This window comes from Dokdonella soli, assembly GCF_039523175.1.
Taxonomy (GTDB): Bacteria; Pseudomonadota; Gammaproteobacteria; order Xanthomonadales; family Rhodanobacteraceae; genus Dokdonella_A; species Dokdonella_A soli.
Genome location: NZ_BAAAEU010000002.1, coordinates 1 through 56,764 on the forward strand (window position 1 = coordinate 1; position 56,764 = coordinate 56,764).

Sequence of the window (56,764 nt, forward strand, 5' to 3'; positions counted from 1 at the left end):
GCCTCTTCGTCGCGGAGCGGGAATCTTGTGACCGGTTGACGAGGGCGGCGAAATGGTGACCCGCGTTTCTTCTGCCAAATCCATGCAAGACATGCTACGCGGATATCCGCCAACGCGGCATGTGCTGGACGGCTTACTGATCGAATACGACCCGGCTCTCGTTCTGCGATGTGGAATGGCTCCGTGCTTTCGCGTGCAACTGGCCGTTGTCGCGGCGTTGGCGCTGCGCGACGGTATGCATCGTTTTTCCTGTGACTTGCTGCGCCCCGTTGCCGGGGCGAGCGTCGGCACACGGCGCGAGTCGCGAAACCCCCTGCGGTACACAGAAGGAACTTGGCATGAAGAGATTGGCATTCGCTACCTGTGCCGCGCTGGCAGTCGGATTCGTCGCGTGTGATCCATCGTCGCCGGCTATCGCCGCGTCCGGCAGTACGGCGCCGCACTGTCGTGCGCCCGAGTACCGCCAGTTCGATTTCTGGCTGGGCGACTGGGACACCTACCGGGTGAACAAGCCAGGCCAGCCGTCAGTGGCGCGAAACCGCGTCACCTCGATCCTCGGTGGCTGCGTGCTGTTCGAGGTCTATGAACGCAACGACGGCTATACCGGCGAGAGCTTCACCACCTACGATGCCACTCGCAAACTGTGGCACCAGAGCTGGGTCACCAACGAAGGCGAACTGCTGGTCGCCGAAGGCACGCAGCAGGGCAAGCGCATCGTGTTGACCGGCGCGAGCCGCGACGCCAAGGGCGAATCGCTGCTGAAGGTGAGCTGGGAACCGCAGGCAGACGGCGTGCGCGAAATCGCCGAGGAATCGCGCGATGGCGGCAAGACCTGGACGCCCTCGTTCGACATCCTGTTCCGGCCGCACTCGGGGTAGTGCGGAAACCAGCACAGCTGGGGTCAGAGTGCACTTTCTTCGAACGCCAGGCTCTGGAACGTCGACTGTCCCCTGTTTGGACCCGTTGAATCCGCGACCCGGACCTTTGTCAGCCGATCGGCGGCTTGCCAGTGAACACCGCCCATTGAGCGGCGAAAGCGCGTTTGAAGGCCGGCCGCGCTTCGCCGCGGGCGACATAGGCGGCGAGGTTCGGATACTCGTCCAGCAGGCCCGATGCTTTCAGCCGGAGCAGCACGCCGACCATCATCAGGTCGCCCGCGCTGAACGTACCATCGAGCCAGTCGGCGTCACCAAGGCGCGCGGAAAGTTGCTTCAACCGGTCGCGGACGCGATCCTTGACCAGAGGCAGGCGCTCCTTGCTCCAGGGCTTGTCGCCCTCCAGAAGCCGGGCGGTTGCGAGTTCAAGGATCGGCGGCTCCACCGTGTTGAGCGCGGCAAACATCCATGCGATCGCGCGCGCCCGGGCATTCGCATCGTCCGGCAGCAGGCCCGCATGGCGCTCCGCAATATGCAACACGATGGCCCCCGACTCGAACAGGGCGAGGTCGCCTTCTTCATAGGTTGGAATTTGCCCGAACGGATGAAGCGCTCGATGCGCGGGTTCCTTCATCGCACTGAACGAAACAAGACGAACCTCGTAAGGTTGGCCCACTTCTTCCAGCGCCCAGCGAACGCGCATGTCGCGCGCGAGTCCTCTGCCGCGATCGGGCGAACTTTCAAAGGCAGTGATGGTGGGGGGCATGGGAAGTTTCTTGAAGACTTGGTTAGTGACGATGCTCAACTGCATAAAGCCCCTCTCCCGCCGGGAGAGGGGTGAGGGTTCGGGTGCGCGCGACGTGCAGGATTCGATATGCCTGTGATGCCTTGCTTCTCCCGAACCCTCATCCGCCCTTCGGGCCACCTTCTCCCGAGGGGAGAAAGTAAGCGAGCTAGCTGCGCCGGGCGGCCTCGATCGCGGCGATGTCGATCTTCGTCATCGTCATCATCGCGTCGAACGCGCGCTTGGCGACGGCAGGATCAGGGTCGGTGATCGCGTCCATCAGGACGCGCGGGGTGATCTGCCAGGACAGACCCCACCGATCCTTGCACCAGCCGCAAGCGCTGGCCTGGCCGCCGTTGCCGATGATCGCGTTCCACAGGCGGTCGGTTTCGGCCTGGTTGTCGGTTGCCACCTGGAACGAGAACGCATCGGTGTGCGGAACCCCGGGACCACCGTTCAAGCCCAGGCACGGGGTGCCCATGACCGTGAACTCGACCGTCAGCACATCACCCTGCTTGCCGGCGGGATAGTCACCCGGCGCACGATGGACCGCGCCCACGGCGCTATCCGGAAACGTCTTGGCGTAGAACGTCGCGGCATCCAGGGCGGTGCCGTCATACCAAAGGCAAATCGTGTTCTTGCTGACCATGTGGGTCCTCCTGGTTCAGGGCGGCGAGGGCGCCCTTCATTCTCTTCGACGAACGACGGGCGCGCAGATCGACACGCGTAAAAGGGGGCAGAGTGCGTACGAAGGCAAGTGACTTCGCGAGAGGAGACCACGGCACGCAGCGTCCGTGCTGCTGGATCAAAACGGGACGGAGTGAACCGTCCCGCTTCGGCTAGCTTGACAGGCTCACCACCGGCACGAAACCGCCGAAGATCATGCGCTTGCCGTCGAAGGGGCAGTCGCTGGCTGCCGCCATGCGCGGATCTTTCATGAATTTCTCCATGCCGGCATCGCGGGTGGCTTTGTCGGGCCATTCCACCCAGGAGAACACCACGGATTCGTCTTTCTCTGCCTGCACGGCGCGACGGAAATCAGTGAGCTTGCCTTCGGGCACGTTGTCACCCCAGCACTCCATCACCCGTGTGGCGCCGAACTCCAGAAAAATGGCGTCAAAAGTTTTGGCGTGCTCAATGAACCGCTCGCGGTTGGCGTTAGGTACGGCGATCACGAAACCATCGATGTAGGACATGGCTGTTTCCTTGGCAGCGGCCGGGATGGCCACCTTCGTTCTAGGGAACCTCGAAAAACCTGCTTCTGATCGTCATTCCCGCGAAGGCGGGGATGACGACAGATTTTTCGAGATGCTCTCTAGCGACGAACGAAGGCGCGCAGGATCGACATGGGCCTGAAATGGGTTCGATCGAAGTCACCCACGATTGCCTCAACACCGGGGGCCGAGTCGAGTCGACTTTTGGCTGAAAATTTCCTACCGCCCGACGGACTCTCGCTTGTGCGGGAGCGACGGCACGCGGACTGCGGTTGCGCGTAGGCGCGAGGCGCCTACTTGTTCGCCCCTTTATCGCGATACCGCTCGAACCACGCCAGAATCGCCGACGCCTTCGCCGCCGACTGTGACGGCCGGTCGGCGAGGCCGCCATGATTCGCACCCGGCACCTTGACCAGCGCGGTCGGGATGCTGCGCAGTTGCAGCGCTTCGTAGTACTGCTCGGCTTCGCTGTCCGGCGTGCGGTAGTCGTCGCTGCCGACCACGACCAGCGTCGGCGTCTTCACGTTGCCGACCAGCGACAGCGGCGAGTGCGCCCAGTACGTCGGCATGTCTTCCCACGGGTACTTGCCGAACCAGTAGCGCGAGAAGTACGGCGTCATGTCCGAGGTCAGCACGAAGCTGGACCAGTTGATGACCGGTTTCTGCGACGCGGCCGCGCGGAAGCGGTCGGTCTTGCCGACGATCCATGCGGTCAGCACGCCGCCGCCGGAGCCGCCGGTGACGAACACGTTGTCCTTGTCGATGAAACCCTTGGCGATCGCGGCATCGACCGCGCTCATCAGGTCGTCGTAGTCGTGGCTCGGGTAGTTCTTGTCGATCTTGTTCGCGAACGCTGCGCCGTAACTGGTCGAGCCGCGCGGATTGGCGTAGACGACGGCGTAGCCGGCCGCGGCGTAAAGCTGGTCGTCGGTCGAGAACGAAGGACCGTACGAGGCGAACGGGCCGCCGTGGATTTCGAGGATCAGCGGATATTTCTTCGCGGGGTCGGGGTTTGCCGGATCAAAGCCGGGTGGCGTGACCAGCCACGCGTCGATCGGCAGGCCGTCGAACGCGGTGACAGGCAGCTTCTCGACGTTGCCGAGCTTCTTCGACGCGAACAGCGATTCGTTGAGCCGGGTCAGCTGACGCGCCTTGCCGTCGCGCGCGATCCAGACGTCCGGCGGTCGCTGCGTCGAGCCGCCGGTGTAGGCGACCGTACCGTTGCGCGCGACGCTGAACTGGCCGCCGCTGTACGGACGATCCAGTTCGCCGGCGCCGGTCAGGCCTTCAGCGACAGTGCGGACCGAACCGTCGAGGCCGACGCGCGCAACGCGCACGCTGCCGTGCTCGTCGTAGCCGACGTAGATCGCGCGGCCGTCCTCGGCCCAAGTCGGCGCGTCAACGCTGCGGTCGAGGTTCGCGGTCAGCACGCGCGGCCCGCTGCCGTCGCGCTTCATCACCGACAACTGCTGGTTCTGGTAGCCGAGGTACTTGTCGTCGAAGCCGACATAGGCGATCGACTGGCCATCCGGCGAGACGGCTGGCGCGTTGTCGGGGCCGTTGCGATGCGTGAGCGTGTGCACGTCGAACGTGTCGATCGCGACTTCGTGCACGTCGCTGTTGACGAGGTCGCGCTGCCAGTCCGGCGAGAGGTTCGCGCTGAAGATCACCGAGCGTCCGTCGCGGGACCACGACAGTCGTCCGCCGGCGTTGCGCGCGCCGAACGTGAGCTGCGTCGGTGCGCCGCCGTCGGCGGGTACCCAGAAAATCTGCTCGTAGCCGGGTTTCTCGTAGCCGCCTTCGTCGGTGCGATAGACGACCTTGTCGATCACCTGCAAGGGTTCGGCCCATTTCGCGCCTTCGGGTTTTTCCGGCGCCTTGCCGAGCTTGGCGCCTTCGTCGGGCACGAACATCGCGTAGGCGATGCGCGAGCCGTCCGGCGACCAGGTGATGCCATGCGGCGTGGCGGGCAGGGCGGTGATGCGCGCGGTCGCGCCGGTCTTCATCCAGCGCACATGGAGCTGCGCGCCGGCCTTCTCGTCGGCGCTGGAGATGTAGGCGAGCTTGCTGCCGTCGGGAGACCAGCGCGCCTGTCCATGCGAGCCGGGGCCGGTCACCAGCGGCGTCTGCGCGCCGGTCGCGACGTCGATGATCCAGATCGACGAGCGCGTGCGGTCGGTCATGATGTCGTTCGTGCGACGCGCATAGACGACCGTCCTGCCGTCCGGTGAAATCTGTGGATCGCTCGCGGCTTCGATGTTGAACAGGTCGGCGCCGGTGAGCACGCGTGAAGGGCCGTTCGCCGGCGTCGCGAATGCTGGTGCCGCGAAGGTCACGGCCAGCAGCAGGACGGTGAACGGGCGGATCTGCATGTTCGATCTCCTCGGAAAAATCGGGCGCCACCGGCTGCGGCGGCATCGCGCAAAGGTGGCAGAGGCGGCATTGCGCAACCCGTGTCGGAAGTCACTGCGCGAAAGCAAGTATCCCTGGCTGAGGCGGGGCCTTCGTAGCGGGAACCGCTCAAAGCGGCCGAGAAGAGCAACAGCTTGACGGTCCGAAGCGGCTCGCAAGGTCGCCCCTCACGTGGGTGCGCGTTCACGCTGCCGTCCGCCTTCTCGTCGACGCCGCCATCTCATGCAGATAGGTCGTGAAACCATCCTTCGCTGGCGCAACGGAATTGAGCAGCATGACGGCGCTGACCTGTCCGCGGTGACCTATCCCGTGGGTGATCACATGCATGAGCATCTCCTCGCGGGACATGCGACCCGGGGCGCCGTCAGTGAACACGAAGTCGATTGACTCCGCCAATTGGTCGCGATCGAGCGCCGACACGCAATCGATGTACTCCCGATCGCTTTCTCTGATGCCCATGGACAGATCTTCCAGCGTCGGCATCTCGCTCAGGTTGGCCGACGTGTACGGGTGGGCTTTTCGTCGCAGGTGCGCGGCGAAGATCCGATCGACGACATAGCTGTGGCTCAAGGCCTTGATAGCCAAACCGGTGATGGGGGATTCGCCGCCAAGCCTGGCCAACGCTGTCAGCAGTTCGTCGTTCGCCCAGGCTTTGTATCGAAACAGATGCTGCAATGTGTCGTGCATGTTGTGGCCTTCCGTAGGACTTGCGCGCTGCGCAGGGTCGTGGCGTGTCATCGCCACGACTGGCAGAATATGAGCGATCATTCGCTTTTGATACTCGCATAGGCGGGATCGAAAAATGGCGCGCAAGCCGCTCACAAAGCCCAGGAAAGTCGCCTCCCAGGAGCGATCGCGTTCGACGGTCGACGCGCTGGTCGAGGCGACCGCTCGCATTCTCGTCAAGGACGGCTTCGACAGGGCCAGCACCAACCGCATCGCGGAAGTGGCGGGGGTGAGCGTCGGCTCGCTCTACCAGTATTTCCCTGGCAAGGAGGCGCTCGTTGTCGCCGTCATCGAGCGCCACCAGCAGGAGATCATGCAGACGGTCCGCTGCGAGTTGGCGGAGGTTTTGGCCCAGCCGGTGGAGAAGGCGGTGCGCAAGCTCGTCGCCGTCGCGGTCAAAGCGCATCGTGTCGATCCAAAGCTGCACCGTGTGCTCGCGGAGCAGATTCCCCGCGTGGGCAAGCTCGAAAAGGTGGAAAGCTTCAACCGCGAGAACTACACCCTGTTCAGGACGTATCTCCAGAGCCACCAGGACGAACTGCGCGTCAATGACCTGGAGCTCGCATCATTCATTTGCGTGACCTCGATCGAGGCGCTGACGCACAACGCGATGCTGCACAATCCGAAGATGCTCTCGGATGATTCGATGGAGACGCTCGTCGAGGAGGTCGCGTGCCTCGTGACCGGATATCTGAAGGGCGAACAAAACGGGGTCCAAAGTGCAGGTAGCCGTCGTCACCGGCCGGACTGACCAGGCGCACCTGACGCGCGCTTTCGCACGCCGTTGCGGCGTCGCATCGGCGCGCTATCAGCGGCAAGTGCGCACCTGAGTCGACGCACGGCGGCAGTGCAATCGCGATTGCACGCAGGGCAGATCTCGCGTTGCGTGCGCAAACGACATACAGCACGCTGCGACGTCCGGTAAGATCGTCGAGGCCGATCAAGAACAAACCGTTCAGGGGGAAATCCAGATGCGTCCAGGCGCCCATGGTGCGTCTTGCGTAGCCGTGTGCACGCAAGCGAGGTGGAAGATGATCGAGCCCGAGTCGATCTTGCGGGCTCTCGCTCTGTTCATCGTCCTTGCGGGGAGTGTTGCGGCACGGGCGCAGACCATTACGGTCACCGACACCGGTGCGCCCACGGCGACCACCTGCACGCTGGCTCAAGCGATCAATGCAGCGAACGCGTCGAACGGCGTGTCGGCCAGCGCCGTCGGCTCGAGCACGCCCGTGGGCAACTGCGCCGGCGCCTTGTCGGGGCCCAACACAATTTCGATATCCAACCTGCCGACGATCACGCTGACCGCGATCGACAACTACTGGTACGGGCCGAATGCCCTGCCGCCGATCGCCAGTCCCGTCGTCATTTCCGCTTCCGGCGACGTCGCCACGATCCTCGCCGTGCACGCGGGCGATCCGACGCCGGTGACAGCGAATGCATTCCGGTTCTTCTACGTCTCCGGCGGCATGGAACTGCCCATGGGGTCACTCACCTTGGTGAACGTCGTGCTGCGGGGTGGCTACGCCAAAGGAGGCGATTCCGGACACGGCGGCGGCGGAGCCGGCATGGGCGGCGCAATCTTCAATCAAGGCACCTTGACCTTGTCGCATGTCGCATTGATCGGCAATACGGCGCAGGGCGGAACAGCCGGCTCCGGAACCAGCCTCGGCGGCGGCGGAATGGGTCAGGATGGCGCAAGGGCCGGCGGTGGTTTCGGCGGCAGCATCGGCGGCGCTTACGGCGGCCCAGGTTCGTCCGGGGGTTCTCATGGAGGCGGGGGCGGCGGCGGATTTCTCGGCACGAGCGGTGGAGGGGTCAGCGCCAGTACCGGCGCGCCTGGCGGCGGCATGGGCGGCCTTGGGGGCGGGGGCGGGATTCTCCTCTTTTCCGGCGGGAGCCCCGGCGATGGCGGCGGCGGTGGCGGCAGTACCGGCTCCGCCGTCGCCGGCGGTGGCAGTTTCGGTGGCGGTGGCGGCGACAGTAGCGGGGGCGGTGGCGGCGGTGGCATTGGCGGTGGTGGCGGCTTCGCCGGTGGGGGCGGCGGTTTCGGTGGCGGCGGCGGCTATAGCTCCGTCGCCGGTGGCATCGGCGGTTTCGGAGGCGGTGGCGGCGCAAACGCCAACAGCGTCACCGTCAGCGGTGGTTTCGGCGGCGGAGTCGATGCCTCGGGGCACGCGACGGGTGGTGCGGGTATGGGCGGCGCGATCTTCAATCACACCGGCATGGTGAACCTGCTCAACGTCACCGCCTACGGCAATGCGGCGCGCGGTGCGGCCGGTGCTTCGCCCGGCGGAGGCGGCAGCGGCCTCGGTGCGGTGTTGCTCAATCTCAACGGTACCGCGACCATCGATTTCTCGACGCTGGCCGGCAACAGCCTTTCCGGCAACAACGGCCAGGCAGACGCCAAGGGACCCGAGGATGGTGCGGTCTATTCGCTCGCCTACGGCAACAAGATCGAGGACGGCATCGCCAGTGCCGCATCACTGACAATCCACAACAGCATCATCCACGGCACTCAAGCCGACGGTGGTCTGAAAAGCGATGTCAGCGTCAATCTCGTGAATGGCGCGCAGTCCAATACGTCGACCCTGGTCTATACCGGTCGAAATCTTGTCGGACAGCCGTACATCGTCAGCGGAGTCGCACAGCTGGGTACTTCGCCGAGTGCGGCCGATCCGTTGCTCGGCCCGCTGAGCCTGTACACAGGTTCTCCGGCCATGAATCCGAATGGCACGCCGGTGTTTCCGATCGACGCGAACAGTCCGGCGTACAACACGGCGCCGAGTTGCCTCCAAGCCGATGGGGCGACGACGCTGACGACCGACATCCGCTTCGCGGCGCGGCCGTATGCTGGCCAATGCGACGTCGGCGCGTACGAATTCGACGGCGACTACATTTTCGCGGATGGATTCCAGCCGCGGTTGTGAACCGCGGCCCCGCGGGTCTGGCGTGGCGGATGCCTCTGGCAAGCGATTGATGCGCCGGCGTCGCCGTCCTGCCGCGCTCTTGAGCGGAATAAGCGGCAGGTTCAATTATCGGATGAAAGGACGGAGGAATGATCCGATCGAAGTCAGGTGAGGTTGGCGCGTCTCTCCCACTCATCCACGTTCACGCCCTTCACCAGCAGCCATAGCGCGAACGACGTCTCCGCAATGAGGCACGGCATCAGAATCGCCGGGAACATGCTTGCGGCGACGGCCGGAGCGAGCAGCAGCGCGACGCTGTTGACGAGGTAGCACACGCCCGCGATCTGCATCAGCCAGCCGATCAGGCGTGGCAGATAGCCCGATTTGCGGATCAGGTAGCCTTCCATGAGGCACACGAATCCGAAAAAGATCAGGCCGATGCCGAAGCCGCGTTCGTGCATCCTGATTGCGATGTACGACCATGCCTGCAGCTGCGCCGGGTCGAACGCATGGAGATAGGGCGCGTTACCGAGCAGGAACAGCGGGACGAGCAGGGTCGACTTGTTCGCGACCAGTACGGCGGTCTGGACGAGATTGAAGAGCAGCACCAGCAAGGCCAGCTTGCGGTTGACCGGCCTCAGCAGCACGTAGATCGCCCACATCACGACGACGTCGCAGACGTGCATGGCGAGGTCGCCGATGATGCCGAGGCGCCACAGCGATTCCGAGGCCATGATGCGAGCGGCAGTGGCCGCCGCGTCGCCGGACACGACCAGCTTGTCGCGGATGAAGAGCTCACCGAGTCCACCGGCGACGATGATGAAGAGATAGAGGAGGCCGGCGATCCGCGCATAGGTCTGCGGTGATGCGTCGGAAACGGGCTTTGCCATGACGAACTCCTCTGGTCGATCCAGACGGCACCCCGAAAATGGGGATAGTGGTAGGTAGGTCAGGGGGACCTTTCGCTGCTGCTCGACGGTGGTGATGACTTTACCGGCGTGTCCCGCTTCGAAGTAGCGAACGCCTTAAGTCAGCCACGCTTCCAGCGCTTTCAGCGCTTCCTGTTGTGGGTAGATCAGCGCACCAGCGGGCTCATATCGACGCCCTTCATAGGCAACGACCAACTCACCGAACGGGTCATCGACCGAATCGGTTTCCTCGATGACCAGTTCCAGGTCTTCCAGCGCTTCTTCGACGTTGGCGACGTCGAGCGGCATGTGCAGGATCACGAGCCAGGTGACGAACGTCGCAGCGGCATCGTTTTCGCGTGCGGTGCGCACGGCGGCTGCGAGCGCCGATGAGCGGCTGGCGAAGTGCGCACGCGCGGGAGCCTCGGAAGGGAACACGGTGATCGCCTCGCCTTGCGACTGCAGGTCGCCGGTGTCGACGTTTTCGAAACTGGAGATGGCGACGTAGCTCACTCTGGTTGATCCTTGTTCGATATGCGCCGAAGCGTCGCCCATCCGCGGACGGAGGGCAATGGAGTTCACCTCAGCAACGCTTCGCGCAGGACAGGCCATGTTTCATCTCGGGCAGGTCCACGGCTCCATAGAAGGTTGCGAGAGGACTCGCGCGAACCCCGGGCGCCAGGCCAGGACCGATTTCGAACAATGGATCCATCGCGCCCGTTCGCCCATGAGTGCAAGTGGCGCGGCAATTTTTCCCCAAGTGGCCCTTCAGCGGATGGGGGGCGTCATCGCAAGATCTGGTCGACCGACAGCGGGGATTTGCAAGTCGTCGCGCCGCGGACCTTGTCGGCGGTGCGGGAGAGTAGGCATGTTGCATGAATCAAAGGAGGTGTTCGTGAGTTGGGTTAACGAGATTCGGTTTGCCGGCATGGCGTCGAACAAGCGCAAAGGCCTCGCCTGCGCTGTCTTGACGCTGATCGCGACGCTCGCGTTATCGAGCGAGGCCTCGGCCGCGGAACTACCGAGCGCGGCGATTGCCGCAGCGGTCGTCGATTCGTCGCGTCCGGCCACCGACACGGTCCGCGACACTAATCGCAAACCGGCGGATACGCTGGCGTTTGCTGGCATCAAGCCAGGCGACAAGATCGCCGACTATGCCGCGGGTGCCGGTTACTTCACCCGGCTTTTTGCAGCGGTGGCCGGTGCCAAAGGGCACGTCTATGCCAGTGTGCCGAGCTCCCTGTTCCAGTACCCCAACATCGTCAAGGGTATCGCCGAGGTTCAGACCTGGGCCGTCACCCATCCGAATGTCAGCGTGACCTTCGCGTCGGCGCTGGAGGCCGCGAAGTATCCGGAAAAGCTCGACGTATTCTGGATTTCCCAGAACTACCACGACCTGCATGACAGCTTCATGGGTCCGGTGGACATGGCCGCGTTCAACCGAACGGTCTATGCGGCGCTCAAACCCGGTGGAACCTATGTCGTGCTGGATCACGTGGCGGCCAAAGGTTCACCCGCCGATGTCACCGACACCCTGCACCGCATCGAGCCGTCCACGGTTCGTCGCGAAGTCGAGGCCGCGGGCTTCACGTTCGAAGGTGAGAGCGCGGTTCTCGCCAATCCAGCGGATCCGCATACGGCAGGGGTCTTCGACCCTTCGATTCAAGGGCGGACCGACCAGTTCATCCTGAAGTTCAAGCGGCCGCGCTGATCCACGATCCTTCAGCTGCGTCATTCCGGCGTGACCAGCCATGCGCTGCGCAGCCGCCTGTAGCGGCACCCGCGTTGTCGACTTGGGTGCTGGGATTGCTCGGCGGATTGCTTGCGCTGATCGGCGTTGCGCGCGTGCGGTACACGCGGGGGTAAGTATCCCCCGGCAAAGCCGGGGGCCTTAGTAGCGGAGCCGCTCAAGGCGGCCGAGAAGAGCAACAGCCGGACGTTCCGAAGCGACTCGCAAGGTTGCTTTGCTCACGTTCGTCATGCCTCTCATCCGTTCGTGCTGAGGTATCGAAGCATGAACGGCGCGACACCGCGTGGGTTCGCCGTGACTCGCGCCATCCTGACGCTCGCCCTTCGGGCCGGCTGCGCCGTTCGCGCGCGCTCCGGCGCGCGCAGTCGATACCTCAGGGCGAACGGCTCCGTCGGGACACCGCAGCAACTGTCAAACTTCTACTGCCTCCCCGGCTGAGCCGGAGGACTCCCTCAGTTCGTCTAGACCTCGGTTTGCGGAAGAGCATGACCCGCTCCTCAGGGAGCGGGTGAATTGTTCAGACCTTCCCAAGAGCGGCGGAACAAGGTCGGGTTCATTTCGACCAACGCTCTCTGCATGTTTTCAGGCATAGCGGTCAGCGAGCGCGTCCGTGGCGCCGACCAGGACATCGACGATCGCAGGATCGGCCGCGCTGTGTCCGGCCAATACGACATGAAAGGTCGCCTCCGGCCACGCACAGGCGAGGTCGTAGGCGCTTTTCATCGGGCAGATGATGTCGTAGCGACCTTGCACGATAGTGGCGGGGATGGCGCGGATGCGGTCGACGCCGCGCAGCAGTTGGTCCGGCTCCAGGAAGATCCGGTGCCGGAAATAGTGCGCTTCGGCGCGCGCGACGCTGATCGCGACTTGCGGGTCCTCGAAGTTGCCGGGTTCGTCCGGATCGTGCAGCAGCGTGGTGCTGCCACCTTCCCACCAACCCCACGCTTGCGCGGCGGCGAGCCGTACCGCTTCGTCGTCGCTGTCGAGACGGCGCCAGTAGGCCTCGACCATGTTGCTACGTTCTTCCACCGGAATATGTTCGAGGTAACGACGCCAGCGCTCGGGAAAGATCCACAAAGCGCCACCGTCGAGTTCGTTGAACCAGCGCAGCTCGCCCGGCCGGCCGAGGAAGATGCCGCGCAGCACCAGGCCCAGCACGCGCGCGGGATGTGTTTGTGCATAGGCCAGTGCCAGCGTCGAACCCCAAGAACCACCGAAGGCCACCCAGCGCTCGATGCCGAAGTGTGCGCGAATCGTCTCGATGTCGGCGACCAGATGCTGCGTGGTGTTGTCGCGCAGCTCGGCGTGTGGCGTCGACTTGCCGGCGCCGCGCTGGTCGAACAGTACGATGCGATAGCGCGCTGGATCGAAGAAGCGGCGATGGTAGGGGGACAGGCCGGCGCCGGGGCCGCCGTGCAGGAAGATCACCGGCAGGCCGGCAGGATTACCGCATTCCTCGATGTACAGCGTATGGATGTCGTCGACGGCAAGGCGATGGGTGCGATAAGGCTCGATCTCGGGATACAGCTCGCGCATGGGATCGTTCTGGAAGGGAAGGGAGCGAATCAAAGATAACTGAGCCACCAGTCCTTGCGTCGTTGCTTTACGTCGGCATACCAGCGGCAGAGCGGATAGAGGATCAGCACGACGAGTGCCCACAGCAGGTAGATCGTGGGCAGGCCAAAGTCCCAGCCCGGCGGCGCGGTGAACGGGAAATGGCCGAGGTCGGGCGAGTGGAACATGCCGCCGACGCTGCCGAAGCACAGGTAACAGGCAGCGACCGCCAGCAGGTGGATCAGGTAGAAATGCACGACGTAGAAGAACAGCGGCACCTTGCCGATGATCCATGCCGGGCGCAGCGGCCTGGGCACGCCGCCGTCGAAGGCGCGCAGCAGGAGCAGCGCCGGTCCCAAGGTCATCAGCAGGAACAGCAGCGAGGGCGGGTACTTCCGCGTGTCGAGGAACGACAGCGCCGTCCAGAGCGGTGATTTCTGCACCGACCACGCCACCGGGTCGCCGTACACATTGACCAAGCGCAGTGCCAGAAAGCCGAGGCTGAGTCCGATGCCGAGCCAAAGCAGCAGGGTCTGGCGCCGGTCCGCGCGCCAGCGATACGCGCTGCCGAGGGCGTAGCCCAGCGCGGTCACGCCCACCCAGGGAATCAGCGGATAGGCGACGAACACGATGTGTTGGGCGCTGTTGATGACGAAGCCCGGCGCATGCAGCACCGACCATAGTGGGGCGAAGCTGCCGAGTGCCTCGGCCTGAACGCCGTCAAGCAGATTGTGGCCGGCCACCAGGACGACGCCGAAGGCGACGATGGCCCAGGTCGGCAGATGGATCAGCACCGCCAGTACGATCATGGCCCAGCCCAATGCCCACAGCACGGTGAGCATGGTTACCTGGTAGTCGAGGTTGAACTGCAGGGCGAAGCGCATCACCACCACTTCGAGAACGATCAGCCACAAGCCGCGCGTGACCAGGAAGCGCGATAGCTCGCGCTTCGACATGCGCTGCAGCGTCAGGCAGGCGCCGGCGCCGGTGAGCAGGAAGAACACCGGGGCGCAGAAGTGGGTGATCCAGCGGGTGAAGAACAGCGGCGCCGTCGTGGTGGAAAGATCGGTCGGGCTGGCGCCGGGCGCTCCGAAGAAATCGTGGACGTGGTCCAGCGCCATGATCACGATGATGATGCCGCGCAACAGGTCGATCGACTCGATGCGGCTCCGTTGCGGCGGACGGTCTTCGATAATCGCCTGCGCATCCGCGACGAGCGCCTCCGTCTTGTCTTCAATCATGCCTGGCGACTCCTGGCAGTATCGAGCGCGATCGTTCGCTCGACTGTTGGCAGCGGTATCGCTAATCCGGTTCAGCGGTCACACGGGTGGCGATCTGCTGCGCGGCGCGCTGGCGCGCTCGCGCGACCTGGCGTTCGGCCCAGCGCTTGAGCACACGCGCTCGCCGCGCGCCGGTCTGCGGGTCACGCACGACTTCTTCGACGCGGGCGAGGAGGGCATCGACATTCTCGCGTTGTGGTGACTGTGGGTCGCGCGCGCCGGACCACATGTCGATCCAGTGCTCGGTGTGCTCGCCGAGCCGCAGGACAGCGCGGAAAAAGTGCGGCTCCTGCCGTTTCAGCAATGCGAGATCGATGAGCGCGGCGGCGAGCGTGAGCGGACTCAGCACGAGGTCGCGTGCGGCGCCGAGAAGCAGCTTCAACTGCAGCAATGCGACCGCTCGTATCAGCGGGCCGGCCGTGCGTGTGGATTCTGGATTCATGTCGCGAGCGTAAGGCAGTTCGCCGCACATGGAAACCGTGCGCGGCGAAGTCAAAGTGTCTCATGCGTTCATGGCGCCCGATGGAAGGCCGTTATCCAGTTCGTCTCCCCGCCATCGGGCGAGAACGCCTGCTTCCAGCGAGCGGAGGTCGGCGTGATGTGCGACCACGTGAACCGAACGCGGATCGGTTTGCCTCGCAGCGTGATCCTCTGCGGTTGCGACGTTCATGGCGCGTCGAACGTGCCGTTCATTTTGTCGGAGCGTCTGCCACTCGCGTGTCGATCGCGATCCAGTTCACTTCCCAGGTCTTGCCTCCGTCATCCGAGAACGCCTGCTCGAAGCGACCCGAATTCGGAGTGATGTCCGACCAGACGTTGCGGACAAGAATGGTTCGACCATTCAGTGATTCCTGATCATAGAACTCGCCGCGCCCATCCTTGAACTCCCCGATCGTGGGCACGCTCAGCGTGCCGCTGCTGCTGTTGGCGAAATTGAGACTCCATTGATGGGACTGGGGGTTGTACAGGCGCAGGGATAGTCCTTCGATGTGACCGCCCGGGCCATCGACCTCGAGCTCGATCAGATTGGCACGACCATTCCAGACCTTGCGGACGACGGATGTTCCATCGAACTCAACCCAGGTCGTGGATCCGGTCAACGGGTGCAGGAGGCGTTTCAAGTGGGTCTTCCAGGTACCTATCTCGAAATCGAAATCGTGCTGTCCGTCGTGCTGCATGGAGGTCGGCCGAGCGGCTGGTTTCGGCGCTTCGGTATCGGCGAGCGCGAAACCGGAATACAACATGATCACAAGACCGCATGCCCAGAGTTCGGTCCTGACATGATTGAGCGTGTTCATCGCGGCTGCCTCTCATCCGATGGTCGGTTCGTTGCGTCTTCGCCGCGCGCATTCGCGTCGGTCGGCGCGCAGTCGACGTTGTCCACGGTGCGCGAAAATGCACCGTCGCCATAGATCCACTTTCCTTTGCATTCCCCCATGCCAATTGTCGAAACGATCGACAGCCTGCGTTACCGCGGCTCCCGCGGAAAACAGGCGGACTGGCTCATCACTTTCGAAAGCCGGATGCCATGAATGCGAGTACCGGTCATGTTGATCGGCAGCGCCGGGTACGGCGTGATCAGCGCTGCCGTTGATTGGCCAGGAGTGGCGAAGGTCTGCTGGGCGGCAAAGCTCAGCGTGGCTGCGCCCGGCGCGGCGGTATTGAGCAGCGTCGAGACGGTGTTGCCGCCGTCGTTCGCCACGCTCAGGTCGGGTTGGCCGTCGCCATTGATGCCCCGAGTTCGCTTGTACAACCCCGCCACACATCAGCCTTGTCGTGGAGGCGAATCCCAGGGATGCGACAAGGCCAACATCAAGCAATCATGGGAACCGCGTCGGCGGATCCATTCTCCGACTCACCATCCTCATGGGAATAGCTGACTCGGTTGCGTCCATTTTTCTTGGAGCGATACAACGCTTCGTCGGCGCGACGCAAAACGTCTTCCCAGTGCCTGTCCGTTGTCCCTCGCAAGGCGATACCAACGCTCACGGTGGTCGAAAGGGATGTGCCGTTGGTATTCAACGCTGAACCTTCGATGTGCTCGCGCAGGCGCTCACCCATCGCGATCAAACGTTCTTGGTCAGCGTCCGTGATCAAAACGACAAACTCTTCGCCGCCTATGCGAAACCGGGCGTCGTAACCGCGCAATGTGCCGGCGGCCAGGGTGGTGACGTGACGAATGGCCGTATCGCCAACGGCGTGTCCATGCGTGTCATTGATCGACTTGAAATGATCGATGTCGAAGATGACAAAGGCCAGGGAATGGTTGCCACGACCCCGACGATTGAATTCTCGATGGGCGATGTCCTGCAATGCGTGCCGATTCAACCAACCGGTCAGATGGTCGGTACGTGACGCTCGGCGCAACGCCAGCTCCTGATGGCGTATCACAATGAGGGCGCATCCCATTGTCGCTACTGACAGAAACACGAGCAACGCCAACGATCCGGAGGTTTGCATGAACTGACTGCCCAGGAATGTCAGCGTCGTTTGCGCGTTGAACACGATGAATAGTGCGCGCAAAAGCAATTGTGCGAAAAAGAAAAGTTCGATCAGGGCAAGTGGCCAATACGCCGGCTTCATGTCGTTTGCCGGCGCTCGCCATAACAGCAACACAACGCCGAGATTCAACGCCATGATGATGGGGTAGAACAGCATCAGCCGGTAGGTGATCGATGCGTGCACGAACGTCAGCCAATGTGCGGCGAAAACCAGCACCGACACTACGAGCAGCAAGGCCCAACCAGGTTGCCGCCCCAGATGGCGGCGCACACCGGCCAACAAAGCGCCGTGTCCCGCTATGTAGAGCGCATTGCCGATCGCTGGAGCAACCCAAAAGGGAACCCGATAAAACGTGGCCACCACGCCGACGCAATTGGTGGCCAGAAAGAACACCCCGGCCCAGAACCAGTCCAGCAGGGACGCTTCGCGCGGACTGGCACGATGCAACACATACATCGTTGTCGTCATGATTGCGCTAGCCAACGCTGCAGCGAGCAATAGAGTCAACGTATCCATTTCGTCGATTCTCCGTGAATCGCCGTATCGATCCGCAAGTCCGCGTACTGACACACCTGCGCGAACCCATCACCACGCCGCTCCGCGCACATTGCGGCGGCATCACACACACAGGCATGTGGGTGCGTGATGCCCGCCGGACCGGCGAGTGTTTGGATAATTATTCGAATCCGTTCGCGAAAATATAGTCGTGCACGATCGTACCGGTGGCGGGGCTGCCAGCGAATACCGCTTGATACTGCGTGTTGAGCAGCACCGAGACGGTGTTGGAACCCGAGTTCGCCACGATCAGGTCGGGCTTGCCGTCGCCGTTGATATCGGCGGAGGTGATGGAAACGGGCCCCGTTCCCGTGCCGAAGGTCTGCTGGGCGGCAAAGCTCGGCGTGGCGGCGCCGGGCGTGGTGGCATTGAGCAGCACCGAGACGGTGTTTCCGCTGTAGTTCGCCACGATCAGATCCGGCTTGCCGTCGCCGTTGACATCGGCGACGGTGACCGAAGCGCGCCCCCCTCCCGTGGCAAAGTCCTGATGGGCGGCAAAGCTCGGTATGGCGCCTGGCGTGGTCGTGTTGAGCAGCACCGAGACGGTGTTGCCGTTGTAGTTCGCCACGATCAGGTCGGGCTTGCCGTCGCCGTTGACATCGGCGGCGGTGATGGAAACGGGAGCTGATCCCGTGCCGAAGGTCTGCTGGGCGGAAAAACTTGGTATGGCGGCGCCGGACGTCGTGGTGTTGAGCAGCAACGAGACAGTATTGTCGCCGCTGTTCGCCACGATCAGATCCGGTTTGCCGTCGCCGTTGACATCGGCGGCGGTGACGGATTGGGAACCTGATCCCGCGGCGAAGGCCTTCCGCGCGGCAAAGCTCGGCGCAGCGGCGCCAGGTGCGGTGGTGTTGAGCAGCACCGAGACGGTGTTGTCGCCTCCGTTCGTCACGATCAGGTCGGGTTTGCCGTCGCCGTTGACATCGGCGGCGGTGACGGAAATAGGCCCCGATCCGGTGACGAAGGTCTGCTGCGTGGCAAAGCTGGGCGTCGCGGCAGCGGGCGCGGTCGTGTTGAGCAGCACCGAGACGGTGGAGACGAAGTTGAAGTTGTAGTTCGCCACGATCAGGTCGGGTTTGCCGTCGCCGTTGACATCGGCGACGGTGACGGATCGGGGACTCGTTCCTGTGGCGAAGGTCTGCTGGGCGGCAAAGCTGGGCGTGGCGGCCCCAGGTGCAGTCGTATTGAGCAGCACCGAGACGGTGTTGTCGTTGGCGTTCGCCACGATCAGGTCGGGCTGGCCATCGCCGTTGAGGTCGGCGGCGGTGACGGAATAGGGACTCGATCCGGCGCCGAAGGCCTGCTGCGTGGCGAAGCTCGGCGTCGCGGCCCCAAGCGCGGTGGTGTTGAGCAACACCGAGACGGTGTTATCTAAGAAGTAGTTCGCCACAATCAGATCGGGCGTGCCGTCGCCGTTGACATCGGCGATGGTGACTGAAAAAGGAAGCGATCCCGTGGCGAAGGTCTGCTGCGCGGCGAAGCTCGGCGTGGCGGCGCCAGGCGCGGCGGTGTTGAGCAGCACCGAGACAGTGTTGCTGCCGTTCGCCACGATCAGATCGGGCTTGCCGTCGCCGTTGACATCAACGGCGGTGACGGAATAGGGAGTCGTTCCCGTGGCGAAGGTCTGCTGGGCGGCAAAGCTCGGTGTGATGGCGCCGGGTGCGGTCGTGTTGAGCAGCACCGAGACGGTGTTGTCGCCACGGTTTGCCACGATCAGGTCGGGCTTGCCGTTACCGTTGACATCGGCGGCAGTGACGGAATCGGGCCCCGTTCCCGTGCCGAAGGTCTGCCGCGGGGCAAAGCTCGGCGTGGCGGCACCGGGCGCGGTCATATTGAGCAGCACCGAAACGGTGTTGTCGCTCTGATTCGCCACGATCAGATCCGGTTTGCCGTCGCCGTTGACATCGGCGGGGATGACGGACCGCGGATTCCATCCGGTGGCAAAGGTCTGCTGCGGGGCAAAGCTCGGCGTGGCGGCACCGGGCGCGGTGGTGTTAAGCAGCACCGAGACGGTGTTGGCATTACGGTTTGCCACGATCAGATCGGGCTTGCCGTCGCCGTTGACATCGGCGGCGGTGACGGCAACAGGAATCGATCCTGTGGCGAAGGTCTGCTGCGTGGCAAAGGTCGGCGTGGCGGCGCCGGGCGCGGTCGTGTTGAGTAGCACAGAGACCGTGTTGTCATTGAGGTTCGCCACGATCAGGTCGGGTTTGCCGTCGCCGTTGACATCGGCAGCAGTGACTGAATAGGGATTCGATCCCGTGGCGAAAGTCTGCTGGGCGGCAAAGCTGGACGTGGCGGCGCCGGGCGCGGTCGTGTTGAGCAACACCGAGACCGTGTTGTCGCCGTAGTTCGCCACGATCAGATCGGGCTTGCCGTCGCCGTTGATATCGGCCGCGGTGACGGAATCCGGTTTCGTTCCCGCGGCGAAGTTCTGCCGGGCGGCAAAGCTCGGCGTCGGGCCGATACCGGTCGCGCCATCGAGCTGCAACTGGAACGTGCGGTTGGCGCCGCCGCCGGTTTGGGAGCTGAGCGTGATCGGAATCATCGCACTGCCCGCACCGGCGGGAACGGTGATCGTGCCGGAGGCTGCCGAATAATCCGTGCCGGCGAGCGCTGTGCCATCCAGCGTGTGGTAGTTCAGTACCGCTTCGTAGCCCAGGTCGCCGCTGCGCGTCACCGGAAACAACATCGTGACGGGCGTTCCGCTGCTGCCTTTGCTGGCGTTCGCCACCGTGAGCGTCGTGGTGTCGGCGTGGGCCGATGCGGCCAGGCACAATGCCAAGGCACCCAGGAACGATACCGGGCGACGCGTTATCCAGTGACGCCGGTTCGATGCGCTCGTTGACATGGCTTTCCTTCAGGTCGAGGTGAGTCGGATGCGCGACAAACCCGGGGTCTTAGCAAGAGCCATGCCGTTGACCCGTAAGGGGGGCTAGCACCGCTCGATCGCGGTAGCCGTTGCGTGCGCCAAGGATGTCCCGCGCATCCGGTGGGATGAATCAGAGCCCGCAGTTCTCAACGCGCCAGACTCACGACGATCAATCCTCCGGGGAGGACATCGATTGCGGTCCACCGCGCGGTCTCGACAAACGCCAGCGACTCGACCTCTGCTCCGCGAGCGGATCGAGTGATGTCAGCATCGGCCAATCGCAGCTTCAGAAACGTGGCCGATTGACGCAATGCGTGCCGAAAGACTGGCGGGGATTCGCTCTCCGCACATCCTGCGAGCCTAGCGGCCGTCGAATTCGTTCCCGCCATCACGTACCGCTGATCGCGTTCGGTCCCTACCTTGCGCGTCGCATTCAGCACGCGGTTCGTTGCCGAAATTCGAGCGTAGCTGCTCGGCAGGCGCTGAGTGTGGAGGGCGTCGCTGGGCCCGCATGTATAGCGCGGCTACCACCAGCAGATGAACCTACTACCGTCGGATTCATCATCGGCGTGAGGTTCACATCCAGCAGAAAACACCTGATTCAACATCGGCGCAGCTGTGCAAGCAATTTCGGAACTCCAATCTATCAGCAACGCAAAACGCAGAGGGCTGCCTCCGGCACTGAAGCAGACAATCGCCAAACGAATGGGGCAATCAAGAACTGGAGAGCGCGTGACCAAGTCGCACGGCATCCGTCATGGCGGCACGATAGGCGCGGCCCGTGGGAAGGAGAAGGCCATCGTGCAATCTGACGTCGGTCGCCGAAATCGAGCGTATGAAGCGCATGTTGACCAGATGAGACTTGTGGATCCGCACGAAGCCGAAGGGCGTCAGCCGCCGCTCGAGTTCTTTCATCGCCTCGGAAGCGAAAACCTGCTCGTCTCCCGTGTAGACAATGGAAAAGTTGCCCGCCGCTTCGATCCTCAAAGTCCGCGCAGGATCCACCAGCCGATGTGCACTTCCGCATTTGATCGAGAGCCGTGCCGGCGTCTTGACTGTGGATTCGGTTCTCGCTGCCAGCAGCAAGGGGCGGATATGGTCGAGACATCGGTACAGACGCTGCGCGGACACAGGCTTGAGAAGATAGTCACGCACACCGAGTTCGAACGCGCTCAGGGCGTGCTCCATGTGAGCGGTCAACAGTACCGTCACCGGCGGGTCGGCAAGTGCGCGGAGAAAATCCAAACCGCTCATCTCCGCCATTGCGACATCAAGAAAAAGCAGGTCGGGGCGCTCGGCACCGAGCGCAGACAGGGCGCGCGAAGGCGAGGTCCATGTCGCCGCGAGCTCGATATCGGAAACGTTCTTCAGCAGCGCCCGAAGCGCCTCGTGCGCGCTCGGCTCATCGTCAACGCTAACGGCCTTGAACCGGCTCATGGCGCGATGTCGATCGTGGCACGGTACACACCCTCTTCCGCGTGCGTACGGAACGCGCTCTTTTGGGGATAGAGCAAGTGCAGACGATTCCTGACATTTGTCTGCCCGATGCCCATGCCCCTGCCTGCCTGTTCCGGCACTGGGAAACGGTTCGTCACTTCGAACTGCATCTGCGTCTCAGCGACGCTGACGGAAATATTGATTTCAAGTGTTCCATCGGGAAAGCGCCCGTGCTTCACAGCGTTCTCGAACAGCGTCGCGAGCAACATCGGCGGCACGGGAACGTCGAGATCGCCGTTCGTTTTGATCGTGATCGCCACGCGCTCGGGATTTCGTGCGCGTTCCAGCACGGCATAGTGATCGATGAAGTCGAGCTCGTCGTGCAGAGGAATCCAGCGTTTGCGCGTGCGGTCGATGACATGGCGCAGTGCTTCGGACATCGCCAGGAATAGCGGTATCGCTTTCTCGTGATCCGTCAGTAGCACCGAATACACGGTGTTGAGCATATTGAAGAGCGCGTGCGGCGCCAGTTGCGCATCGAGTAGACGCAATTCCGTCTGAGCTTGCAGCTCGAGCGCTCGGGCCAGACGCTTGCGATAGAGGAAGCCGCGCACGGCAAACCACGAAGCGACACCGAAGAGGGGTATCAGGGCGAAGTTCGTGACGCTTTCGCCCATCGAGGGCACAAACCCGAAGGCGGGGTAGATCACGGCGCGCTGCAGCGCGAGCCACACCAGTGCCAAGCCGTAGGTAGCAAGAATCCGCGGAGCCAGCGACAGCCGGCTCTTCGTGAGCTCCATCAGCCAGTAGTAGGAGACCAGCGGCGGGACCACAAGCAACACCGTCGCCGCCGAAACCGCCACGGCGTCCGCACGATCGAACCGATAGGCGGAAAACAGCACCGCCCACAACACCAATGCAGCGACGAGGCCGATGGCGGCCAGCGCTGTCCCGTCGTTCGTCACGTCGAACGGGTGTTCGTCATTTCCGGTTTGCATAGGCGCGGAACCCTCAACTACGTTCCACTCATCGACGAATCGCGTCGCCAGCGCAATATACAAGGACGCTTCGATGAGAATAGCCACCTTCACCCTCGCCATCATCGCGACCTGTTTGAGTTGCGTGAGCGGCGACGCGCGCTCGGATGATTTGCCAGCGGCGGCAGGCAAGACGTTTGCGTCCGGCGGTTTCGAGCGCGCCGCCTTGTTGGATTCGGGTGTTCCGCTGGTGATCAAATCCCGGCGCGTCGCCGGTGTCGGCATTGCCGTCATTCGCGGCGGCCGCGTCGTCTGGACGGGCTACTACGGCGAACAAGGTCCCGGCGTGCCGGCAACCCGCGAAACCCTGTTCAACACCGCGTCGCTGGCGAAGTCGATTACAGCTGAGACCGTGTTGCGACTGGTTGCACAGGGGAAGGTGTCGCTCGATGAATCGATCGCCGCGTACTACGTCCACCCCGATCTCGCCGGCGACCCGCGCTACAAGAAGCTGACTCCGAGGCTCATTCTCAGCCATCAGCCCGGGCTTCTGAATTGGGGATACCTGTACAAGGACAACAAGCTGGCATTCGTGGCCGACCCTGGCGTGCGATTCGGTTACTCGGGTGCCGCTTACGACATTCTCGCCAGGTTCCTCGAGAAGAAGCTTCACACCGACTTCGAGACCCTCGTCAAGAAGTCGGTGTTCGACCCGATCGGCATGACCAACGTCTCGATGAAGCGACGTCGCTCGATCGACGCGCATGTCACGACGCCGATGAACAGCAATGGCGTCTACGAGGCCCCCTATACAACGTCCCAGCCGGATTGGCACCACGGCACCTGGAGCTCGGCTTCCGATCTGTTCGTCACCGTCGACGACTATGCCAAGTTCGTGATCAGCGTCATGAAGCACGAAGGTCTGCCTCCGTCATTGGCGGCCGAGCAGATCCGTCTTCACTCGTCATTTGTCGGTGCGCCGGAGTGGGAATGTGCCCCCGACTCATCGCTCACCTGTCCCGATCGCTACGGCTTCGGCTTGGGATGGATGGTGTTCGAGTACGGCACCACGAAGATCGTCTGGGGTGGAGGAAACGATTCGGGCGAGAATGCCATGGTGTACTTTTCGCCCAATGCGCCGGGCGACGCAGCGATTGTGTTCGTCAATGGCGGCAACGGAGTCTTCGCTGCGCCCGACATCATCGATTTGATCGACGACACGCAGAAGCTCGGCGCGTACATTCGGCAACTGATTGACCGGCATGCGCACGCGAAGGCTCCGCAGCAATGATCTGATCGTCGAACCACTCATCGTTCGAACCACTCTTGGTGATCAACGGCGGCGCGCTGATGCATCCCGACCGGAGCCGTGATCACGATCTCCCGGCACACGCGCATGAAGTCTGGCGATCCGGCCGGCAGTCCGGGCCAGTTGTTCACGCAATGCGGGCGGTCCGACCACGATCACATCGATGCCCAACCGCATCAATTCGCGGATGCCGAAATCGATGGACTCGATCGGCAGCCGGCAGCGCACCCAACCTCTCCGATCGGGCTTGCCGGCGCTTTTCGAGGCTGCGCTCGTCACATAGGGTCCGAGAAGCTCGAGTCGCTTCATGCCTTCGGGTGAAAGTCTTACGTCTGCGTGCTCGTGATAGACGCTCGCCTCGTAGTCGCGCACGGTTTCTTCCCAATGCGCCGCCAGATCGAAATTCTTAGGCCGCGTGAACACCTCGTCACACATCTCGGCGTCGTGAATGTTCGCCGCGCGGTAGGTACGGACGGATTTTCCGCTCTGCGCCACGAGGTACCAGATGCCACCCTTGAGCACGAGGCCGAGTGGAGCAAGGGTGCGCGAGCGTGCTTCCGTTTCGCCGGCGCGGCGGTAGCGCAGCTTGAGCATGCGCTCGCTCCACACGGCGCGCGCGAGTACGGGCAATGACGGCAGTTGATCGACCTCGTGAAACCAGGCGCCCGCATCCAGATGAAAGCGCGCAGCGATGCGCTCGGCTCCGGGCTGCACGTTTGCTGGAAGTGCCGCCAGCAACTTGAGCCGCGCCGTGGAAAGAACTTCGGCAAGGCCCATTTGCGCGGCGGGGCCGGGGAGGCCGGCGAGAAAGAGCGTTTCCGCCTCGGATTGGTTGAGGCCTGTGAGCATCGTGCGGTACCCGTCCCGCAACCGGAAGCCGCCGTTGCGTCCTCGATCGGCATAGACAGGAATGCCCGCAGCGCTCAGCTGATCGATGTCGCGATGGATCGTGCGTACAGCGACCTCGAATTCCGCCGCCAGTTGGCTCGCGCTCATGCGACCGCGCGTTTGCAGCAGCATCAGGATCGACAGGAGGCGACTCGCCAGCATTTTTTGATGCTATCAAAAATACATGACATCAGTTGACATGTTTTCAGCGGCAAGATGACGCCTGGACAACCCGAGGAGGACCATCACGTGAATAGTTTCCGCGTCGCGCTCGTTGCCATCATCGTGGCCGCTGTCATGGGCTCAGTGACTCCTGCATACGCATCCCAGGATGTTCCACAGACCGCGCAAGCTGCGCCCAACCTCACTGGCTTGCACGATTTCGATTTTCTCGTCGGTGAATGGCATGGCCATCACCGCAAGCTGAAGGAGCGCCTGGCCAATAGCCATGAATGGGTGGAATTCGAGGGCACGCTCAGCATGCGCAAGCTGATGGACGGCTGGGCCAACGTGGATGACAACGTATTCAACGTGCCGGGTGGCACCTATCGTGGCGTCGGGCTGCGCTCGTACGATCCGAAAACCGGGCAATGGGCGATCTGGTGGCTCGACGGGCGCAATCCTTTCGGCGAGCTCGATCCGCCGGTCAAGGGGCACTTCGAGAACGGCGTCGGCACCTTCTACGCCAACGACACGCTCCGGGGCAAGCCGGTCCGCGTGCGCTTCATCTGGTCGCAAATCACACCCACATCCGCTCGCTGGGAACAGGCCTATTCACCCGATGCCGGAAAGACATGGGAAACGAATTGGATCATGGAATTCAAGCGGGTTCCGTAGAGTCCCTGCTCGTCAGGTCCCGGAAGATCGTATTCGGGCCTGACGAGCAAGGTGGGTTGACGTTCGCGCCAATCGGCGTAGCGCATTGATCAGGGTCTTGAGAGGCGAAGGTCGGAGCGCCTTTCCGGATTCCGCTTCATCCCGGTAGGATGGGGTTTCGCAGGCATGCGGTGAACTGGCTCCACGTGCCGATGATCAAGCAGACATCCTCACACGCGATGACGCCACATCCTCTCGACAATCCGGTCTGGGCCTCGTTGAACAGCGACCACGCCGTGTTGGCGCGCATGGCCGGAAGCGCGGGACGCTATCCGGCGGATGTGGCGCCGTTCGTCGCGGTCGGGGCCAGTGATACGCAGGCCGAGGAACAAGCCGCGAGTCTGGTGGCGGCGGGTGAATCGGTCTGCTTCGTCGGCCTGGCGCCGCCGCTGTCGGCGGTCTGGAGCGTCGAGCAGTCGGTCGCCATCGCGCAGATGACCTGCCGTTCGCGGCTGGAGGTCGTCGACGGCCCCGCCATCATCGAGTTGTCCTGGATCCATCTCGCGGACATGCTCGCATTGACCGCACTCGTATATCCCCACTATTTCCGACCACTCACGATCGAAATGGGCCGCTATTTCGGCATCTATGACGGCGATACGCTGGCGGCGATGATTGGCGAGCGGATGCGCTTCGACGGTCATCAGGAAATCAGCGCGGTCTGCACGCATCCCGACTACACGGGTCGCGGCTACGCCCAACGCTTGGTCGCGATGCTGACCAACGACATCCTCGACAGCGGACGCCTGGCCTTCCTGCACGTGAGTCACGAGAATGCGCGCGCGAAATCGCTGTACGAGCGCATCGGATACGCGTTTCGCACCGACATTCCGTTGCTCGCGGTGAAGCGCCTTGCGGACGGCGTCGGGTAAGTATGCCCGGCAAAGCCGGGGGCCTTAGTAAAGGAGCCGCTCAAGCGGCCGAGAAGAGAACAGCCGGACATTCCGAGCGACTCGCAAGGCTTGCCTTGCTCACGTTCGTCAAGCCTCTCATCCGTTCGTGCTGAGGTATCGAAGCACGAACGGCGCCAGTCTCTCGGCACGCGTTGCGTCAATCGGCCACGTTTCCGATGCTGCGATTGGCCGATGCTGACATCGCTCGATCCGCTCGCGGAGCAGAGGTCGAGTCGCTGACGTCGTCGAGACCGCGCGATGCAACCCGATGCTCTCCCCACAGGCTTGGGCCGGCTTGAGCTTGGCGCGTTTTGGCGAGCGCGCGCCATCGGAGGTGATCCTCATACGCAGGCGCATGCGGGCTAGGCGCAGGGCATGGAGATCGGCGGGATCTGATCAAGCGAGCAGGGGTGCAACGACCGCGATCGATGGGCGCCCCGAAGGCGTGCGGCCATTCATCAGTGGCATGGCTCTTGCTGAAACCCTCGGTCCTTTCTATGGTGCATCCGATTGTGTTGCGCATCCGACTCACCTCGACCCGAAGGAACACCATGTCAACGAGCGCTTTGAACCGGCGTCACTGGATAACGCCTCGCCCGGTATCGTTCTTGGGTGCCTTGGCATTGTGCCTGGCCGCGTCGGCCCACGCCGACACCACGACGCTCACGGTGGCGAACGCCAGCAAAGGCAGCAGCAGCACGCCCGTCACGATGTTGTTTCCGGTGACGCGCAGCGGCGACCTGGCTTACGAGGCCGTGCTGAACTACCACACACTGGACGGCACGGCGCTCGCCGGCACGGATTATTCGGCAGCCTCCGGCACGATCACAGTTCCCGCCGGTGCGGGCAGTGCGATGATTCCGGTCACGCTCAGCCCCCAAACCGGCAGCGGCGCGAACCGCACGTTCCAGTTGCAGCTCGATAGTGCAACGGGTATCGGGCCGGCGTTCAGCGCCGCCACTCAGCAGACCTTTGCTACGGGATCGAATCCCTCTTCTGTCACCGCCGCCGATCTCAATGGCGACGGCAAACCGGATCTGATCGTGGCGAACGTCAACGACAACACCGTCTCGGTGCTGCTCAACACTTCCGCGCCCGGCGCCGCCACGTCGAGCTTTGCCACGCAGCAGACCTTCGCCACCGGATCGAGTCCGTATTCCGTCACCGCCGCCGATCTCAACGGCGACGGCAAGCCCGATCTGATCGTGGCCAACAGAGACAGCAACACCGTCTCGGTGCTGCTCAACACCACCGCGCCCGGCGCTGCCACGCCGAGCTTTGCCACGCAGCAGACCTTCGCCACGGGAATTGGGCCCGTTTCCGTCACCGCGGCCGATGTCAACGGCGACGGCAAACCGGATCTGATCGTGGCGAACCGACTCAGCAACACTGTCTCGGTGCTGCTCAACACCACCGCGCCCGGCGCCGCCACGTCGAGCTTTGCCGCCCAGCAGGCCTTTGCGACAGGAACGTATCCCACTTCCGTCACCGCCGCCGACGTCAACGGCGACGGCAAACCTGATCTGATCGTGGCCAACAGAGACAGCAACACCGTCTCGGTGCTGCTCGACACCACCGCGCCCGGCGCCGCCACGCCGAGCTTTGTCACCCAGCAGACCTTCGCCACGGGATTGAGTCCCTTTTCCGTCACCGCGGCTGATGTCAACGGCGACGGTAAGCCCGATCTCATCGTGGCGAACTACGACGACAACACCGCCTCGGTGCTGCTCAACACCACCGCGCCCGGCGCCACGACGCCGAGCTTTGCCACCCAGCAGACCTTTGCCACGGGACGTGGTCCCTTTTCCGTCACCGCGGCTGATGTCAACGGCGACGGCAAGCCCGATCTCATCGTGGCGAACTACGGCGACAACACCGCCTCGGTGCTGCTCAACACCACCGCGCCCGGCGCCGCCACGCCGAGCTTTGCCACCCAGCAGACCTTTGCCACGGGAAGTGGTCCCTTTTCCGTCACCGCCGCCGATGTCAACGGCGATGGCCAGCCCGATCTGATCGTGGCGAACGTGATCTCCAACATCGTCTCGGTGCTGCTCAACAGCACCGCGCCCGGCGCCGCCACGCCGAGCTTCGCCGCCCAGCAGACTTTCAGCACGGGATCGGGTCCGTATTCCGTCACTGCCGCCGATGTCAACGGCGACGGCAAGCCCGACTTGATCGTGGCGGACTACTTCAGCAGCAACGTCTCGGTGCTGCTCAACACGACCGCGCCCGGCGCCGCCACGCCGAGCTTCGCCGCCCAGCAGACTTTCAGCACGGGATCGGGTCCGTATTCCGTCACCGCCGCCGATGTCAATGGCGACGGGAAACCTGATCTGATCGTGGCGAACCGCCTCAGCAACACGGTCTCAGTGATGCTCAACACGACCGCGCCCGGCGCCGCCATGCCGAGCTTTGCCGCCCAGCAGACCTTCGTCACCGGAACGAATCCCGAATCCGTCACCGCCGCCGATATCAACGGCGATGGGAAACCGGATCTGATCGTGGCGAACTACTTCAGCAGCAACGTCTCGGTGCTGCTCAACACGACCGCGCCCGGCGCCGCCACGCCCAGCTTTGCCGCCCAGCAGACCTTTGCCACGGGATTTGGTCCCTCGTCCGTCACTGCCGCCGATGTCAACGGCGATGGGAAACCCGACCTGATCGTGGCGAACTACAGCGGCAACGCGGTCTCGGTGCTGCTCAACACGACCGCGCCCGGCGCCGCCACGCCGAGCTTTGCCGCCCAACAGGCCTTCGTCACGGGAACGGCTCCCACTTCCGTCACTGCCGCCGATGTCAACGGCGACGGCAAGCCGGATCTGATCGTGGCGAACGCCAACGACAACACCCTCTCAGTGCTGCTCAACACGACCGCGCCCGGCGCCGCCACGCCGAGCTTTGCCGCCCAACAGGCCTTCGTCACGGGAACGGCTCCCACTTCCGTCACTGCCGCCGATGTTAACGGCGACGGCAAGCCGGATCTGATCGTGGCGAACGCCAACGACAACACCGTCTCGGTGTTCCTCAATACGACCTCGCCCGGCGCCACCACGCCGAGCTTTGCCGCGCAGCAGACCTTCGCCACGGGAGCAGCTCCCGCTTCCGTCACCGCCGCCGATGTCAACGGCGACGGGAAATCGGATCTGATCGTGGCGAGCCTCAGCGACAACACCGTCTCGGTGCTGCTTAATACCCAGTATCAAGCGGTATTCGCAGGCAGCCCGGCCACCGGCACGATCGTGCACGACTACATCTTCGCGAACGGATTCGAATAGCTATCCAAGCACTCCGCGTTCCGGCGGGCATCACGCACCCACATGCCTGTGTGCGTGATGCCGCCGCGATGTGCGCAGAGCGGCGTGGCGTGGGTTCGCGCAGGTGTGCCAGTTTGATGTTGGCTTTGTCGCATCCGCGGGATTTTGCCTCCGCGCCAAAGCTGATGTGTTGCGGAGTTGTACAAGCGAACTCGGGGCATCAATGGCGACGGCCAACCCGACCTGATCGTCGCGAACGACGGCGGCAACACCGTCTCGGTGCTGCTCAATACCACCGCGCTCGGCGCCGCCGCTGAGCTTTGCCGCCCAGCAGACCTTCGCCGCGGGAGCCGGTCCCCATTCCGTCGCCGTCGCCGATATCAACGATTGCGGGAAACCTGATCGGATCGTGGCGAACAGCCGTAGCCGCTAAGTCATTTTTAGAATTCAACCTTCCCAGCAGCAGCTGCAGGATCGAAATCACACATCAAGGTCGTCGGAATGCGCACCTTGCCGCAAGGCCCGGATTCTGCGACGCGATAGACTTCCCGGATTTCGCGTAGGGAGATGTACAGAGTGGCCATCTGCACGAACTGCGGTGCGACACTGGCGGGCGAGTTCTGCCAGGCCTGCGGACAGAAACGCTTCGTCGAAAGCGATCGCCGCTTCGGCCATCTGATGCATCAGTTCCTGGCGAGTGCGACCGATCTCGACGGTCGCATCTGGCGCAGCCTGCGTGCGCTGCTGTTCCAGCCCGGCCTGCTGTCGCGCGAATACTTCATCGGTCGCCGCGCGCACTGGATCGCACCGATCACGTTATTCCTTGCCGTGAACGTCGTGTATTTCCTGGCGCCGCTGCACGGGGGTGACCTGGCATTGCAGTTCAACCGGCAGGTATCCGGCCGAGTCGAGGCGCTGGCCAGCGGGCCGGACGAAAAGCTGAGCGAAGCGCAGCTCGCCTCGACCGGGCAGGCTCATACGCCCTTCACGATGGGCTGGATCGACGCGCGCGTGCGCGCCCGCGACGCCGCGGCGCGCAAGGCCTCGCACGGCGCGAGCGGCTACAGCTACCACGACTATCGCGTTGCCTACGATGCGAAGGCGGACGACGTCAGCAAGGCGCTCATCATCCTCCACGTGCCGTTTGTGGCGCTGGTCCTGATGTTGTTGTTCGCGCGCCAGCATCGTTACTTCGCGGAGCATTTTGTGTTCGCGCTGCATTTCCTCGCATTCACGCTGCTCTCGTTGCAGCTGACCATGCAGATCCATGCGTTGATGAACGTCGCATTGCCGGCAGCGTGGGTGCCGTCCGGAACGGCGCTGGACTGGTTCCTTCGCTTGCTGTTGCCGACCTATACGGTCCTCGCCGTGCGGCGCGCCTATGCCGTGGGATGGATCGGCTCGATCGCTGCCGGGGTAGGCGTGCTGGCGGCTGTCCTGGCCGTCAATCTCTTTGTGTATCGCGCGGTGGAATTCGCCGTCACGTTCGCGCTGACCTGACAGGAAAGAAGGCTCCTTCTAGGGAAGGTGTGAACAAGTCAGAGCTAGTCATTCCGGCGAAGGCCGGAATCCAGTTTTTCAACGAGTTGCCGTAGAGCTGGATCCCGGCTTTCGCCGGGATGACGGCTTGTTCAGAGGTTCCCTAGAAGTCTTTCTCCAGTACCACCGATACATGGCGCCCGCCGACGTTGTAGCCATTCAGTGTGTAGATCGCGGGGTCGGCCGTCGTCCAGCTGTAAGCCAGCGTGAGGCTTGTGCCGAGGCCGAAGCCCCGGGCTATGGACAGTTTGTAGTCGGTGTAGGAGAACTGCTTCGCATTGTCCGCTCCGGTCAGCGGATTCCTGCCGCGCGATTGCCGGCGGCCGAGGTGCGCGCCGAGATTCCAAGAGTCGGCGAAAGGCCAGTTCGCATTCGTGTCGAGGTACCAGGAGCCGCGCGAGTCCGGCGTGGCGAACGAATCGGTGACGTCGTAGTTGAGCCGCGCACTGACGCCATTCCAGCCGATGTAGCCGAACACCTCGGTGGTGTCGGGGCGCTGCACGGGCGGCGACTGCAATTTGTAGCGGCCGGGAAACTGCATCTGCAGCACGCCGAACTTCATTTCGCCGCTGCGCCCGAACTTCTCGCGCCAGCCGATGACGCCATCGACCTCGATGTGGACGCTGTCACCCGGATAGACCTTGTCGATCCAGCCGATATGGACCGCGCTCAGGTTGCCATAGAGACCGCTGCCCGGGTTCACGTCGATTTCCGCCTGCAGCGACGGCTTGCCGACACTCTGGGACAGGCCGCGGCCGATGTAGTTGTTCATCAACTGCACGTAGCCGTAGAACAAGTTGGGTGCTTCATCGGCATGCGCGGGCGCGATACCCGGCAGGCACGCAATCGTGAGAACGGCAACAAGAACCTTGGCTCGCATTGAAAGACCCGGGCAGTCGAAACGGAGGGGCGCATCATCGACGGATGCTCTCCGGCCGATCCATCCGAGTCTTGCGCGCCACCGTGCGCGCGTGACAGGGCCACTCGCACCACTAACGGATGGGCCACTGCCTCACCCGATCGTTGGAGGGGTGGGTCAGAGGCGCGCGAAAGAATTGGAGGACGCTGAGGCGAACGTCGGACAGCATCGCGTATGCTTGCTGGCAGGATCAGTCATCGGAAGCCGGGCATGCGCTTGCGGGCAATGAGAGTTCTGGCAGTTCTCGCCCCATGGTTCGCACTGATCGGCAGTGCGTACGCGGACACGACCGTGCGGGTGGTTGAAACCTGGCCGATAGGAAGCGACGTCACGTTGGCCGGCAACCAGAAATTCTATCTGCGCCTGGCCTACACAACCGATGTGCCGGTAAGCATCTGGGCCAGGCCATACTTTCATGGGAAGCAGATGTTCGCGGGCAGCAATCCATCAGGCAAGTACAACGGAAGTGGTGAGGCACTCGGCTGGTTCTTCCTGGAGCAGCGCGGTGACGAGGTGGACGAGATCCGCATCGTCGCGGGCGACGCCGGTTCCGGTGCGCCGGTCGTCGCGACCTATCGCGTGCATGTGCTGCGGGGAAGCGATCACGTCGTCGTAGAAGCTGAGCCTGGCTGGCTGGTCGATTTGCGGGCAAGTTCGCAAGCCGCATTTGAAAAGGCCTACCGCGCGCAGCAGAAGGAATGATCGAATTGTCTTCCGATTCAACCGTAACCCATGTGCAGGTGATCGGCATCGCTGCAGCGCTGGTTCTGGTAGCCGGTCCCTTGCTCCTTGGTCTGTCGGGACTGATCCGCACGCACCGCACGTCGGAAGGCGCAACGGTCGAGTCCGCCACGCGCTGGAACTGGAAGCTGACGATCACGTCGGCGTTGATCTACACGCTCGCCTTCAACCTGACGTTCTTCGTCCAGGAGTTTTTCCTGGTACTGCCCAAGGCGTTCACGCCAGGTCTTCGCCCCACGCTCTTTCACAACAACCACAGCTGGGAAGGAGAGAGCCCGCTGGCAAGCCTGTTCCAGGGCACGGGCGCGTTGGCGACTTTCGTCACTGCCATCATCTGCGTACTGCTCTTGCGGCGCGGACTTGGCTGCTCGACCGCGGTCCGGTTGTTTCTGATCTGGATGGCGTACTGTGGATTCTTCATGGCCCTCCCGCAGGTCGTCATCGGCGCACTCAGCTCCGGGAGCGATGTCGGCATGGCGATGGATTACTTCCACCTCGGCGCGATGGCCAAGACCGTGGCGGCGTTAGTCGCGCTCGCCGCGATCCCTCCGATTGCGCTCTGGCTGGCGCGTGCGCTGCTCAGCCTCGCCGAGGACACGACGCAAATCGCCAGCGCGCGGGCACGAACCCGCTTCCTCTTTCGGGCCGCGACGCTGCCGGCGCTGCTCGCAATCCTGCTGATTGTTCCGTTCCGCATGCCCCGCGAACTCGTCGAGGTGGTCGTGCTGCCGGTGGTGGTGACCCTCATCGGGACCGCGTGGATGCAGGCCGGCGCCAGCCGCATCGGTGGGGTGAAGGCCGAGGAGGGCGGTTCGGGTGCCGGATCGATCGCCTGGCTGCTCTGCGCTGTGTTGCTGCTTCTGCTGGTCTTCCAACTTCTGCTGAGGCCGGGCATCCGCTTCTACTGAGCCGGCGGGTGCGCAAGGGGAGGGTATGCAATAGACTTCGTCCGAGTGCCCGAAGCATCAAGAAGAACCGACTCTCATTGCCGGCAACCGGCCGAGCCAGTCGCGGTGAGGGCACCGGTCGCAAATCGTAGTTGTCGTCACAGGGGGCGACACCTTCAATGGGGCTTTCGAGTCAGGTCACGCTTTGCACGAATCCAGCATCTGTCACGCGGACGGCGCCTTGTCCGTGCGGAAGCTCGAAACGCTACAAGCACTGCTGCGGCAAGCCCGCGCAGGAGCAGCGTTTCGCAACGCCTGTCGCGCCGACGGCGGAAACGATCCTCGAACACGCCCTTTTCCTGTACAAGGCCGGTGAAGCGACGAGGGCTGCCGAGCAGTTGGCGCTTCTGGATCGCGAGCACCTGCGCAGTGGTCGCATCGCACGAATCGCCGGCGAGCTGTATCTGGACATGCATCTTCTGCAGCCGGCGCTCGCGCTGTTGCGGCAGGTGCTGGAGACGGGGAGCGACGATCCTCACGCGACCGCGGCCTTCGAAGAATGTCGTTATCTGGCCGACCGCTCGGCGATATGGCAATCGGCGAACCGGACGATAACCGAGTCGCTGGCGCGGCTGAACGCGTGTGCGCGGGGGCGTGGCTCGTCCGTATCCGGTCCTATTCATATCGTCTGCAAGCTGGACACCATCGGTGGGACCGAGCGACGCGCGCTGAACCTGTATCGCAGCCTGTCACCACACGCCGATGTCACGCTCTGGTCGACGCAACCGGCCATGCCGTGTCATCGCAACGAATTTCCAGTGCGGCATATCGCGGCCGGCGATGCGCCGGCAGGCGGCACCCTCGTGCTGGTCGGAACCTACTTTGCCTGCGAGGCATGGCTGGAAGCGTCACCGTTCGAGCGCGTCGTCATCTGTCACAACCTCGCTGAGCAGTACGCGAACCTGGCCAGCCGACTCCGGCAGATCGAGGCGAATCCGTCGCGGCCGCGGGTCGAACTGACGTTCCCGTCCGGGCTCTTCCAGCAAACCGTCGGCCTGCCGGGTCGCGTGGAATACTCGCCGGTCGATATGGATGCGTTCCGCCCTGAACGCTCGCGCCGAGTAGCCACCGGCCGTCTTGTGATCGGGCGACATGGCCGAGCCTATCCGCTGAAATTCCACCCGAACGATCCTTCGTTCTTCCGTGCCGTCATGGCGCGCGGCCATCGCGTCAGGGTTCTGGGCGGCACCGCGATCGCGCCGGCCTTCGCGCACGATCGGGCGCCCTTGCCCGATCTGCTTGCGGTCGGCGCGGAGTCCGCTAGGGACTTCCTCGGGAGCCTGGACGTATTCCTCTATCGCAAACACCCCGAGCTCTTCGAAACGTGTGGCACCGTGATCACCGAGGCGATGGCAATGGAATTGCCGGTCATCGTGTTTGCCGAGCAATGCGGCGCCTCGGAATTGATCGAACACGGCGACAACGGGTTCCTCGTGCACAGCGAAACGGAGGCGATGCATCTGATCGATCGGCTTGCGGAGGAACCGGCGCTCCGCGAGCGCGTGGGACGTTCTGCGCGCGCCACCATTGTCGAATTGATGCGCCGTCAGGAATCCGCCGTCATCGAGTACTACCTGGATGGTCGCGATTGATGCGGGAAGCGGGCGTCCGTTTCCGTCATCGCACAGAGGTTTCCCCATAGACGCCGCCACCGGCACTCTGGTTCATGGCTGCAGGGTGTCTTCCGCTACCTGGGCGCAATCGCCTGGTCGTATTTCCTGGCGATATCGTCGAGCAACGACTGCAAGTCGACTGCCGCATACCAGTTCCCTTTCGCCATCACGCCGAGCGGTTTGCGAAGGGTCGAGAGATCATCGAGCGGGTTCTTCGCGGAGAGGACCAGGTCGGCGCGGCTGCCGGGTGTGATCGTGCCGAACGGCTCGGCACCGGGCAGGGAACGACGGATCAATTCGCCGGGAGTGCGGGTCGCGGCGGAGAGCGCCTGGTAGCGGGTGAGGCCAGCGTCCTCGAGTGCGTGAAGATCGTCATGCAACGAATAACCGGGCGCAAGGCCGGGAATCGTGGGCGCGTCGGTGCCGGTGATCAGCGGCACGCCGGCATCGCTCATGTCCTTGGTGAAGCGTTTCAGGAACTCGAGGTTCGCACCGAGATCGCCCTTGTGCGTGTCGTAACCGGCTTCCTTCCATTTGATGCGGCGGTCGGGCGAGAGATAGCGGACCTCCGGTTGCCGCAGGAAGCCGTCGACGACATCAGGCTTGCCCCACTGCCGCGCGATCGTCGCGTAGGTGTTGAGGTCCGCGGTGACGAATGCCTTGTTGCGCTGGATCAGCGCGATCGCGGCGGGTATGCGCGCGGGATCGGCTGCGAAGTCGGTCTGTCCTTCCTTCGCGTGCGCGAAGTACGTGTACAGGAACTCCTCCGCGTGCGCGACCATGAGCTGGCCCGCATCGAGTTGGCGTTCGATCCCCACGCTGGTGACGCCATGGCCGACGACGGGTACGTGCTGGCGCCTGCCTTCATCGACGAGCGCCTGGAAACATTCCGGCGAGAGGTTGTTGTAGACCTTGATGAATTCGTAGCCGTTGGTCCTGGCCAGACGAACGATCGAGCGCGCCTCGTCCGGCGTGGTCACCGTGAAGTGGCCGTAACGCGGCGAGCCGTCGACGAGGAAGCTGGCGTAGATGTGCGGTCCCGGTTTTTTGCCTTCGTTGATCGCCGGCCGTACCTGCGCCATGAATCCGTACGAGGCCTCGCCCATGTTGAGCACACTGGTCACGCCGTTGGCGAGATAGAGCTTCATGTCGTCGGCCGTGTCGGCATGCGTGTGCATGTCGGCGAGGCCTGGCGACAGGAACGCGCTGCTGTGGCCGTCGATGACGCGGGCATTCTTCGGAACCGCAAGCTTCGGGCCGATCGCGCTGATCTTGCCGTTCTCGACGAGAACGGTCTGGCCGGACAGCACGCGGTCCGAATCCATCGGCAGCACATTTACCGAGACGAAGGCCGTGATGGTTGGTTGTGGTTGCGGGGTCTGTGCGGGAGCGGACGTGCAGAAGAGGAGCGTGAACAGGATGGACACGAGCCCCATCACTCGGTGCCTGGCCATCGCATGATTCCTGCGATGGCGGAGAGGTGCGGGAGAGGGTGTTCCGGTCGGAGCGAAGGCGTTCAAGAATGGATTCCTGTCGAAGACATGGGGACGCACGAGGTTCAGCGCTTCAAGCCGGGGGCCTGCGATCGCGAACGCTGGCTATGCGACGGGCAGCACCCTCCTCTGATGGCAGGAACGATGGATTTGGTTTAGTAGTGAGCCGCAATACGTCGCGGACGAGATCGCCGCATCTACTGCCCGCGGGTCACTGCCGATGGCCGTGGTCCGCGCCCGGGTCGTCGCGCGCGAGCGCACGGCACAGCGCTGCCGTCGCGTCGTCCACCGGAAAGCAGCATTCGATGTGCAGCTCGTCGATGGTCACGTCCCGTGGTGTTCCGAAGGTCGTGATGGTCGAGAAGAAACGCAGCTCCTGGCTGTCGCGGCGAAGCACCGTCGTCGGCAGAGGCGAAGGCGTGGCGCATGACATGGGCACTGGATCCCGAGCATTTGTTCGAAGGCGACCGTGCCCATGACTCGAGCAGGCGCGATACCATCGCGTGGTGAGTACCTACAGCGCATACCTCGCCCGCATCAACCGCGTCTTCGACTACATCGACGCGCATCTCGCCGAGCCTTTGGACCTGGACACACTTGCCACAGTCGCGCATTTTTCGCCGTTCCACTTCCATCGCCTGTTCAAGGAATTGACGGGCGAGACGCTGGCCGAGCGTGTGCGTCGCCGCCGAGTCGAGGTGGCTGCCGGTCGACTGGTCGCATTGCCGGATGCCGCCGCGGCGCGCATCGCAATCGAGACCGGTTTCGCGTCGCCGGAAGTGTTCACGCGCGCGTTTCGCGCGTACTTCGGCATGACGCCGACAGCGTGGCGCCGCGACGGTCATGCCCGCTGGGCGGCGCTGCGTCACGAAACGCTCAGCAAGATTCATCAAGCGGAAAGCAAGAAGCATCAAGCCGCGCTGCAGGCGATCCGGGAGGATGGAGACATGTGGCCGCGTGGCCACGTCACCGCCAACGGAGGTTCTCCCATGCACGTCGAAATCAAAACTTTCAAGGATGCCCGCGTCGCCTACATGCGCCATGTCGGACCGTACGGAAGTGCGGGCATCTCGCAGATGTGGCGGCGCTTCGCCGCGTGGTGCCACGAGCAGGGCCTGATACCGCCGCCGCGCATCATGTACGGACTGTGCCTCGACGATCCCGGCGTGACGCCCGCGGACAAATTGCGCTATGACGCCTGCATTGAAATCGGTGACGACTTCAAGCCGCAAGGGGAGATAGGCGTCGCAACGGTGAAGGGCGGCCGCTACGCCTGCGCAATGTTCGCCGGTACCGCGGCCGAGATCGCCGGTGCCTGGGGCCGTTTCGTTTCCGGCTGGCTGCCGGACAGCGGTTATGCGATCGACGGCGAGGCCATCGAGGTCTATGGCAAGGACTTCAAGATGGACGAGAAGACCGGCGTGTTCAACTGCGAGCTGTGCCTGCGGGTGAGACACACCTGACCCGCCATCCGGTCCCCGCGAACACCGTGCCGCGCAGGCATCACCGGAAGGCTGCGCGACACCGATGCTCAGGTCTAGAGTTCCACGATCGGCTTGAAGCCGCCCCAGAACATCCGCTTGCCGTCGAACGGCAGTTTCTTCGGGTCCATCATGTCCGCCAGGCGCGGGTCGGACATGACTTTCTTCATGATGCGGTCGCGGTCCCTGCGTGACTTGTAGACGATCCACGAGAACACCACGACCTCGTCGGGCTTGAGCTTCACGGCTTGCGGAAACGAAGTCACTTTGCCGGGCTTCACGTCATCGGCGACGCATTCGGTGTACTGCAGCGCACCGTGTTCGCGCCAGATCTTGCCGGCCTTGCGGACCATGCTGCGATAGACCGCCAGATTGGCTTTCGGGACTGGCACCACGATACCGTCGACGTAGCTCATAGGTCCTCCGTCAGGGTGAGAGTTCGCCGGGAAGGGTCGACCTGTACGCGGCGTGCGTCAAGCCTCGCGCGTGCCAGGACCCGTCCGCAGACAGCGCTCGGTGCGCAAATCTCTCTGGGCGTGCCTTGTCTATCTGCCGGTGTATGCGGTCGGCATTCCGTCCCCGCGCACGTCGGTCCGGGCCGTGTCCCTCTTGGGTTTCGCGATGGTCGCCTGCCCATTGTTCCGAGCGCGCGGCGATCTGGCTATTCAGCGATGCTCCTTGCCTCCGAATGCCGGACAGTTCGGGCTGGCTGAGCCGCTGCGGGCGGTCGAGCAGCCGGTGCATGAACACGGCGCCGAGGATGACGGCGGCGCCGATATGGGAGATCGCGGTCAGTTCCTGCGGCTCGCTGAAACATGGGTGAAAAGGCCCGCGAATCATAGAGCGGGCCTGACCTCAAAGCCGTGCGCTTCGTCCACCTTCCCGGTCGAACTTGGGTCTAGGGTGCCCGCATCGCGCTCCGTATCGGAGCGCGATGGGCTGCGGGTGCTCGCCGGCAGCCTGCGCGTGGAAACAGTGTTCCGAAAATCCATTCGAGGAGATTCACATGAACATTCAGTTTGAACGCACCGGTTCCCTGACCGAACTCACGAGTTATCCGCAATGGGCGCAGGACATGGTCAATGATTGCGCCTATGCAAAGCAGAGCGTGCTCGATCACGACGTCTGGCGGTTGATGCGCGAGGGCCGACTGGATGCGGCCTCGACGCGCAATTTCATGGTGGGCGTATGGCCGGTCATCGAGCGGTTTCCGGCTTACATGTCGCTGAATCTGCTGAAGACGCGATTCGGGCGCAGCGTCGGTGAAAACCTCGCACGGCGCTGGCTGGTACGCAATATCCGCGTCGAGCAGAACCACGCGGAGTACTGGTTGAACTGGGCCGACGGCGCAGGTGTCGAAACGTCCGACGTGTTGAATGGTGCAGCGCCGCATGGAATGCAGACGCTCGCGAACTGGTGCGAGGACATCAGCGCGCGCGGTTCACTGGCGGCCGGCGTCGCAGCCACGAACTACGCGGTCGAGGGTGCGACCGGCGAATGGTCGCAACTCATCTACGACAGCGTCGCGTATCGCGAGAGTTTTCCCGAGGAGACCCGTGCGCACAGCCTGCGCTGGCTCCGGCTGCACGCAGCCTACGACGATATGCACCCTTGGGAAGCGCTCGAGATCGTCTGCACCCTGCTCGGCACGTCGCCTCACGCGGACGAGGTCGCGTATATCGGCGAGTGCGTCCGGCGCAGCTACACGAGCATGCGGATCACACTGGATCGTTGCGAAGAAGTGCGCCGCGAAGCGCGTGAGTTGAGCGATGTGGCTGCCTGAGGTGTAGGATTGAGCCGAAATACGCGTAAGCCAGGCTCGCCGGCGGACATGGAGCCCCCGATGCGCACAGCCCGTACTTCGCAAAGGCCCTTGGCGCGGCGATTGCTGCCGCTCGCCTACGCATTGGCCGCAATCGTCGCGCTGATCCTTTTATTGACGTGGGGCGCCCTGCAGGTTCAGGTCACTCTCGCCGGGTTTCTCAACGGCGAGAGTGTCTGGTCCAAGGCACAAAAGCAAGCAGTGATCGACCTCGACACGTACGTGGTCAAGGGGGCTCCTGCCGACCTTGCCGACTTCCGGCGCAACTACGCAATACTCGAATCGGACCGCTGGGCGCGCGATGCGATTGCCGCCGGGGATGTCGAGCAGGCGCCGATCGCCGCGGCGTTCCTTCGCGGCGGGGTGATCCCGGCTGCGATCCCCGGCATCATCTTCATGTTGCGTCATTTCCCCGGCGCGCCGTACATGAAGGACGCGCTCGAAGCCTGGCACTCCACGGACGCATCGATATCCGAGTTTGCCGTGATCGCAGCCCAGGTCGAGGGCGCCCGTGCAGATGACAGCTGGTCCGAGCAACAAGCCGCTCGCCAGCGCGAGCGCATTCATGAGCTGAACAGCTTCGTCGAACCGCGCGCCAACCGTTTCTCGCTGGATATGGCGCAAGGAGCGACCGAGCTCGGCGGCGTGTTGTTCGGCAGCGTGTTCGTCGCGGCGTTTCTCGCTTATGTTCTCTGGTTACGGATGGCGCGCCGAATCCTTGCAGGCATCCGCGGCACCGAAGAACGTTATCGGTTGCTGTTCGACAGCGCCGCCGACGCGATCGTGATGGTCGACGAGGCGGATGGGCGCATCCTCGGGGCGAATCGGAAGGCATCGGAATGGATCGGGCGCGATGCAGGCGATCTGGCCGGCATGCGCTTCGCGGACCTGTTCACGCGGGGTGATCCGTTCCAGCGCAGCGTCTCGGAGCTGAGTACGCTGCGCAGCCTGAACGGAGATGACCGGCTGGTTGAGACGCAGAGCAGTCTCGCCGTCTGGGGCGAGCGCAGCGTGCGCCAGGCGATCATCCGCGACGTCACTGAGCGCGTGGCGATGGAGCAGGAGTGCCGCATCGCCGCCGAGGCGCTTGGAAGCATCGCAGAGGGCGTCATCATCGCCGACGCGCAGCGCCGCGTGCTCGCGGTGAACGCGGCGCACACACGCATGACCGGCTACACCGCGCCGATGCTCGTGAACCGTCGCTTCGACGAGACGCGCAGGCTGCCGAACGGTCTGCCGCTGCCGCCGTCGATCTGGAATACGATCGCAGTCAGCGGCAACTGGCTCGGCGAAGTGGACAGCCAGCGCAACGACGGCAGATCGTACCCGGAACTGCTCAGCATCAGCGCCGTGAACGACGCCGATGGTCAGCTGCTGCGCCTCGTCGCCGTGCTCACCGATATCACACACACCAAGGCCAACCAGCGCCGCCTGGAGTACATGGCCACGCATGATCCATTGACCGGTCTCGTCAATCGCGTCGAGTTCCAGCGGCGCTGCGCGCAGGCGATCGCGGTCGCCGCGCGCGAACGTCATGCAGCGGTCGTGTTGTTCGTCGACCTTGATGGCTTCAAGGCCGTCAACGACAGCTACAACCACGCGATCGGCGACCGCGTGCTGATTGAAGTCGCTGACCGGATCTGCCGCACACTCAGGCCGGATGACGTGGCCGGTCGCATCGGCGGCGACGAATTCACCGTGCTCCTCAGCGGTCCTGCCTCGCGTGAGGACGCTGGCCCGGTTGCCGAGCGCGTGCTCGCGAATCTCGCCGCGCCGTTGCTGTTGGATGATCACGAGATTGCGCTCGGCGCATGCGTCGGTGTTGCCGGCTACCCGCTTGACGGTGACGATCCCAGCACCCTGATCACGAACGCCGATGCGGCGATGTATGCGGCGAAAACCGAGGAGCGCGGCGGTGTGCGCTTCTATTCGCCGTTGATGCACGCCGATGCGAGCACGCGCCTGTTGATCGGCGCGGACCTGCGCCTCGCGTTGGGCCGTGATGAGTTCGAGATTGTCTACCAGCCGAGCGTGGAACTGCGTAGCGGACGCATCGTGGCCGTCGAGGCGCTGTTGCGCTGGCGGCATCCCGAGCGCGGCATGCTCATGCCCGACGAATTCATCCCGATCGCGGAAAGTCTCGGCCTGATCCGTCTCATTGACGAACGTACGTTGCAGGCGGTGTGCGCTCAGATGCAGGCCTGGGATCGCAACGGAATGCCGGCGGTGCGCGTGGCGATCAACGCCTCGGCGAGCACGTTTGGCCATCGAGGCTTCGTCGAAGCCGTGCGCTGCGCCCTGCAGATGGCCGCGCTGCCGCCATCGCGGCTGCTGATCGAAATCACCGAGAGCGCGATGTTGAGCCTCGGCGAGGAGACCGAACGCAAGTTGCACGCGCTGCATGCGCTTGGGGTTGGCGTCGCGATCGACGACTTCGGCACCGGTTATTCATCGCTGGCCTACCTGAAACTGCCGGCGGTCGCGTTCCTGAAGATCGATCGCTCGTTCGTCACCGGCGTGCCTGATGAAGCCAACGACGTCGTCATCGTCGAGGCGATGCTGGCGATCGCGAAGAGCCTCGGTCTGCGCGCGATCGCCGAGGGCATCGAAACCGAGGCGCAGCATGATTTCCTGCTGCGCCTGGGCTGCGTCGAAGGTCAGGGCTTCCTGTACTCACGGCCGCTCCCGCCTGCGGAGATCGAGCGCCTGCTGAGACCGAGCCGCAAGCACGCGCCAGCGCGGCTGAGAGTGGTGCCCCCCTGAGGATGATTCGTCGCCTCAGCGAATGTTGGAGTTTCGCCTGCAATGGACGCTGCCGTCACTCCGCGGCAGTCTTCGCCTCGGCGACGCCCAGCATCTCCGGCTGCGTCAGGCGCGCCGGTCGGCTGATCAACGGATGCACGAACACGGCGCCGAGGATGATGGCCGCACCGAGATAGAAGGTCGTGGTCAGTTCACGCTGCTCGCCGAGCAGCACGGCCGCGAGCACGATCGCGTAGACCGGTTCCAGATTGGTCGCGAGCTGCGCCGCGAACGCGCTCATGTGACGCAGCGCGACCAGCGACAGCGTGAACGGCAGCAGCGTGCAGGCGATCGCCAGACAAAGCAGCAGCGCGGCGTCGCGCAGGTCAGGCAGCACGAACAGGCTGCCGGCGAACGCCGGAAACAGCCACGGCATCAGCGGCGCGAGCAGGGTCAGCGCAAGCGTGCCCGCGCCGAGTTCGAGGCCGGTGACCGCCAGCGGGTCGCCGTGTTCAACCAGGCGCTTGTTGAGCGAGCTGAACAGCGCGACGAACACCGCCGACAGTGCGCCGACCGCGATGCCGAGGCGCATCGAGACCGGCACGCCGCCGACCACGAGTGCGACACCAGGCAGCACCGCGATGCCGAGCAGCAGCTCGCGGACCGAGAAGCGCCGTCCGGCGAGCTTGGGTTCGATCAGCGCGGTGAACGGCGTGGCGAGCGCGATGCAGGTCGCGCCGACCGAGGCATTCGCGAGCTTGATCGAGCCGTAGAACGTCAGCCAGTGCAGCGCGACGAGCACGCCGATGCCGGCGTAGGCGAGGGCCAGCCGCGGCCGGATCGCGCGTATTCCGCGCCAGGTCCGCGGAACCAGCGCGAGCGCCGCGATGACCAGCAGCATGCGCCACCAGACCAATGGCAATGCAGTCATCGAGATCAATTTGCCGAGTATCGCGGTGAAGCCCCAGAGCAGCACGCAGAAATGGATCTGCAGCTGCGCCTTGGCGACGGGAGTGATTGCGCTCACGGGATATCCGATGGGCCGATGAAGGAAAGCCCGACATCCTAGCGCAGCGCATGCAACGTCACGTCGATCGCCGGGCTGTCAATCGGATCCTCGGGCGTGGCGCGACAGGCACTCGTTGCCGCGGCAGGCGTCCGGCATGGACAATCCGGACATGAATCGTCCGGCCAACTACCGCATCGAGCTCAACGGCTCCCCCGCAAGCGTTGAAGATCTACGCGCCGTCGCGCTGGTGAACTATGGTCATTTCACCTCGATGCAGGTGCAGGGCGGCTGCGTGCGCGGTCTGGGCCTGCATCTCGACCGGCTCGAGCGCTCCACGCGCGAGCTGTTCGGTTGTCCGCTCGACGTTGATGCAACGCGAGGCTGGATGCGCCAGATCGCCGGCGACGACAATGCAGCATTGTCACTGCGCGTGAATGTGTTTTCACGCAAGCTCCACCGCGACCATCTGGCCGAGCCGGCGGAGCCCGACGTGCTGATCGCCGGTGGACCTGTGCGCGCGATTTCCGCCGCATCGCTGCGCGTCAGGAGCGTGCGTTACGACCGCGAGGCGCCGCACATCAAGCATGTCGGCACGTTCGGGCTGTTCCACCAGAAACGCCTTGCGCAGACCTTGGGCTACGACGACGCGTTGTTCGTCGATGCGGGCGGGGCGGTCGCGGAAGGAACGATCTGGAACATCGGCTTCTTCGATGGCGAGCGCGTGGTCTGGCCGGATGCGCCCGCGCTGGAGGGCATCTCGATGCAGCTGCTGAAGGCCGGATTGCGCGAATGTGGCGTTGACACGATCACGCGACGTGTTCCGCTCGGCGACGTCGGCACCTTCCGCAGTGCGTTCTTCACGAACTCATCCTGCACAGCCGTGCCGATCGCCGCCATCGACGACGTCAGCTTCATGGTGGATGCGGCGCTTGCGAAAACTCTCCACGCCGCCATGTCCAGCCAGCCTCTGGAGCGCATCTGAGACGGTGCATCGTCGCGCGATTTGCACCGTACGTCGCACACAGGCACGTCAAATGGAACATTTCCACCGGCGGCTGGTCGCATGCAGGTCCGCGCTCAGCGCCCATCGAGTATCCCGCATGAAAAGCAAGCAGACTCGCCTTACCGGAATCGCTGTACGTGCCGTGCTCGCATCCGGTCTGGTTATTTCCGCAATCAGCCATGCGGCTGAATCATCGGTAGCGGCGGCCGGCCCGCAGGTCTTCGCGCCCGGCGTGATTTCCGGCCCCGCGCACGATTCGGCGCCGGCGTTCACGCCCGACGGCAACACCGTGTACTTCGGACGCAGCAGCGCGGCGCAGTCGACGATTCTCGTTTCACAGCGCGCCGGATCGGGCTGGTCGGTGCCGCAGATCGCGCCGTTCTCGGGCGAGTGGAACGACATGGAGCCGGCCATGGCGCCGGACGGTTCATACCTTGTGTTCGTCTCCAACCGGCCGGCGAGCGCCAGCGGCGCGCCGATCGAGGGCAAGTTCAATGGCGGCGCGCAGAAAGGCGGCAATATCTGGCGCGTCGATCGCCGTGGGGAAGGATGGAACACACCCGTACGCCTGCCGGACGCGATCAATACGAACACCACGACGTTTGCGCCGAGCCTCGCGGCGGATGGCAGCGTCTGGTTCATGACCACCGACGCGACAAGCGGGAAATTCAGGCTCTACCGGTCGCAATACCGGAACGGCGCATATGAACCCGCAGTGGCGCTGCCGTTCAGTGACGGCAGCGTCACGGACGTCGATCCGGCAGTCGCGCCGGACGAGTCGTTCGTCGTGTTCGGTTCGGGGCGCGTGCCCAAGCGCGGCATCGACCTGTTCATCGCGTTCCGCGACAACGGGCACTGGAGCGAGCCGGTCTGGCTCGGCGACGTCGTCAACAGCCCGGGTTCGGATGCGGAGGCGCGCCTGAGTCCCGATCATCGCACGCTGTATTTCAGCAGCGAGCGGACCGTGCCGGTGACGTTTCCGCGCAGTCGCACGCAAGCCATCGCCGATCACGCGCGCATGCAGGCCTGGGACAACGGCAACTACAACATCTGGAGCGTGTCGCTCGCGCCGTGGTTGGATGCCCATCGCACGGGTGTCGCCATCAGCACGATTGCGCCTGCATCGAAATGATCAGGCCGGCTGATGCAGTCGTCCGATCAGGCTCATCGCGGCGTGCGGCGCACGCTCCTTGGCACCGTTGATGAAGTAGACAAACACATCACGCGCGTCTGTTTCGGCGATGGCGGGTCCGATGCGCCGAAGGTCATCCGGCTCGCCGCCGCCGGCCCAGCGGCATGCACGTGCCGCCCATGCGTCCAGCGCTGCCGGCGCATAACCCGTGGTGAGCGCTGCGTCGCTGCACATCAGCCTTGCGTAGACGAAGTTCCCGGTCACGTCCGCGAACGAGGGGTACTTCGGCGAGTCGGTGAACACCGTTGCCACGCGGTGGCTGCGCGCGAGTGCGAGATAGTCCGCGCAGGCAAACGTTTCGTGGCGCACTTCGAGCACATGGCGCAGCGCGCGACCATCGAGTTCGCGCGGCAACAAGGCCAGGAACGCGGCGAAATCGTCGGGCTCGAAGCGCTTGTAGGGAGGAAACTGCCAGTTGATCGGGCCGAGCCGATCGCCGAGCTCGGCAATGCCGCCATTCACGAAATCCGCAATCGTCTTTCCGGCATCGGCAAGTCGCGTGCGGTCGGTCGTGTAGCGTGGCGCCTTCAGCGAGTACACGAAGCCGTCCGGCGTTTCCGCCCGCCACTTCGCATAGGTCGCCGGCTTCTGCGCGCCATAGTAGGTGCCGTTGACCTCGATCGCGGTCACGTGCCGGCTCGCATATTCGAGTTCGCGCCGTTGGGCGAGCTTGTCCGGGTAGAAATTGTTGCGCCAAGGCGCATAGGTCCAGCCGCCGATGCCGGCGCGTACACGGGTGTCGGTACGCGTCGGCGACGCAAACAGGTCGACGGGTGCGGTACGGGAATTCGACATGCCGGAGCTTCCATACATTGCCGTGGAGGTTGCGCCATCGCGCCATGCGATCGCACCTCTACCGGCCGACGCAGACGTTATGATGCGGCGCCATCGGGTGCAAACCCTTCGCGGTCCATCATCGCATGCCCAAGCCGTCCCTCGATCGCCTGTTCGCCGCTGTCGTCGCGCTGGTCGCATGGACAGCACTGCTCCTGCAGTACGTGTTGCTGATCGGTGTCACTCGGCATGACATCGGGCCCGTGCTGGCGACGCTGCGCTTCTTCAGCTTCTTCACGATCCTGAGCAACCTGCTGGTCGCATCGGCGACCACGTGCGCCGTCGTAGTACCGCGCACGATGATGGGCGATCTGTTCACGCGGCCCAGTGTCCGCGGTGCGGCTGCGCTCTGTATCAGCATCACCTGCGGCATCTATTTCTTCCTGCTGGCTTCGACCTGGTCGCCACAGGGTGCACAGCTGGTCGCTGACATCATGCTGCACTACGTCGTGCCGGTGCTCTACATGCTCTGGTGGATCGCATGCGTCGAGCACAAGCGGCTGGTCTGGACCGATGCCATACGCTGGTTGCTGTTGCCGCTCGGGTTCCTGGTCTGGACGCTCGCGCGCGGGGCCTGGCTGCACGAATACCCGTATCCGTTCGTCAATGTCGACACACTCGGCATGGCAATGGTCGCGCGCAACGCGTTCGGCATCGGACTGCTGTTCCTCGTCATCGGTCTGACCCTTGTCGCATTCGATCGCGTCACTGGCCGGAAGCGGTAGCGATGGAACCTCACGTACTGGTTCTCGGTGGCGGATTCGGCGGGCTGTGGGCGACGCGTGCGCTCGCATCCGCGCCCGTGCGCATAACGCTGGTTGATCGGACCAACCACCATCTGTTCCAGCCCTTGCTCTACCAGGTCGCGATGGCCGGGCTGTCCGCGCCGGATATCGCGGCGCCGCTCAGGCATATCCTGCGCAGGCAACGCAACGTCGGCGTGCGCATGGACGAGGCGCTGGCGATCGACGTCGCCACGCGTCGCGTGACGTTCGCACAGGGCACGCTCGAATACGACTACCTGATCGTCGCCACCGGTTCGCGGCATGCGTATTTCGGGCACGACGAATGGGCGAGCCATGCGCCCGGCCTGAAAACGTTGGATGACGCGGTGATGATCCGCCGGCGCATGCTCGAGGCGTTCGAGCGCGCCGAGCGCGAGAGCGATCCTGATGTGCAGTCGGAATGGCTGGACTTCGTGATCATCGGCGGCGGTCCGACCGGCGTCGAACTGGCCGGCACGCTCGCCGAGATTGCGCGCCATACCTTGCCCCGCGAATTCCGGCGCTGCGATCCGCGCAAGGCGAACATCCATCTGGTTGAGGCGGGCCCGCGTGTGCTGCCGTCGATGCCGGAGTCGCTGTCGGCGAACGCGCGCAGCCAACTCGAACGGCTCGGCGTCCGTGTGCATACCGGCCGCGCCGTTACCCGGATCGATGACCGCGGCGTGCTGCTCGGCGATCAACCCATCGTCGCGCGCACCGTGCTCTGGGCCGCGGGTGTCGCGGCGTCGCCGCTGGGTGCACAACTCGGTGCCGAGCGCGATCGGGCAGGGCGCGTCAAGGTCGAAGCCGATCTGTCCGTGCCCGGTCATCCGGAAGTGTTCGTGATCGGCGATCTGGCGAGCGTCGTGCAGGATGGCCAGCCGGTCCCGGGTGTCGCGCCGGCTGCGAAGCAGATGGGCGCGCATGCCGCGCGCGCGATCCGCAACCGCATCGCCGGTCGCGCGTCAGCGCCGTTCCGCTATCGCGACTACGGCAATCTCGCCACGATCGGTCGCATGGCCGCGGTGGTCGATCTGCGCGGCCTGCGTTTCTCCGGTGCGTTCGCGTGGTTGTTCTGGCTGGTCGCGCACATCTTCTTCCTGATCGGCTTCCGCAACCGCATGGTCGTGATGAGCGAATGGATCTGGTCGTATTTCACGTACCAGCGCGACGCTCGGATCATCATCGGCCGGGAACGCGACGCTCGGGACTGAAGCCCCGGCGTCAACGAGTTTCCGGTTCCCACGGATCGTAGCTGCCGAACGACCAGAGATGGCCTTCGATGTCGCGGCAGGAATAGCCCGCGCCGCCGTAGTCCTTGGTTTCCAGTTCGTCGACGATCTGCGCGCCGGCCGCCTTGGCGCGCGCATAGTGCGCCTCGCAGTCGGAGACGATCATGTAGGGGCACTGCGTCTCACGGCCACCGATCTCGTCCGGCTGCGCGATGCGCTCGCTCCAGGGGCTGGCGTTCGCGGTCGAACCGAGCATGATCATGCCGTTGCCGAAGACCAGCTGCGCATGCTGCACGACACCCTTGTCGTCGGCGTGCACGGCCTGCTTCTCGAAGCCGAAGGCACGGCAGAGCCAGTCGATTGCGGCCAGCGCGTCGCGGTAGCGCAGGCTCGGGATGATCGTCGCGGTGGTGCTGGCGGCGAGGCTGGGCATGGGAATCTCCATTCGTTTGACGAACACGCGAAGGTTAGGCCCTGGTCGCTGCTGCGTCTTGTAGATTTCGGCAGCGAGCCCGAGCGCCCGATCAGTGACTGTGAGGGTGAAGCTGCATGGGAACACCGGGGCGGTCGAGGCCGCCTTGTTCCAGCCAGCGCCTCGTGGTCAGCGCACCACGCTCGATGAGGTTTGCCGCGCCGGAGTAGTCATACGACGAGCGTTCGAGGGGGCACGGACTGGGTACGATGCGCAGCTCCACGTCCCCCGCAAAGCGCTCGGCGTCGTGCACCAGTTGCCGCGCAACCAGCAGATTGAGTGCGTGCATGGCGCGTCCGATTGCCCCGGTGGGCACGTGCTTCAATGCGCAGGCGAAGCCCGTCGGCAACACGATGATGCGGGTCGCTCCAAGCCGCATGGCCGCGGAAATCGGCGTGTTGTTCGCAACCCCTCCGTCGACCAGCAGTCGTCCATCGATGTTTATCGGCGGAAAGATGCCCGGTATGGCGGCGCTGGCCAATACGGCATCGACCACTGCACAGCTCGAAAGCAGCACTTCTTCACCCGTCACCATGTCCGATGCGACGACGTGGATCGGAATGGCCGCGTCCTGAAGGTGCCGATACGGCAGGTGTTGCTCGAGCAATCGCCGCAGGCCGCTGGAATCGACCAGATGGGCGCGTCGCGTCAGCAGTCCGAGAATGCTTCGCAGATTGAGCGGGAACAGGTCCCGCCGTTTCAGGCCGGCCCAGATCGCTCCCAGCCTTGCGACGCATGCCAGGGTCGGATCGGCCGCAAAGAACGCTCCGTTGATCGCGCCTGCCGAGGCTCCGACCACGAACGACGGGACTTCGCCCCAGGCCAGCAGCTCACGCAGCATGCCGACTTCGACGGCGCCCAGACTCCCGCCACCTGCCATGACGAAAGCCGTGCAGTGTGAATTGACATTGCCCATCTTCAGCCCTCGCCTGATGAAGACGATGCCGGTGACGCCATTCAGTCCGGCAGCGCGATGTGGTTCACGTGCTGGCCGCGCTGTGCAACGTAGGCAGCGGGCGTCATGCCGGAGAATTCGCGGAACTCGCGGACCAGATGTGGCTGGTCGTGGAAACCGCAGTCGGCAGCGACATGCGCCCACTCGATGCGGCACCCGCGCTGTACCTGCGCGACCACCGCGCGGAACCGCTGCATGCGCGCGAACCGCTTGGCGCCGATGCCAACCTGCTCGCGGAACAGCGTGCCGAAACGGCGTGCCGACATGCCGCTCGCGTCGATGACTTCACCGACGCGTTGCACCAGTGGAGACGCACTGAATACGCCGAGCGCGAACCCGACGGCTGGATGCAGCGGGATCGCAGCGAATCGAGCCGCCAGCCAGCGCTCGAGGATCGCGAGCCGCTCGCGGGCATCGCGCGCATGCAGCAGTCGCTCGCGCAATACACGTCCTGGCGCACCGGCCAGATCCTCCAATGCGGTGTGCCGATCGCAGAGCAGGTCCATGCGTTCGCGGAAGAAGGGAACCGTTCCGCCGGGCCGGAACGCCACGCCCATCACCGCGATCTGCTCGGCCGAATCGATCACGAAGCTGCGTGTGGACTGGCCGCTGAATACCGTGCCGGGCAGGCGCTCGCAACGGCGCTCCTCGTCATCGGTGTAGACGCGGGTCTGGTCCTCGAGCAGGTTGATGATCAACGCGGAACCGGGCTGCGGCAGGACGCGTTCGAACCGGAAATCGCCGGGATCGACGACCCAGTCCCAGATCGTCTCGATCGCACCGCGCAGGGGAGGCGCCGGAGTGACTGTCGTGAAGGCCATCGATCGGAGTCCGTTGCAGGCTGCCAGAGCCTACACCGGCTCGGGTTTGTCCGCTTGCGCGCGGAGCGCGTATCGTGCGCCACCTGGATTCGTTCGCCGAAGCAACAGGAGGCATGATGGATGTGAAGGTCGTCCGCAACGAGCAGGCGAGTCGCTTCGAAGCCGTCGTCGACGGCGCGCTGAGCGTGCTCGACTACCGCCTGCGGGATGGCGTGCTTGCGATCGATCACGTGATCGTGCCCGATGCGGTCAGCGGCCGCGGCATTGCCGGTGCACTGACGAAGGCGGCGCTCGACCTCGCGCGCCACGAACACTGGAGGGTGATCCCGAATTGCGCCTATGCCGCCGCGTATATCGAGCGGTATCCGGATTATCGCGACCTGGTCAGCCGCGCGTAGCGACGGCCGGCGGATCGGTGCACCGGGTCGCGATTCTGCTGTGATCCAGGTCCACTGCCGCCTGGCGACCCGTCGGATGTGTGCAACAGCCGGGCTGCTAGAATGTGTCCAATCGTTACGGCGACGCAGGCGACGCGGATCGCGCCCCACAGTGGAGTCGCGATCGCGCGCCCATGCCCCTTGAGGGGCCTTGCTGAGCGGGGGGTTGGTCGAGGTTCAATCCAATGGGAGCGATGAAATGAACAAGTCGATGTTTGCGGTATTGCTGGCGCTCGCCGGTATCGCGGGTTCTGGTTGTGCGTTCGCGGCCGGCAAGCCGTCGGTTGGCGTCGCCGAGTTCAAGAACGAATCCGCGGCCGGCTGGTGGCGCGGCGGCGTGGGCTGGGAACTGTCCGGCATGCTGTCGAACGAGCTGTCCAGCAGCGGCGATTTCCGCGTCGTCGAGCGCAGCAAGCTCGGCAACGTGCTGGAGGAACAGAACCTCGCTGCATCCGGCCGCGTGCGTTCGGGCACCGGCGCGAAGATGGGCAAGGTGACCGGTGCGGACTATCTGGTCTTCGGCACGGTCACGGCCTACCAGGAGAACACCGCGAGCACCGGTGGCGGACTCAGCTTCCGCGGCATTTCTCTCGGCGGCAAGAAGTCGGAAGCCTATATCCGCATCGACGTGCGCGTGGTCAACGCGACCACGGGCGAGGTCGACTTCTCTCGCGCGATCGAGGGCCGCAGCTCGGGCGGCGGCTTGTCCGTCGGCGTGTTCCGTGGCGGTTTCGGCGGCGATCTTGCGCATGAGGAGAACACCCCGGCCGGCAAGGCGATCGGCGCGGCCCTGGTCGAGATCACTGATTACCTCGACTGCGTGATGGTCAAGCGCGGCAGCTGCGAATCGGAGTTCAACGCGAAGGAACAGAAGCGTCGCGAAGGCGACAAGAAGGCGCTCAAGCTCGACTGAGCGGGATCGGAGCGTGGCATAAAAAACGGCGGGTTATCCCGCCGTTTTTTTTTGCCGACAAACAATCGCGTTTCAGCGCGGCGGACGCGGACCGCGCCGGCGATTCGGGTTGTTGCCGCCGGGTCGACCGCCGCCGGGGGTATTGCCGTCGTACAGCGAATTGCCGGGCGAACCGCCGCCGTGATGCGGTTTGCGCGGCCCGTTCGGGCGTGGCCCCTTGGCTTGCTGCGGACGCCCTTGATACGGGCTGCCCGGATGCCGATTGCCGTCCGGCATCACGTTACCGGGAGACCCTTCCCGCCGCGGTCCGCGTGGCCCGTTGCCGCGCGGCGCGTTTGGATTCTGCGGATGTGCGCGATTGCCGCGCGGTGCATCCGCATGGGGCGAATGGGTGTGGAACGGACCTGGCAGGGCTTCACCCGGACGTGCTCCGCGACGCTTGCGGCCCGGCTGTCCGGCGGTTTCGGGGAACCAGCTGCGCAGAACGGCGGGGCTGAGGCCCGGCTCGCTGAAGGCCGCGTTCGGGTGCTGGCTGCGGCCTTGGCCTTGACCTTGGCGCTGCCCCTGACTCTGCTGACGTTGCCCCGGACCACCGCGTCCCTGCGCGGGAGCACCGCGACCCTGGCCCGGACCACCGCGCCCTGGACCGCCGCGCCCCTGAGCTGGGCCGCCACGTCCTTGGCGTGCCGGCGCGCCTTGTTTCGGACCGCCGCGAGGCTTGCGCGAAGGCTTGCCCGCGCCGGCGCGCCAGCCATCGTCGCGCATGCGATCGTAAGCGGCGAACTCGCGCGCTTCCTCGTTGCGGGCACCGGTCCAGGCCTGCTGTGCCTTCGGATTCGGCCGGAACTCGGTCGGCGTGGCGCGGCGCTGGCCGATCACCGGCGCCAGCGTGAGCCGCGGCTCAGGTTCCTTCACGCCCGCGCGTTCGCGCAACGTGGCGACCTGCGCTGCGTCGAGTTCGGTCGACTTGCCGCGCAGCAAGCCGCGCGGCAGCTCCACGATGCCGTAGCGGATGCGCTTGAGCCGGCTGACCATCAAGCCCTGCGATTCCCACATGCGGCGCACTTCGCGGTTGCGGCCTTCGCGCAGCACGACGCGGAACCAGGAATGGCTGTTGCCGCGGCTGATCACCGCGATCTCGTCGAAATGCGCCGGACCGTCCTCGAGCTCGATGCCGTTCTTCAGGCGCTCGATCGTCTCATCCGGCACCTCGCCGTGGACGCGGCAGATGTATTCGCGTTCGATCTCCGAGCGCGGGTGCATCAGCGTGTTGGCGAGGTCGCCGTCGGTGGTCAGCAGCAGCAGACCGGTCGTGTTGATGTCGAGACGGCCGACCGCGATCCAGCGCGCGCCTTTGATCTGGGGCAGCTGCTCGAACACGGTCGGGCGGCCTTCCGGATCGTCGCGCGTCGCGACCACGCCGTCGGGCTTGTTGTAGACGATGACCTGCGCATGTTCGGCATTGTCGGCGATGACGACGAAGCGCTTGCCGTCCATTTCGACGCGATCACCGCTGCGCACGCTCTGGCCGAGCGTCGCCGTGGCGCCGTTGAGTTGCACCTCGCCGGCTTCGATGCGCTGCTCGAGCATGCGCCGCGAGCCGAGTCCGGCGTTCGCGAGCACCTTGTGCAGGCGTTCCTCGACCGCGGGCGCGTCAGCGGCGTCGGATGTGCGTTTGAGCTTCAGGATGGAGCGGGCGGGGGAGGTCATGCGGTGGATTCCGAGGTGTCTTCGTGCGCGGCGCCGATGGTCGGCTCTTCGCTGGGGGATGAGGGGAGGTGTGCTGCGGCATCGTCGTCGTGTGCGACAGCCGTGGTGGTGTGCCCGGCGTGATCGTGGAAATCTTGGGTCGTAGCGTCCGCCATTTCCTCGTCGGCGGATCCGGCTTCGAAGGCATCGCCCTCGACCGAAATGATTGCGGGTATCGCATCACCCGTCGTGTCGAACGCGAGTTGCGGATCGAGGTCCTCAATGTCGCGGATCTCGCTCAGCGGCGGCAACTCGTCCAGTGATTTCAGGCTGAAGTAGTCGAGGAACTGCTTGGTCGTGCCGAACAGCGCGGGCTTGCCGGGCAGGTCACGATACCCGACGACGCGTACCCACTCGCGTTCCTCGAGCGTGCGCACGATGTTCGTCGACACGGCGACGCCGCGGATCTGCTCGATCTCGGCACGCGTGATCGGCTGGCGGTAGGCGATCAGCGACAGGGTTTCGAGCAGCGCACGCGAGTAGCGCGTCTGGCGTTCGCTCCACAGGCGCGAGACGAACGGGTGCACGTCCTGGCGCACCTGGTAACGGAAGCCCGAGGCGACCTCGACCAGTTCGACGCCGCGATCGGCGCAGTCACCCTGGAGTTCGCCGAGCGCCCGCGCCAGATCGTCGTGCGGCGGCATGTTGAACTCGTCGAACAGGCCGGAAATCTGCAGCAGCGTCAGCGGCTGCGCCGAGGCGAGCAGGGCGGCTTCGATGATGCGTTTGAGTTGGTGCGTTTCCATTCTGGGTCTCACGCCGTTGCCAGCGACTTCAGGTAGATCGGCGCGAGCGCCTCCTCCTGCATGATTTCGATGAGTTGTTCCTTGGCGAGCTCGAGCAGGGCCAGGAACGTGACGACGACGCCGCGCCGGCCCTCGCTTACGTCGAACAACTTCTCGAAGCGGTGGAACTCGCCGTCGCCGAGCGCTCGCAGCACGTCACTCATGCGGCTGCGCACGTTCAGCGCCTCGCGCTGGATCGCGTGATGGCCGTACAGGTCGGCGCGCTTCATCACATCCTTCAGCGCCAGCAGCAATTCGCGCAGCTCCACCGGCGGCGGCAGGCGGATCACGTTGCGATCCTCGACCACGAGGTGAGCGATCGCGAAATCGCGCTCCTGGCGCGGCATCGCGTCGATGTCCTCGGCGGCCTTCTTGAAGCGTTCGTATTCCTGCAGGCGCCGTACCAGTTCGGCGCGCGGGTCGAGTTCGAGGCCTTCCTCCGCCGGCGGCCGCGGCAGCAGCAGGCGCGACTTGATCTCGGCGAGGATCGCGGCCATCACCAGGTACTCGGCCGCGAGTTCCAGCTTCATCTCCCGCATCAGCTCGATGTAGTCGACGTACTGGCGCGTGATCTCGGCGATCGGGATATCGAGGATGTCGAGGTTCTGGCGGCGGATCAGGTAGAGCAGCAGGTCGAGCGGCCCCTCGAATGCGTCGAGGATGACCTCGAGCGCGTCCGGCGGGATGTACAGGTCCTGCGGAATCTCGAGCATGGGCTGACCGCGCACGACCGCCAGCGGGATCTCCTGCTGCTGCGGTACCTGCGGAAACGCGCTCGGCTGCGGTTCTGGACTTGGCTGTTCGCTGATGCTGGTCTGATTCATGCTCGATCCCATGACCTCGATCCCATGCGGGAGGCGCCTCACGGCGCGGGCCATGCAAAGATCACGTTAGGAGTCTGCCGCCCTGAATCCGACAGGCTCCGGGCTGCGGCGTCACGCTTTGGTCAGAAAACTGCTGTCCGGCGCGGCGGCCTGCAACGGAGGACGCCCGGATCCCCGGAAATCCGGAAGTCGACAAACCCTTCAAAGGCTCGAGAGGTGCGGCAGGGTGGACAGGTCGCCGCGTCGTTCGCGCGGGACTCCGGCCTCTCGATACGCGTCTAGCGTACGTGCAAACAGGCGAATGCGCAAATGCGCGATCGGGCCGGCCTGTATCGGCGTTCGGCCCCGGTCCGCGACCGTCCGTTCCGGTGGTTCGGCTACCATAGGAGTTTGCCCCAGGACGAACGCCATGTGGTACGCCATCACTGGAACCGATGTTCCCGATTCGCTGGTGCGCCGGCAGTCCGCGCGCGCGGCACATCTGGAGCGCCTGAACCGGTTGCGC

The 56,764-nt window shown here is 64.2% G+C and carries 52 protein-coding genes and 1 pseudogene (1 of these 53 cut by a window edge); 24 read left to right on the forward strand and 29 right to left on the reverse strand.

The window, feature by feature from the left end:
• Positions 1–338: 338 nt before the first annotated feature.
• A complete protein-coding gene (locus tag ABD002_RS02315) occupies positions 339–878 on the forward strand; it encodes a hypothetical protein (RefSeq protein ID WP_343786749.1) in 540 nt (179 codons plus the stop codon).
• A gap of 109 nt (positions 879–987) precedes the next feature.
• Here the strand turns inward: ABD002_RS02315 and ABD002_RS02320 are convergent, their stop codons facing one another.
• From ABD002_RS02320 to ABD002_RS02340, 5 genes are all read right to left on the reverse strand, one after another.
• Positions 988–1,641 carry a glutathione S-transferase family protein gene (locus tag ABD002_RS02320; protein WP_343787050.1) on the reverse strand — a complete coding sequence of 218 codons (654 nt, stop codon included), beginning with the start codon at positions 1,639–1,641 and terminating at the stop codon, positions 988–990.
• A gap of 187 nt (positions 1,642–1,828) precedes the next feature.
• Positions 1,829–2,308 carry a VOC family protein gene (locus ABD002_RS02325; RefSeq protein ID WP_343786751.1) on the reverse strand — a complete coding sequence of 160 codons (480 nt, stop codon included), beginning with the start codon at positions 2,306–2,308 and terminating at the stop codon, positions 1,829–1,831.
• Between the two features lie 190 nt (positions 2,309–2,498).
• Positions 2,499–2,855, reverse strand: a complete 357-nt coding sequence (locus tag ABD002_RS02330; protein ID WP_343786753.1) for a DUF1428 domain-containing protein — start codon at positions 2,853–2,855, stop codon at positions 2,499–2,501.
• A gap of 311 nt (positions 2,856–3,166) precedes the next feature.
• Complete coding sequence (locus ABD002_RS02335) at positions 3,167–5,245, reverse strand: S9 family peptidase (protein ID WP_343786755.1); 2,079 nt, start codon at positions 5,243–5,245, stop codon at positions 3,167–3,169.
• Between the two features lie 223 nt (positions 5,246–5,468).
• On the reverse strand, positions 5,469–5,972 hold the full coding sequence (locus tag ABD002_RS02340) for a DinB family protein (RefSeq protein WP_343786757.1): 504 nt from the start codon (positions 5,970–5,972) through the stop codon (positions 5,469–5,471).
• Positions 5,973–6,087: 115 nt separating this feature from the next.
• On the opposite strand from ABD002_RS02340, the gene ABD002_RS02345 reads away from it, so the two are divergent.
• Both ABD002_RS02345 and ABD002_RS02350 read left to right on the forward strand, forming a co-directional pair.
• Complete coding sequence (locus ABD002_RS02345; protein ID WP_343786759.1) at positions 6,088–6,762, forward strand: TetR family transcriptional regulator; 675 nt, start codon at positions 6,088–6,090, stop codon at positions 6,760–6,762.
• A gap of 301 nt (positions 6,763–7,063) precedes the next feature.
• Complete coding sequence (locus ABD002_RS02350) at positions 7,064–8,938, forward strand: choice-of-anchor Q domain-containing protein (RefSeq protein WP_343786761.1); 1,875 nt, start codon at positions 7,064–7,066, stop codon at positions 8,936–8,938.
• Positions 8,939–9,081: 143 nt separating this feature from the next.
• Here the strand turns inward: ABD002_RS02350 and ABD002_RS02355 are convergent, their stop codons facing one another.
• Positions 9,082–9,807 carry a DUF4386 domain-containing protein gene (locus tag ABD002_RS02355; RefSeq protein WP_343786763.1) on the reverse strand — a complete coding sequence of 242 codons (726 nt, stop codon included), beginning with the start codon at positions 9,805–9,807 and terminating at the stop codon, positions 9,082–9,084.
• Between the two features lie 135 nt (positions 9,808–9,942).
• Positions 9,943–10,437 carry a hypothetical protein gene (locus ABD002_RS02360; RefSeq protein ID WP_343786765.1) on the reverse strand — a complete coding sequence of 165 codons (495 nt, stop codon included), beginning with the start codon at positions 10,435–10,437 and terminating at the stop codon, positions 9,943–9,945.
• Positions 10,438–10,753: 316 nt separating this feature from the next.
• On the opposite strand from ABD002_RS02360, the gene ABD002_RS02365 reads away from it, so the two are divergent.
• The gene (locus ABD002_RS02365) at positions 10,754–11,536 is read left to right on the forward strand and encodes a class I SAM-dependent methyltransferase (protein WP_343786767.1); all 783 of its coding nucleotides are present in this window, start codon (positions 10,754–10,756) and stop codon (positions 11,534–11,536) included.
• Positions 11,537–12,157: 621 nt separating this feature from the next.
• Here ABD002_RS02365 and pip read toward each other — a convergent pair.
• The 9 genes from pip to ABD002_RS02410 all read right to left on the reverse strand — a co-directional run bounded on the left by pip (position 12,158) and on the right by ABD002_RS02410 (position 22,860).
• Positions 12,158–13,111: a prolyl aminopeptidase gene (pip, locus tag ABD002_RS02370; protein WP_343786769.1), complete on the reverse strand. Its 954-nt coding sequence runs from the start codon at positions 13,109–13,111 to the stop codon at positions 12,158–12,160.
• Between the two features lie 29 nt (positions 13,112–13,140).
• A complete protein-coding gene (locus ABD002_RS02375; RefSeq protein WP_343786771.1) occupies positions 13,141–14,370 on the reverse strand; it encodes an acetyltransferase domain-containing protein in 1,230 nt (409 codons plus the stop codon).
• Positions 14,371–14,431: 61 nt separating this feature from the next.
• Positions 14,432–14,851 (reverse strand): hypothetical protein, encoded by a 420-nt coding sequence (locus ABD002_RS02380; RefSeq protein WP_343786772.1) that lies wholly within the window; start codon positions 14,849–14,851, stop codon positions 14,432–14,434.
• A 247-nt stretch (positions 14,852–15,098) separates the two neighbouring features.
• Positions 15,099–15,707 (reverse strand): hypothetical protein, encoded by a 609-nt coding sequence (locus ABD002_RS02385; protein WP_343786774.1) that lies wholly within the window; start codon positions 15,705–15,707, stop codon positions 15,099–15,101.
• A gap of 170 nt (positions 15,708–15,877) precedes the next feature.
• The gene (locus ABD002_RS02390; protein ID WP_343786776.1) at positions 15,878–16,111 is read right to left on the reverse strand and encodes a hypothetical protein; all 234 of its coding nucleotides are present in this window, start codon (positions 16,109–16,111) and stop codon (positions 15,878–15,880) included.
• A 110-nt stretch (positions 16,112–16,221) separates the two neighbouring features.
• Positions 16,222–17,427, reverse strand: a complete 1,206-nt coding sequence (locus tag ABD002_RS02395) for a GGDEF domain-containing protein (RefSeq protein WP_343786778.1) — start codon at positions 17,425–17,427, stop codon at positions 16,222–16,224.
• 160 nt (positions 17,428–17,587) lie between these two features.
• On the reverse strand, positions 17,588–20,317 hold the full coding sequence (locus tag ABD002_RS02400) for a beta strand repeat-containing protein (RefSeq protein WP_425545119.1): 2,730 nt from the start codon (positions 20,315–20,317) through the stop codon (positions 17,588–17,590).
• Between the two features lie 735 nt (positions 20,318–21,052).
• The gene (locus tag ABD002_RS02405) at positions 21,053–21,775 is read right to left on the reverse strand and encodes a LytR/AlgR family response regulator transcription factor (protein ID WP_343786782.1); all 723 of its coding nucleotides are present in this window, start codon (positions 21,773–21,775) and stop codon (positions 21,053–21,055) included.
• A complete protein-coding gene (locus ABD002_RS02410) occupies positions 21,772–22,860 on the reverse strand; it encodes a sensor histidine kinase (protein WP_343786784.1) in 1,089 nt (362 codons plus the stop codon). The genes ABD002_RS02405 and ABD002_RS02410 overlap by 4 nt, the downstream gene beginning before the upstream one ends.
• On the opposite strand from ABD002_RS02410, the gene ABD002_RS02415 reads away from it, so the two are divergent.
• Complete coding sequence (locus ABD002_RS02415) at positions 22,847–24,043, forward strand: serine hydrolase domain-containing protein (protein WP_343786785.1); 1,197 nt, start codon at positions 22,847–22,849, stop codon at positions 24,041–24,043. The two genes, ABD002_RS02410 and ABD002_RS02415, sit on opposite strands and share 14 nt — an antisense overlap.
• A 42-nt stretch (positions 24,044–24,085) precedes the next feature.
• On the opposite strand, the gene ABD002_RS02420 is transcribed toward ABD002_RS02415, so the two are convergent.
• On the reverse strand, positions 24,086–25,111 hold the full coding sequence (locus ABD002_RS02420) for a helix-turn-helix transcriptional regulator (RefSeq protein WP_425545120.1): 1,026 nt from the start codon (positions 25,109–25,111) through the stop codon (positions 24,086–24,088).
• 123 nt (positions 25,112–25,234) lie between these two features.
• Between ABD002_RS02420 and ABD002_RS02430 the strand changes: the two genes are divergently transcribed.
• From ABD002_RS02430 to ABD002_RS02445, 4 genes are all read left to right on the forward strand, one after another.
• Positions 25,235–25,786 carry a hypothetical protein gene (locus tag ABD002_RS02430; RefSeq protein ID WP_343786787.1) on the forward strand — a complete coding sequence of 184 codons (552 nt, stop codon included), beginning with the start codon at positions 25,235–25,237 and terminating at the stop codon, positions 25,784–25,786.
• 218 nt (positions 25,787–26,004) lie between these two features.
• Complete coding sequence (locus tag ABD002_RS02435) at positions 26,005–26,697, forward strand: GNAT family N-acetyltransferase (protein WP_343786789.1); 693 nt, start codon at positions 26,005–26,007, stop codon at positions 26,695–26,697.
• A gap of 572 nt (positions 26,698–27,269) precedes the next feature.
• Positions 27,270–29,993, forward strand: a complete 2,724-nt coding sequence (locus tag ABD002_RS02440) for a beta strand repeat-containing protein (RefSeq protein WP_343786790.1) — start codon at positions 27,270–27,272, stop codon at positions 29,991–29,993.
• Between the two features lie 555 nt (positions 29,994–30,548).
• Complete coding sequence (locus ABD002_RS02445) at positions 30,549–31,472, forward strand: DUF3667 domain-containing protein (protein ID WP_343786792.1); 924 nt, start codon at positions 30,549–30,551, stop codon at positions 31,470–31,472.
• Between the two features lie 142 nt (positions 31,473–31,614).
• Here the strand turns inward: ABD002_RS02445 and ABD002_RS02450 are convergent, their stop codons facing one another.
• Positions 31,615–32,391 (reverse strand): TorF family putative porin, encoded by a 777-nt coding sequence (locus ABD002_RS02450; protein ID WP_343786794.1) that lies wholly within the window; start codon positions 32,389–32,391, stop codon positions 31,615–31,617.
• Between the two features lie 249 nt (positions 32,392–32,640).
• Here ABD002_RS02450 and ABD002_RS02455 point away from each other — a divergent pair, with 249 nt between their 5' ends.
• The 4 genes and pseudogenes from ABD002_RS02455 to ABD002_RS02465 all read left to right on the forward strand — a co-directional run bounded on the left by ABD002_RS02455 (position 32,641) and on the right by ABD002_RS02465 (position 35,710).
• Positions 32,641–33,132, forward strand: a complete 492-nt coding sequence (locus ABD002_RS02455; protein ID WP_343786797.1) for a hypothetical protein — start codon at positions 32,641–32,643, stop codon at positions 33,130–33,132.
• Positions 33,129–34,079 carry a hypothetical protein gene (locus tag ABD002_RS02460; protein WP_343786799.1) on the forward strand — a complete coding sequence of 317 codons (951 nt, stop codon included), beginning with the start codon at positions 33,129–33,131 and terminating at the stop codon, positions 34,077–34,079. Before ABD002_RS02455 ends, ABD002_RS02460 begins: the two co-directional genes overlap by 4 nt.
• A gap of 158 nt (positions 34,080–34,237) precedes the next feature.
• Positions 34,238–34,345: pseudogene (locus tag ABD002_RS19615) on the forward strand (SEC-C metal-binding domain-containing protein); the annotation flags it as partial.
• A 222-nt stretch (positions 34,346–34,567) separates the two neighbouring features.
• Positions 34,568–35,710 (forward strand): glycosyltransferase, encoded by a 1,143-nt coding sequence (locus ABD002_RS02465; RefSeq protein ID WP_343787054.1) that lies wholly within the window; start codon positions 34,568–34,570, stop codon positions 35,708–35,710.
• 95 nt (positions 35,711–35,805) lie between these two features.
• On the opposite strand, the gene ABD002_RS02470 is transcribed toward ABD002_RS02465, so the two are convergent.
• Complete coding sequence (locus ABD002_RS02470; protein WP_343786801.1) at positions 35,806–37,185, reverse strand: amidohydrolase family protein; 1,380 nt, start codon at positions 37,183–37,185, stop codon at positions 35,806–35,808.
• Between the two features lie 250 nt (positions 37,186–37,435).
• Complete coding sequence (locus ABD002_RS02475) at positions 37,436–37,657, reverse strand: hypothetical protein (RefSeq protein ID WP_343786802.1); 222 nt, start codon at positions 37,655–37,657, stop codon at positions 37,436–37,438.
• A gap of 73 nt (positions 37,658–37,730) precedes the next feature.
• Between ABD002_RS02475 and ABD002_RS02480 the strand changes: the two genes are divergently transcribed.
• Positions 37,731–38,687: an AraC family transcriptional regulator gene (locus ABD002_RS02480; RefSeq protein ID WP_343786804.1), complete on the forward strand. Its 957-nt coding sequence runs from the start codon at positions 37,731–37,733 to the stop codon at positions 38,685–38,687.
• A gap of 74 nt (positions 38,688–38,761) precedes the next feature.
• Here the strand turns inward: ABD002_RS02480 and ABD002_RS02485 are convergent, their stop codons facing one another.
• Complete coding sequence (locus ABD002_RS02485; RefSeq protein WP_343786806.1) at positions 38,762–39,121, reverse strand: DUF1428 domain-containing protein; 360 nt, start codon at positions 39,119–39,121, stop codon at positions 38,762–38,764.
• Positions 39,122–39,221: 100 nt separating this feature from the next.
• Between ABD002_RS02485 and ABD002_RS02490 the strand changes: the two genes are divergently transcribed.
• Genes ABD002_RS02490 through ABD002_RS02500 form a run of 3 tightly spaced genes read left to right on the forward strand, consistent with a single transcriptional unit; the run spans position 39,222 to position 43,290 of the window.
• Entirely contained in the window at positions 39,222–39,728 is a 507-nt protein-coding gene (locus tag ABD002_RS02490) for a hypothetical protein (RefSeq protein WP_343786808.1), read from the forward strand.
• The gene (locus ABD002_RS02495) at positions 39,712–40,488 is read left to right on the forward strand and encodes an iron-containing redox enzyme family protein (protein WP_343786810.1); all 777 of its coding nucleotides are present in this window, start codon (positions 39,712–39,714) and stop codon (positions 40,486–40,488) included. Before ABD002_RS02490 ends, ABD002_RS02495 begins: the two co-directional genes overlap by 17 nt.
• Before the next feature lie 60 nt (positions 40,489–40,548).
• Positions 40,549–43,290: a putative bifunctional diguanylate cyclase/phosphodiesterase gene (locus ABD002_RS02500; protein WP_343786812.1), complete on the forward strand. Its 2,742-nt coding sequence runs from the start codon at positions 40,549–40,551 to the stop codon at positions 43,288–43,290.
• A gap of 55 nt (positions 43,291–43,345) precedes the next feature.
• On the opposite strand, the gene ABD002_RS02505 is transcribed toward ABD002_RS02500, so the two are convergent.
• Positions 43,346–44,287: a DMT family transporter gene (locus tag ABD002_RS02505; protein WP_343787056.1), complete on the reverse strand. Its 942-nt coding sequence runs from the start codon at positions 44,285–44,287 to the stop codon at positions 43,346–43,348.
• A gap of 145 nt (positions 44,288–44,432) precedes the next feature.
• Between ABD002_RS02505 and ABD002_RS02510 the strand changes: the two genes are divergently transcribed.
• Entirely contained in the window at positions 44,433–45,260 is an 828-nt protein-coding gene (locus ABD002_RS02510; protein WP_343786814.1) for an aminotransferase class IV family protein, read from the forward strand.
• Between the two features lie 118 nt (positions 45,261–45,378).
• The gene (locus ABD002_RS02515) at positions 45,379–46,413 is read left to right on the forward strand and encodes a TolB-like translocation protein (protein WP_343786816.1); all 1,035 of its coding nucleotides are present in this window, start codon (positions 45,379–45,381) and stop codon (positions 46,411–46,413) included.
• Here ABD002_RS02515 and ABD002_RS02520 read toward each other — a convergent pair whose 3' ends face one another.
• Positions 46,414–47,268, reverse strand: a complete 855-nt coding sequence (locus tag ABD002_RS02520; protein ID WP_343786817.1) for a DUF72 domain-containing protein — start codon at positions 47,266–47,268, stop codon at positions 46,414–46,416.
• Between the two features lie 125 nt (positions 47,269–47,393).
• Between ABD002_RS02520 and ABD002_RS02525 the strand changes: the two genes are divergently transcribed.
• On the forward strand, positions 47,394–48,032 hold the full coding sequence (locus ABD002_RS02525) for a Pr6Pr family membrane protein (protein WP_343786819.1): 639 nt from the start codon (positions 47,394–47,396) through the stop codon (positions 48,030–48,032).
• Positions 48,033–48,034: 2 nt separating this feature from the next.
• The gene (locus tag ABD002_RS02530) at positions 48,035–49,285 is read left to right on the forward strand and encodes an NAD(P)/FAD-dependent oxidoreductase (RefSeq protein ID WP_343786821.1); all 1,251 of its coding nucleotides are present in this window, start codon (positions 48,035–48,037) and stop codon (positions 49,283–49,285) included.
• 10 nt (positions 49,286–49,295) lie between these two features.
• Here the strand turns inward: ABD002_RS02530 and ABD002_RS02535 are convergent, their stop codons facing one another.
• The 3 genes from ABD002_RS02535 to ABD002_RS02545 all read right to left on the reverse strand — a co-directional run bounded on the left by ABD002_RS02535 (position 49,296) and on the right by ABD002_RS02545 (position 51,551).
• Positions 49,296–49,736 (reverse strand): VOC family protein, encoded by a 441-nt coding sequence (locus tag ABD002_RS02535; protein ID WP_343786823.1) that lies wholly within the window; start codon positions 49,734–49,736, stop codon positions 49,296–49,298.
• A 91-nt stretch (positions 49,737–49,827) separates the two neighbouring features.
• Positions 49,828–50,691: a patatin-like phospholipase family protein gene (locus ABD002_RS02540; protein ID WP_343786825.1), complete on the reverse strand. Its 864-nt coding sequence runs from the start codon at positions 50,689–50,691 to the stop codon at positions 49,828–49,830.
• A 41-nt stretch (positions 50,692–50,732) separates the two neighbouring features.
• A complete protein-coding gene (locus tag ABD002_RS02545; protein WP_343786826.1) occupies positions 50,733–51,551 on the reverse strand; it encodes a DUF6597 domain-containing transcriptional factor in 819 nt (272 codons plus the stop codon).
• 74 nt (positions 51,552–51,625) lie between these two features.
• Between ABD002_RS02545 and ABD002_RS02550 the strand changes: the two genes are divergently transcribed.
• Together ABD002_RS02550 and ABD002_RS02555 are read left to right on the forward strand one after the other, a co-directional pair.
• On the forward strand, positions 51,626–51,949 hold the full coding sequence (locus ABD002_RS02550) for a GNAT family N-acetyltransferase (protein ID WP_343786828.1): 324 nt from the start codon (positions 51,626–51,628) through the stop codon (positions 51,947–51,949).
• Between the two features lie 238 nt (positions 51,950–52,187).
• Positions 52,188–52,901 (forward strand): CsgG/HfaB family protein, encoded by a 714-nt coding sequence (locus ABD002_RS02555; RefSeq protein ID WP_343786830.1) that lies wholly within the window; start codon positions 52,188–52,190, stop codon positions 52,899–52,901.
• A gap of 72 nt (positions 52,902–52,973) precedes the next feature.
• On the opposite strand, the gene ABD002_RS02560 is transcribed toward ABD002_RS02555, so the two are convergent.
• Genes ABD002_RS02560 through ABD002_RS02570 form a run of 3 tightly spaced genes read right to left on the reverse strand, consistent with a single transcriptional unit; the run spans position 52,974 to position 56,259 of the window.
• Entirely contained in the window at positions 52,974–54,611 is a 1,638-nt protein-coding gene (locus tag ABD002_RS02560) for a pseudouridine synthase (protein WP_343786832.1), read from the reverse strand.
• On the reverse strand, positions 54,608–55,396 hold the full coding sequence (gene scpB / locus ABD002_RS02565) for an SMC-Scp complex subunit ScpB (protein ID WP_343786834.1): 789 nt from the start codon (positions 55,394–55,396) through the stop codon (positions 54,608–54,610). The genes ABD002_RS02560 and scpB overlap by 4 nt, the downstream gene beginning before the upstream one ends.
• Positions 55,397–55,404: 8 nt before the next feature.
• Positions 55,405–56,259, reverse strand: a complete 855-nt coding sequence (locus ABD002_RS02570; protein ID WP_343786836.1) for a segregation and condensation protein A — start codon at positions 56,257–56,259, stop codon at positions 55,405–55,407.
• Positions 56,260–56,668: 409 nt separating this feature from the next.
• Between ABD002_RS02570 and ABD002_RS02575 the strand changes: the two genes are divergently transcribed.
• Positions 56,669–56,764, forward strand: partial view of a YciI family protein gene (locus ABD002_RS02575; RefSeq protein WP_343786837.1) — the start only. Its footprint extends 204 nt past the window's final position; the window shows 96 of its 300 coding nt (coding positions 1–96); it begins with the start codon at positions 56,669–56,671; its stop codon lies beyond the right edge, outside the window.

What these genes read in the sequence shown, in the direction of transcription:
- ABD002_RS02500 (WP_343786812.1), top strand. Translation starts at nt 40,549, where the DNA reads ATGCGCACAGCCCGTACTTCGCAAAGGCCCTTGGCGCGGCGATTGCTG.
- ABD002_RS02320 (WP_343787050.1), bottom strand. Translation starts at nt 1,641, where the DNA reads ATGCCCCCCACCATCACTGCCTTTGAAAGTTCGCCCGATCGCGGCAGA.
- ABD002_RS02405 (WP_343786782.1), bottom strand. Translation starts at nt 21,775, where the DNA reads ATGAGCCGGTTCAAGGCCGTTAGCGTTGACGATGAGCCGAGCGCGCAC.
- ABD002_RS02365 (WP_343786767.1), top strand. Translation starts at nt 10,754, where the DNA reads ATGGCGTCGAACAAGCGCAAAGGCCTCGCCTGCGCTGTCTTGACGCTG.
- ABD002_RS02380 (WP_343786772.1), bottom strand. Translation starts at nt 14,851, where the DNA reads ATGAATCCAGAATCCACACGCACGGCCGGCCCGCTGATACGAGCGGTC.
- ABD002_RS02415 (WP_343786785.1), top strand. Translation starts at nt 22,847, where the DNA reads ATGAGAATAGCCACCTTCACCCTCGCCATCATCGCGACCTGTTTGAGT.
- ABD002_RS02440 (WP_343786790.1), top strand. Translation starts at nt 27,270, where the DNA reads ATGTCAACGAGCGCTTTGAACCGGCGTCACTGGATAACGCCTCGCCCG.
- ABD002_RS02460 (WP_343786799.1), top strand. Translation starts at nt 33,129, where the DNA reads ATGATCGAATTGTCTTCCGATTCAACCGTAACCCATGTGCAGGTGATC.
- ABD002_RS02485 (WP_343786806.1), bottom strand. Translation starts at nt 39,121, where the DNA reads ATGAGCTACGTCGACGGTATCGTGGTGCCAGTCCCGAAAGCCAATCTG.
- ABD002_RS02525 (WP_343786819.1), top strand. Translation starts at nt 47,394, where the DNA reads ATGCCCAAGCCGTCCCTCGATCGCCTGTTCGCCGCTGTCGTCGCGCTG.
- ABD002_RS02495 (WP_343786810.1), top strand. Translation starts at nt 39,712, where the DNA reads ATGAACATTCAGTTTGAACGCACCGGTTCCCTGACCGAACTCACGAGT.
- ABD002_RS02515 (WP_343786816.1), top strand. Translation starts at nt 45,379, where the DNA reads ATGAAAAGCAAGCAGACTCGCCTTACCGGAATCGCTGTACGTGCCGTG.
- ABD002_RS02360 (WP_343786765.1), bottom strand. Translation starts at nt 10,437, where the DNA reads ATGGCCTGTCCTGCGCGAAGCGTTGCTGAGGTGAACTCCATTGCCCTC.
- ABD002_RS02520 (WP_343786817.1), bottom strand. Translation starts at nt 47,268, where the DNA reads ATGTCGAATTCCCGTACCGCACCCGTCGACCTGTTTGCGTCGCCGACG.
- ABD002_RS02450 (WP_343786794.1), bottom strand. Translation starts at nt 32,391, where the DNA reads ATGCGAGCCAAGGTTCTTGTTGCCGTTCTCACGATTGCGTGCCTGCCG.
- ABD002_RS02470 (WP_343786801.1), bottom strand. Translation starts at nt 37,185, where the DNA reads ATGGCCAGGCACCGAGTGATGGGGCTCGTGTCCATCCTGTTCACGCTC.
- ABD002_RS02355 (WP_343786763.1), bottom strand. Translation starts at nt 9,807, where the DNA reads ATGGCAAAGCCCGTTTCCGACGCATCACCGCAGACCTATGCGCGGATC.
- ABD002_RS02560 (WP_343786832.1), bottom strand. Translation starts at nt 54,611, where the DNA reads ATGACCTCCCCCGCCCGCTCCATCCTGAAGCTCAAACGCACATCCGAC.
- ABD002_RS02475 (WP_343786802.1), bottom strand. Translation starts at nt 37,657, where the DNA reads ATGTCATGCGCCACGCCTTCGCCTCTGCCGACGACGGTGCTTCGCCGC.
- ABD002_RS02385 (WP_343786774.1), bottom strand. Translation starts at nt 15,707, where the DNA reads ATGAACACGCTCAATCATGTCAGGACCGAACTCTGGGCATGCGGTCTT.
- ABD002_RS02545 (WP_343786826.1), bottom strand. Translation starts at nt 51,551, where the DNA reads ATGGCCTTCACGACAGTCACTCCGGCGCCTCCCCTGCGCGGTGCGATC.
- ABD002_RS02570 (WP_343786836.1), bottom strand. Translation starts at nt 56,259, where the DNA reads ATGAATCAGACCAGCATCAGCGAACAGCCAAGTCCAGAACCGCAGCCG.
- ABD002_RS02400 (WP_425545119.1), bottom strand. Translation starts at nt 20,317, where the DNA reads ATGTCAACGAGCGCATCGAACCGGCGTCACTGGATAACGCGTCGCCCG.
- ABD002_RS02435 (WP_343786789.1), top strand. Translation starts at nt 26,005, where the DNA reads ATGACGCCACATCCTCTCGACAATCCGGTCTGGGCCTCGTTGAACAGC.
- ABD002_RS02395 (WP_343786778.1), bottom strand. Translation starts at nt 17,427, where the DNA reads ATGGATACGTTGACTCTATTGCTCGCTGCAGCGTTGGCTAGCGCAATC.
- ABD002_RS02540 (WP_343786825.1), bottom strand. Translation starts at nt 50,691, where the DNA reads ATGGGCAATGTCAATTCACACTGCACGGCTTTCGTCATGGCAGGTGGC.
- ABD002_RS02420 (WP_425545120.1), bottom strand. Translation starts at nt 25,111, where the DNA reads ATGCTGGCGAGTCGCCTCCTGTCGATCCTGATGCTGCTGCAAACGCGC.
- ABD002_RS02555 (WP_343786830.1), top strand. Translation starts at nt 52,188, where the DNA reads ATGAACAAGTCGATGTTTGCGGTATTGCTGGCGCTCGCCGGTATCGCG.
- ABD002_RS02530 (WP_343786821.1), top strand. Translation starts at nt 48,035, where the DNA reads ATGGAACCTCACGTACTGGTTCTCGGTGGCGGATTCGGCGGGCTGTGG.
- scpB (WP_343786834.1), bottom strand. Translation starts at nt 55,396, where the DNA reads ATGGAAACGCACCAACTCAAACGCATCATCGAAGCCGCCCTGCTCGCC.
- pip (WP_343786769.1), bottom strand. Translation starts at nt 13,111, where the DNA reads ATGCGCGAGCTGTATCCCGAGATCGAGCCTTATCGCACCCATCGCCTT.
- ABD002_RS02455 (WP_343786797.1), top strand. Translation starts at nt 32,641, where the DNA reads ATGCGCTTGCGGGCAATGAGAGTTCTGGCAGTTCTCGCCCCATGGTTC.
- ABD002_RS02315 (WP_343786749.1), top strand. Translation starts at nt 339, where the DNA reads ATGAAGAGATTGGCATTCGCTACCTGTGCCGCGCTGGCAGTCGGATTC.
- ABD002_RS02330 (WP_343786753.1), bottom strand. Translation starts at nt 2,855, where the DNA reads ATGTCCTACATCGATGGTTTCGTGATCGCCGTACCTAACGCCAACCGC.
- ABD002_RS02325 (WP_343786751.1), bottom strand. Translation starts at nt 2,308, where the DNA reads ATGGTCAGCAAGAACACGATTTGCCTTTGGTATGACGGCACCGCCCTG.
- ABD002_RS02375 (WP_343786771.1), bottom strand. Translation starts at nt 14,370, where the DNA reads ATGATTGAAGACAAGACGGAGGCGCTCGTCGCGGATGCGCAGGCGATT.
- ABD002_RS02510 (WP_343786814.1), top strand. Translation starts at nt 44,433, where the DNA reads ATGGACAATCCGGACATGAATCGTCCGGCCAACTACCGCATCGAGCTC.
- ABD002_RS02535 (WP_343786823.1), bottom strand. Translation starts at nt 49,736, where the DNA reads ATGCCCAGCCTCGCCGCCAGCACCACCGCGACGATCATCCCGAGCCTG.
- ABD002_RS02335 (WP_343786755.1), bottom strand. Translation starts at nt 5,245, where the DNA reads ATGCAGATCCGCCCGTTCACCGTCCTGCTGCTGGCCGTGACCTTCGCG.
- ABD002_RS02340 (WP_343786757.1), bottom strand. Translation starts at nt 5,972, where the DNA reads ATGCACGACACATTGCAGCATCTGTTTCGATACAAAGCCTGGGCGAAC.
- ABD002_RS02345 (WP_343786759.1), top strand. Translation starts at nt 6,088, where the DNA reads ATGGCGCGCAAGCCGCTCACAAAGCCCAGGAAAGTCGCCTCCCAGGAG.